Raw genomic sequence first — 42693 nt, forward strand, 5'->3', positions numbered from 1 at the left:
CCGCTGCGAGGCGATGACCGTGCTGACCGCCGCCCCGGCCCCGCCGACCGGAAGCGCTGCCGGCGGCTGCGGCGCACCGAGCTCGACCTGTTCGGCTGGCGGCTGCCAGAAGGCGGCGATGCGCGCCTCCTCGAGCAGGCGCACCACCGCGGCGTTGTTCACGTGGCCGTAGGCATCGAGGTCCGTCCAGCGGACCGCGACCGGGATATCCAGGGGCTGCGGCTCTCCCGGCGTGAGATCGGGTGCATCGGCGAGGGAATGAGGTGCCATGGTTCTCATCGTAGGCGTCATCGCCAGTACGATCGGCCGCATGACCTCTGCGCACACCGACCCCTCGAAGATCGCCGCCGGTCTCGTGGATCTGCTGGATCTGCGCGAGAGCGCCCCCTTCGGCGAGTTCTCGACGACGGCTACCGTCGCCGCATATCAGGGTGATTCCTCCCCTCATCCCGGCGGGCACGTCTTCGGCGGGCAGGTGATGGGCCAGGCCGTCACGGCGGTGGGCCGCACGGTCTCCCCCGATCGCCGCATCCACTCGATGTACTCCTACTTCCTCGCCCCGGGCGATCCCTCGCATCCGATCCGCTTCCAGGTCGATGCGCTGCGCGATGGCGGCTCGTTCTCCGTGCGCCGGGTGCTGGCCACCCAGCCCGGCAAGGAGGCTGATGAGGAGGAGCGCACGATCCTCGCGATGACGGCGTCGTTCCAGGAGGACCAGGACGGGCTCGAGCATCAGGAGCGCGCCCCCGAGGCGCCGGATCCCGAGGGGCTGCCGACCACCGCCGAGGTGCTCGACGGGATCGATCATCCGGTGGCGCGCTTCTGGGCCACCCAGCGCCCGATCGACATCCGTCACGTCACCGATCCGATCTATCTGCGCCCGGATGCGGCAGGTGCGGAGTCGCAGATGGTGTGGATGCGCATGCTCGCCCCGATCGAGGCGGAACCGCTCACGCATGATGCGATCCTCGCCTTCGCGAGCGACTACACGCCCTTCGAGCCGATCCTGCGCCGTCAGGGGCTGAGCTGGATGACGCCCGGCCTGAAGATGGCGACGATCAACCACGCCATCTGGTGGCACAAGCACGTCGACACCAACGACTGGCTGCTCTACGTCCAGCGCTCCCCCTCCGCGAGCGGCGGGCGCGGCCTGACCCACGGCCAGCTCTTCGACCGCAGCGGTGACCTGGTCGCGACCGTCACCCAGGAGGGCATGATCCGGGCCAAGCAGGCCCGCTGACCAGCGGGTGCTTGCTGGCAGGCGCTGACCGGCGGGCGCTGAACGGCGGGTGCTGTCCGGCGGGCGCTGAGGAGCAGCGCCAGCAGCACCCGGATCCAGCGGCCGGGAGCGTTCCACCGCTCAGCGGTCGTGGAACTCGAGTGCGTCCTGGAGCCACCGGCCGAGGGCCATGTCCTCGGCCAGGGCGCGGGGCTCGACGTCGATCCAGCCCTCCCCCATCGACCGTTGCGTCCCCATCACCGCCTGCCGGGCACCATCCTGCGTCAGCAGCTCGGTGTGGCGCGTGGGCTCGACCCTGACCAGCAGCGAGCCGTCACCTCCGACGGAGACCAGCATCGCGTCCTCGAGCATGACGGCTCTGCCGCCGAACATCGAGACTTCTCGGACAGCTCGCCCGGGCGGGAGCAGGCTGCGGATCCGATTCAGGAGCGCCTCCTGAGAGGGGTGGGCGACAGTGGCCATGGGATCCCTCCCTCGATGCACGCGGATGGTCGGTCTTGAGTCTTCCTCACCGGAGCCGGTCTGTCACGGCCCGGCCGCGGTGACGACGTCCCGAGCGGCGCGCTCCGGATCGTCGGCGTCCATCAGGCCCCGCACCAGCGCGATCCCGGCGATCCCTGTCCGTGCGAGCGCCGGGACGTCCTCGACGGTGATGCCGCCGATCGCGACGATGGGGAGCCTGGTCGCCGCCACGAGGCTCCGGTAGCCGGCCAGGCCGAGGGGAGCACGACCGGAGTCCTTCGTCGGTGTGGGCCGGAACGGTCCGGCGCCGACGTAGTCCAGCAGCTCATGGAGTTCCTCCGCCCGGCGGACCGTCTCCAGCGTCCCCGTGGTCAGGCCGATGATCGCCTCCGGGCCCAGCATCGCGCGTGCCGCGGCGACTGGGAGATCGTCCTGCCCCAGATGCACGCCGTGCACCGCGGCGCCCCTGCGGCGTGCGGCGAAGGCGACGTCGGCGCGGTCATCGACCAGCACCTGGGCGGCGGGCCGCGCCTCGTGCACGGCGGCGGCGACGGCGCAGGTCAGCTCCAGCAGCTCGGTGGTCGTGGCGTCCTTGGCCCGGACCTGGATCACCCCGGCACCGCCCGCGGCGGCAGCCGCCGCGGCCTCGACCGTGCGCCGGCCAGTCCCCGAGGTCACCAGATAGCAGCGCAGATCCAGGGTCATCGTCCCACCTCGTCCAGTGCGTCCAGCAGATGCATGCGGAAGGAGCCCGGCCGGGTGGAGCAGCGCTCGGCCGTCTCTCCTGCGAGGGCCATCCAGGTCGTCGCGGCGAGCGCGGCCGTGAAGGCGTCGGGTTCGACGGCCCGGCAGGTCGCGGTCAGCGCGGCGAGCAGGCACCCGGTGCCGGTGACCCGTGTCAGCAGCTCGCTCCCCCTCGCCAGGCGGGTCCGCCGGTCGCCGCAGAGCACGAGATCGGCGGGGCCCGAGACCGCGACGGCGCCGCCGGTGTGCGCTGCGATCTGCATAGCGGCGTCCTCGGCGCTCCCGGGATCCGTCTGGGAGTCCGCGCCGCGCCCGCCACGCCCGGTTCCGGCCAGGGCGAGCACCTCGGAAGCGTTCCCTCGCACCACGGAGGGGTGGGAGTCGAGCAGGGTGCGCGCGAGCGCGGTCCGCACCGGGGCGATCCCGATCGCGGTCGGGTCCAGCACCCAGGGGCGGGCATCCCGCACGGCGGCGGCGACGGTCGCCGGGATGCCGTCCATCGCGTCGGTGCTGAGGGTGCCCAGGTTGATCACGAGCGCATCGGCCAGCGTCGTGAGGGTGGGGGCCTCTTGGAGGGTCTCGGTCATCATGGGGCGTGCGCCGGCGGCGAGCAGCCCGTCGGCGACGATCCCCATGGAGACCGTCGCGGTGAGGCAGTGCACCAGCGGCTGGCGCCGGCGGACGGCAGCGAGCACGTGCGCCACCGGGGCGAGGTCCGGGTCCGTCGGGCTCATCGTGCGCCTTCCGTCGTCTGCACCGGCCCGTGCTCGCGGACCCCGTCGGCAACGGTATCGATGTCAGCGTCGGTGTCCCGTGGGGAGAGTCGGGGCCCGAGCGCGGCACCGAGCACGAGGAGCCCGCCGCCCAGACTGATCAGCGCCATCACCGACCCGTGACGCCCGAGCAGCGCCTCGAGCCACGGCAGGTAGAAGGGGTAGAGCGCGGGAAGGACGAGGGAGAGGCTGTAGCCCATGCCGTAGCCGGTGGAGCGCACCTCGGTCGGGAACCGCTCGGAGAGGTACGCCGAGACCGGGCCGTAGGCAGAGACGGTGATGACCTGCAGCACGGCCGCGAGCACTGCCGCTCGGCCGAAGGACTGCGAGGTGACTGCGAGCCACCACACGAGCGGGCCGGCCACCGCAGCGACCAGTCCCCAGGCCATGAACAGGGTGCGTCGACCGGTTCGGGTCGACAGGTGACCGGCGAGCGCCATCACGACCGCTTGGGCGATGGAGGCGATCCCGATCGCCATCGAGACGCCGGTCGCGGGCAGTCCGGTGTCGGTCCCCAGTCGGCCGGTCAGCAGCAGCACCGTGGTGTTGGTGAGCAGCCAGAGCCCCGTCATGAGGAGGAAGACCTGCCAGAACGACGAGGCCCAGCGGCCGGTGAGCAGATCCCGCAGGCCCGCTCGTGGGCGCACCGACGTGGTCCGGGCCCGTCGGTGGAAGACCGGGGCGTCGGTGACCTGGCGGCTGTAGTAGATCAGCATGCCGATCGAGGCCAGTGCTCCGAGCACGAAGAGCAGCCTCCACCCCCACGCCGCGTAGGCATCGGGGCCCAGCATCATCAGCAGCATCGCCACCGAGAAGGCGATGCTCGCCTGCGCCCACGGCGCCATCGAGAGGATCAATCCGCTCATGAGGCCGCGCCGTCGGGGCCGGGACCATTCCATGGCGAGCGGGATGGCAGCCGAGTACTCCCCCGCCACGAAGATTCCGCCGAGGAACCTCAGCGCGAGGATGAGGGCGATCGTCCCCGCACCGAGGATCTCGTGGGTGGGCGTCATGGCGATCGCCAGCGCACAGGCGGCGGTTCCGGCGATCGCGACCCGGGTGGTGCGGGTGCGCCCGAGACGATCCGAGATGCGCCCGAACACGATCCCGCCGACGGGCCGCCCGAACAGCATCGCGACGACGATCAGGGACCCCGTCGAAGCTGCTGCCGCGGGCCCGGCGAGCACGACCATCGCCGGGGCCAGCGCGGTCAGCGGCAGGAAGACGTGGATGTTGTCCACCCAGTTGCCCACGACGCCGGCGCGCAGGGCGGCCCGGCCGGCCGGGGGGAGGCGCTCATCGGTGGTCGCGATCGGGGTCCCCGGCAGCATATGGGTCCCGCTCACAGCGCCCCCTCCAGGATCGTCTCGTGCTGGTCCGCTGGAACCGGTGCCGCCAGGCGCAGCGCCTGGTCGAAGAACTCCAGCTCATGCCGGCTGGCGAGGAGATAGGCACGGACCGCTGCGGAGCGGACCGCTGGGGAGGCTGTGGCGAGCTCCCGTTCGACCTGCTCCAGTGCTCCTTGCGTGGCGATGACGAAGCCCGGGTCACGGTAGGTGTCGAGCCAGTCCGCATAGGGGTGATCGCTCGGGACGGAGGGCAGTGTGGCCCCCGTCTGCGCGTACAGCCAGTAGCAGGGCAGCACGGCGGCGGTTCCCACAGCACGCTCCTCCCCGAGGGTGGTGGCCAGCAGGAAGTCGGTGTAGGCGCTGGTCACCGGGGAGACCCCGATCTCCTCCTGCTCACCGAGCCGGCCACGGTGCAGCGCGGACTCGACGGTGAGGCAGCTGCTCGCACCGCGGGCCCAGAACACCTGGGCCACGACATCGGTCGAAGCGGCCGAGAGCGCCGCGAGCGCGCGGGAGTAGCGACGCAGGTACAGCGAGTCCTGGGCGAGGTAGAACGCGAAAGCGTTCGGGGGCAGACTGCCGTCGACCAGCTGACGGACGAGGTCGGACTCCGCGATGTTGCGAGCGATGGGCTCCCCCGCAGCCCACAGCGCCTGCGTCCATGGCCCGGCCGGGGCGACGGCAGGCTCGATCCGCGCCGCTGCCGGGAGCGCGGCACCGAGCGCCGAAAGGATCTGGTCCGGGGAGTCGAGGATGGGTGGGACAGCTCCCGGACCGAGCCAGGGGGTGGATTCCCCGGCGGCCTGCAGACGGCGGGCGCGGTGGGAGTGGTCCACCGGACCGTGGCCGCTCCCGACCCGCAGCGCCTCCCCGTGGGAGATGGCCTCATGCAGCCACTGGGTGGACCAGGCGAGCGCCTCCTGCGGCGACTCCCCGCTGCCCAATCGGGTGGCGAGCGCCGAAGCGAGGGAGCATCCGGTGCCGTGGGTGCTGGTCGAGCTCACCCGCGTCGAGGGGACCGGGAGGCAGATGCCGTCGGGGCCCACCCAGGTGTTCGTCACCGTCGCGGAGTCCAGATGTCCGGTCTTCACCACGACGGCGACACCTGTCCGTGCGGCCCATCCTCGGGCCTGCTCGAGGGCGGCCCGCTCATCACGGGCGCGCTCGCTCCCCGTCAGGCGTGCGAGCTCCTCGATGTTCGGGGTCACGACGGTGGCGCGCGAGCAGAAGGTGATCATGGCCTGCTCTGCGTCCGGCGCCAGGAGGCTGTCACCACTGGTCGCGACCATCACCGGATCGACGACGAGGATCTGCGGGGGATGCTCGTCGAGCCACTCGGAGACCGTCGCGATGAGCGCGGCAGTGCCGAGCATGCCGGTCTTGACCGCATCGATCACCACATCGTCGCTGACCGCGCGGAGCTGCCGGTCCAGGAACGGGGCCGGCGGGACGTGGATCTCCCGCACGCCGCAGGTGTTCTGTGCGACGAGCGCGGTGACGACGCTCATGCCGTAGCCGCCTGCTGCGGTGATGGATTTGAGATCCGCGGCGGTGCCAGCACCCCCGGAGGGGTCCGTGCCGGCGATCGACAGCACACGGGGAATTCGGGCAGGGTACGACGGAGCCACGAGGACATCCCTTCGCTAGTACGAACTAGATCAGGTTCCACGGGTGTGATCTCAGCGTCGGATGACGCACCCCGTGTCCGCGGCCGAGTATAGGCACAGCTCTCGGCTCAGCCCTCGCCTCTCCGTCGAATCCCTGCTCAGCCCATCGCCTCTCGGGCGGCCTGCTGCGCCTCCGGGAGTGCCTCGGCGGCGGTGGCCTCACCGCGGAAGACCTTCGCGATGCCCTGCAGAGCGGTGCCGGTGGCGATCGCCGAACGATCACCCGTCTCGGGACGCGCCGCGGATTCGGGCACCTCGATCACCGAGACGTCCACTCCAGCCTCCGCCCAGCTCTCCTCCCACGCGCCACGCAGATCACGATGGGCGGGGATGCCCAGACGGTTCTCGGCCAGCGCGCGCTGACCGTCCGCACCGCCGAGCCAGTTCAACAGCTCAGCGATCGCCGCGGACCGATCGTCCTTCTTCGCCTCGACGCCGACTGCGGCGATCGCGTGGACCAGCGGGCGCGGCCCCTGAGGGCCGGCGACGACGGGATGGATGCCCCAGTCGAAGCTGCCACCGATCTCCTCGGTCAGGGTGTGCAGGTCATAGGTGCCCGTCTGCAGCAGACCGAGCTTGCCCTGGAGGAACAGGTTCCGGCACAGGGCCGGATCCGCCGTGGTCTCCGACCCTGCCGGGCCGAGATGCGAGGACGCGAGATCTGTGAGGTACTGAACGGCAGTGATGCCTGCGTCGGAGGCGAAGGACATCGTCCCCTCCTCGTCCTGCCAGCTGCCGCCCTGGGCAGCGATGAAGGGGCCCAGCACCGCGGTGCGGTCGGGATGAGCGCTGAACCCGAAGGTCGCACGGGCCCCGGGGTCGAAGCCCTCGTCCCCCGGGTGGAGTCCCTCTCCGTCGACGGTGAGGGCGCGAGAGAGGTCCCGCAGCGGGTCCGTCGGCGCCGCGGGGTCGAAGCTCAGCGCCGTGGCATCACCCTTGGCCGCGGCGACCAGGCCCTCGTGCGCGACCAGGATGCTCTGCTCCCAGAGCTGGGGAACACCCCACAGCCCGTCCTCGAGCCGATAGAGGTCCGTCGCGACGCCCTCCCACCGGGAGGAGGTCTCGCCGACGATCTCGCCGATCTCGGCCAGCCGCCCGCTGGCATGAGCCTGGGCGAGGTTCGCGGTGTTCATCCACAGCACGTCGGGCAGGTTCTTCGCCGCCACGTCCAAGGGCAGCTGGGTCCAGTAGTCATCCCAGCCGAGCACCTCTACCTCGACCGCGATCCCGGTGCTGTCGGTGAACTCCGCGAGGGATTCCTCGTACGCCGCCGCTGCCGCCTCGCTCCACACCCGCATCCGCAGCGTGTCGCCGTCCTCGAGCTCGACGGACCGATCCGAGGAGCAGCCGCTGAGCGCCCCGGCCCCGGCCAGTCCCATCGCAGCGGTGGTGAGCAGGAGCTGGCGGCGGGTCGGCACGGGGTCGGGGCCTTTCAGTGGTGGTGCGGCGGGTCGCTCAGGCGGTGGCGACCAGCCCGAGCTCGGCGCGGGAGGCCAGCACCGGGTGCTGCGGCGTGACCCGCACGGTGTAGCCCACCTCGCCGGGAGCGGCGAGCGCGAAGCGTGCGGCCCAGCGGCCGTCGTCCCCGCGCTGCAGAGGGATCAGCTGAGGATCGATGATCTCATCATCCGCGCCGATCTCACCGAGCACCGCCTCGATCAGCACGTCCGTGTCGCGAAGGCCGCCCAGCTCGACGTCTGCCACCAGCGTGACCTCGGCGCCGGTGGAGACCGTCGACCCGTCGGTGCCCTCGAGGGTCACCCCGCTCACGGCGATCGCAGACCAGGCCTGCTGCACTGCGGCCTTCCACTCGGTGAACTCGCCGGCCAGCGCCGGATCCGAGGCGAAGGCGGACGCAGCCCGGGCGGCAGGCAGATAGAGGTCGGTGACGTAGTCACGCACCATGCGTGCCGCGACGATCTGCGGGGCGACCTTGACCAGCGAGGAGCGGACCTTGGTCATCCAGCCACGCTGCATGCCGCGCGCGTCACGCTCGTAGAACAGCGGGACGATCGACTGCTCGAGGATCTCGTAGAGGGCCTCGGCCTCGATCCGGTTGCGCTCGGACTGGTCGGGGACCTCCGCGGTGGGGATGGTCCATCCCGCCTCGTCGTCCTTCATCTCGTCCCACCAGCCGTCGGACACCGAGAAGGTGAGCCCGCCGTTGAGGACGGCCTTCATGCCGGAGGTGCCGGAGGCCTCCTCCGGTCGGACCGGGTTGTTCAGCCACACGTCCGAGCCGGCGATCAGCACCGAGGCCATGCGGATGTCGTAGTCGGGCAGGAAGGCGATGCGATGGCGCACGCCGTGGTCATCGGCGAACTGCACCAGCTGCTGGAGGAACTCCTTGCCGGGGCGGTCGGCCGGGTGCGACTTGCCCGCCACCACGATCTGGACCGGACGCGACTCGTCCAGCAGGATCTTCTTGAGACGCTCAGGGTCCGAGAGCATCAGCGTGAGGCGCTTGTAGGTCGAGACGCGGCGGGCGAAGCCGATGGTCAGGGCGTTGGGATCCAGGATGTGCTCGGTCCAGGCGAGTTCTGCCTCGTCGGCACCGCGGCGCAGCCACGACTCCTTGACGTGATCCCGAGCCATCGTCACGAGATCCGCGCGCAGCGCGTTGCGGGTCTCGGTGAGCTCATGGTCGGTGAGGGTCGCCAGGGCGCTCCAGTCGCTCAGCGAGGAGATGTCGACGTCGCCGAGCGCCTTCTTGTACAGGTCATCCATGTGCGCCGAGGTCCAGGTGCGGCGGTGCACGCCGTTGGTGACCGAGCCGATCGGCACCTCGGGCACGTCGAAGCCCGGGTAGAGGTCCTGGAACATGCCGCGGGAGACCGCGCCGTGGAGCTTCGCGACGCCGTTGGCGCGCTGGGCGATGCGGAATCCGAGCTGGGCCATGTTGAACACGTCCCCGCCCTCCTCGATCCCGAGGGCGAGTGCGGCTTCGACGGGCAGCGAGGGGATCAGGCGGGACAGGCCCGTCTCGTCGGCGTCGAGGTAGCTGCGCAGCCGGGAGGCGTCGAAGCGGTCGATGCCGGCCGGCACCGGGGTGTGGGTGGTGAACACGGTGCCCGCCCGCACTTCGGCCACGGCCTCGGAGAAGCTGGCCCCGGCGTCGATCCGGCGGCCTACACGCTCGAGGCCAGAGAAGCCCGCGTGGCCCTCGTTGAGGTGGAACACGGTGGGTGCCGGAGTTCCGGTCGCCTGGGCGTACGCCTCGACGGCGCGGACGCCGCCGATCCCCAGCACGATCTCCTGGACGATGCGGTGCTCGTGGTCGCCGCCGTAGAGCCGGTCGGTGATCTGGCGGGCATCCTCGTCGTTGGTCTCGAGGTTGGTGTCGAGCAGAAGCAGGGGGACCCGGCCCACCTGCGCCTTCCAGACGGCGATGGCGATCTCACGGCCGCCCGGCGTCGTGACCGAGACGGTCAGCTGCTCTCCGGCGGAAGTGAGCACGGGAGAGATGGGCAGCTGCTCGGGATCGTTGTGATGGTAGTTCTCCTGCTGCCACCCGCTGGGGTCCAGCGACTGGGAGAAGTAGCCCCACTGGTAGAGCAGGCCGATGGCCACCAGCGGCACCCCGAGGTCCGAGGCGGACTTCAGGTGGTCACCGGCGAGGATGCCGAGGCCCCCGGAGTAGATCGGCAGGGTCGGGGTGATCCCGAACTCCATGGAGAAATATGCGATCGAGGAGCCGTCACCGGCGCCCTGTGCCCCGGGGACGGTGCGCTGGAACCAGCGACCGGAGTCGAGGTAGGTGCGCAGGTCACCAGCCTCAGAACGCATCTGCGCGAGGAACGTCTCGTCGCGGGCCGCCTCGGCCAGACGCCCCGCCGGGACCCGGGAGAGCATCGCGATCGGGTTCTCCCCGCTGGCGGCGAACACCTGCGGGTCGAGCGAGCGGAACAGGTCGACGGTCTGACGGCGCCAGGTCCAGCGCAGGTTCAGCGCGAGGTCGCGCAGAGGCTCGAGGACGCTGGGGAGGTCGGAGGAGACCGTGATCGTGGAGATCGGCTTCATGGCACCACGGTACCCGAGGACGTTGACAGGTCTTGCACATTTCTTGCGCTTCGGACGACGATGTTCTGCCCGCATTTTCCGCCGCCCTACCAGGGGAGATGCCCGATTGCCAGATCGTCCGACACGCAGAACTCCCTCGCTGTGCAACATTCTTGCAAGAGCTTTCCTCCCGGTGGGGCCGCCCGTTCCCGCGCCGACAGCGGCATTCGCCCCTCACCGGCGTCACTGCCTGCGACAATGGTGCGGCACCGTGGGGGACGGTGCCCCGACGACGAGAGCAGAACGCACGGAGGCGCCCGATGGGGAGCGACATACGGACCGGGGAGATGCCCGCGATCCCGGAGGACACCATCGACCTCGGAGAGCGCCTCGATCCGACGCGCACGCTGCTGCGGCGAGCAGCCGGTGGGGATCAGCGTGCCGCGGCCGCACTGGTGGACGTGCTCGGGCCCCGCATCCACGGCCTCTCCGTGCATGTGACGGGCTCCTCGGCGCGGGCGGAGAAGCTCGCCGTGACGGTGCTGCGCTCCTGCCTTCGAGAGGCCGGCGATCTCGCCGCGAGCGGGCTGCCGGGCGAGGCGGCGGTGCTGGACCGGGCCCGACGGGCCGCAGTGGCCACCAACCCCAGCGGTGACGTGCGCTCCCTGGTCGCACCGGACCTGGTCAACGACCGCACCCGCGACCGACGGGAGGTGGAGGTGCTGCGCGTGCTGCTGGAGCTGCCGCCGGCACATCGTGCGCTGGTCGAATCCGCCGCCCAGGGGCGGTTCTCCTACACGGGGCAGCCTCGCCAGCAGAACGCCGTGATCCTCTCCCAGGCACTGGATCAGCTGGTCCCCTTCGGCGGTCCGCCCGATGTGGAGACTCGAGCGCTGGCCGCACTCGATGCCCTGGCCCTCGCCGAGGAGGGTGAGCGGCTCCGACTGCGCGAGCTGACCCGGTATCCGGAGACGGCAGGGATTCATCGCCATGCCATCGAGGCCGCGGCGCGTCTCGCGCTGCTGACCACGGTCCCGCCGTCTCGCGATCTGCGCCTCGCCGTGCTCGAGGGCTTCGGTGCAGTGCGGACCGATGGCGCCCGCTCGAGTCCGCTCTCGGCCCGTCATGCAGGCGCCGCAGAGCCCGAGCCCAGCTATCGGGGCGACTACGCCACTCCGGTGCTCGGAACCGACTCGCAGCGTCGGATGGTCGGCCCGCCGGCGATGGCGGGCGGACGCCACTCCAGCGCCGTGGAGCCACAGGACGGCTCGTCGATGGCCGCCAGCAGCGAGGCGGCTCTGCCGACGGGCGCTCCGGAGGGCGCCTCGTCCCCCGCCTTCTCCTTCCGCGCCACCGATGAGAAGCAGCGTTCGCGTCGCGACCGCCGGCGCGAGAAGCGGCGCGCCGCGCAGGGGCGCCGCGGCGTCCCGTGGTTCTCCCGCACCGTCGCAGCAGCTGCAGTGGCCGCGTTGCTGGTGCTCGGCTATCTGCTGTCGGATGTCCACCATCAGCTCGAGGAGTCCGAGCGCCTCGCCTCAGCCTGGGCGAACCACACCATGACCGCCGGCGCCCAGCTGGTCCCCGGAGTCAGCGACAACGGGACCTGGCGCGCGGTCATCACCGAGGACGGCATCTCACTGCGCGCCGAAGGGGTCGTGGGCTGGGAGGACGAGGTCCTCGAGCTCTGGGGCGAGACCGATGGGGTGCAGCGCAGTCTGGGGGTGCTTGATCTCGCCGACGACGGCTCTATCAGGTTCACCACCGAGGAGAGCGATGAGCGTCTCTTCGTGACCCGCGAGATGCCCCCTGGGAATGAGTCCGGGACACCCTCCGAGCGTGTGGTGGCGAGCCTGGACCCCGCCGTCTCCGGGGTCTGATCCTTCTGAGCATGACGCCGCCCCGCTCGCGATGGCGAGCGGGGCGGCGTGTCGTGCGGGCGCGTCCGGCAGATCGTCTGTCTCAGTCGCGGGTCAGGCGGCGGTAGGTCACGCGGTGGGGACGTGCGGCGTCCTCGCCGAGGCGCTCGACCTTATTGGTCTGGTACGACTCGAAGTTACCCTCGAACCAGTACCAGTTCGCCGGGTTCTCCTCGGTGCCCTCATAGGCCAGGATGTGGGTCGCGACCCGGTCCAGGAACCAGCGGTCGTGGGAGACGACCACGGCGCAGCCGGGGAACTCGAGCAGCGCGTTCTCGAGCGAGCCGAGGGTCTGCACGTCCAGGTCGTTCGTGGGCTCATCGAGAAGCAGCACGTTGCCGCCCTGCTTGAGGGTCAGCGCGAGGTTCAGGCGGTTGCGCTCACCGCCGGAGAGGATCCCCGCCTTCTTCTGCTGGTCCGGGCCCTTGAAGCCGAACTGGCTGACGTAGGCGCGTGAGGGGATCTCGACCTTGCCGACCTGGATGTAGTCCAGCCCGTCGGAGACGACCTCCCAGAGATTCTTCTCCGGGTCGATGTTCTCGCGGTTCTGGTCGACGTAGCTGATCTTGACGGACTTGCCGATCTTCAGCTCGCCGTCGTCCAGCGGCTCGAGGCCCACCATGGTCTTGAAGAGCGTGGTCTTGCCGACGCCGTTGGGGCCGATGACGCCGACGATGCCGTTGGGCGGCAGGGTGAAGGAGAGCCCGTCGATGAGCACGCGCTCCCCGAAGCCCTTCTTGAGATCCTTGGCGTCGATGACCTGGTTGCCCAGCCGCGGGCCAGGCGGGATGGTGATCTCCTCGAAGTCGAGCTTGCGGGTGCGCTCGGCCTCGGTGGCCATCTCCTCGTAGCGGGCCAGTCGGGCCTTGGACTTCGCCTGGCGGCCCTTGGCGTTGGACCGCACCCACTCCAGCTCCTCCTTGAGGCGCTTGGCGAGCTTCTGGTCCTTCTTGCCCTGGACGTTGAGGCGCTCTTCCTTCTTCTCCAGGTAGGTGGAGTAGTTGCCCTCGTAGGGGTACAGGTGGCCGCGGTCGACCTCGGCGATCCACTGGGCCACGTGGTCCAGGAAGTACCGGTCGTGGGTGACGGCGATGACGGCGCCCTCGTACTGCTTGAGGTGCTGCTCGAGCCAGAGCACGCTCTCGGCGTCGAGGTGGTTGGTGGGCTCGTCCAGCAGCAGCAGGTCGGGCTTCTCCAGCAGCAGCTTGCACAGCGCCACGCGACGGCGCTCACCACCGGAGAGGTGGGTGACCTTCTCGTCGCCGGGCGGGCAGCGCAGGGCGTCCATCGCCTGCTCGAGCTGGGAGTCGAGGTCCCAGCCGTTGGCGGCGTCGATGTCGGTCTGGAGCTTGCCCATCTCCTCCATCAGCGCGTCGAAGTCGGCGTCGGGCTCCGCCATCTCCTCGCCGATGGCGTTGAAGCGCTGGACCTTCTGGAACAGCTCGCCCATGCCTTCCTGGACGTTCTCCAGGACGGTCTTGGACTCGTCCAGCGGCGGCTCCTGCAGCAGGATGCCGACGCTGTAGCCCGGGGAGAGCTTCGCCTCGCCGTTGGAGGGCTGGTCGAGCCCCGCCATGATCTTCAGGATCGTGGACTTGCCGGCGCCGTTGGGGCCGACCATGCCGATCTTCGCACCGGGGTAGAAGCTCATGGAGACGTCATCGAGGATGACCTTCTCGCCCACGGCCTTCCGGGCTTTGTACATGGAGTAGATGAATTCAGCCAACTCGTGTTCCTGTTCGGAGAGGGGTTCTGGGGATTCTCACCGGCGCGCCGCAGAGCGGTGCCGCACGGGATGTGTCGCACTGCCCGACTCTACCCGCAACCGGGCCTCTGACCCCCGATGGCGGGGCCGAGATTGACGCGTGCCACCCGTATCGCCCGCGCGGCGCCGGATCGGTCCTCGTGCATGCGGGTCGCGCGTGCTCAGTCCAGTCGAACAGTCCAGTCGAACAGTCCGGTCGGAAGCGCTCAGTCCAGCGGGACGCCGCGTTCGGCGAGCAGCCGGCGTGCCGTCACCGCGCCGTGCTCGGTCCCCTCGGGGTGCACATCGCCGTTGCGGGGCCAGAAGTGGGCGTCGATGCCGCGTTCCTTCGCGGCGTCCACGTTCTCCTGGCGGTCGTCGAAGTAGATGACGGCCGAGGGGATGGACACTCCCCCGGTCTCGTGGGCGAGGACGTCGAGCATCACCTCGTAGATCTCGCGTTCCGGCTTGGCCGCTCGCTCCTCGCCGGAGACAACGGCGAGGGTGAACGCCTCGAACCAGTCCGCACGGCGCACCTCCTCCGCGAAGGACACCGACGCGTTGGACAGCAGGGCCAGGCGCACCTCGTTGCGGGCGAGATCGTGGATCAGCGACCTCGACTCGGGGTCCATCCGCAGGAAGTAGCGGTTGTCCGCCTTCTGCAGCTCGGCGATCTCGTCCTCGGAGAGCTCCTCGACCCCGACGGCGGCGGCCACTGCGGCCCAGTACTCGGCGAGGGTGGTGTCCCCGCGGTCGTAGGCACCCCGTTCACGCCACAGCGCCTCCTCGAGGACCGACGGCTCGCCGCCGAGCAGCTCATGCAGGTCCGGCACCGGGTCATGCCCGGCGCTCAGCACACCCCCGTAGTCGAACACCACTGTCGGCTTCGGCGGAGTGCGGCGTCGATTGCGCTTGCTCATTCGTTGTTCACGTCCTCACAGGTGGGCAGGCCTTCGGCGCTGCCGGTCTCGGCAATGGTCTCGGTGGCGTCGAGCGCGTCCTCGAAGTCCGTCACGGCGACGACCTCGAGCCCTTCGGGTTCGTAGCCGACGACCTCGTCGCAGTTGGCGCTCGGCGCGAGGAAGAACTCGGCGTCGGACTCGTCGGCGCCCACCATCTTCTGGCGGATCCCTCCGATGGGGCCGACCGCGCCGTCCACGGCGATGGTCCCGGTGCCGGCGATCTGGTGGCCGCCGGTCAGGGCGCCGGGGGTGAGCTCGTCATAGACGGACAGCGAAAAGATCATTCCGGCGCTGGGTCCGCCGATGTCCCCGACCGCGATCTGGACGTCCATCGGGAACTCATAGCCTGCGGCGAGCACCACGCCCATCCGGGGTGATCCGTCGGCCATCTCGGAGGGGACCTCGAGGTCCAGCTCCTCACCGGCGCGCCGCACCCGCATCGGGACCGTCCTACCCTCGGGCGTGGCCCGGATCAGCTCGCGGTAGCCCTCGAGGGAGCTCGCCGTCTCGCCGCCGACGGAGACGATCACGTCCCCGCCCTCCAGGGTGCCGTCGGCCGGCGCCCCCTCCTCGACTCCCGCGATCATCACCACGGACTCGTACTCGAGTCCGAGCTCGTCCAGCGCCACGGCGACCGCACCCTGCTGGGAGGTGCTCATCGCGGCGGTGTTGTTCAGCACGGTCTGCTCGCGGGTCTGCCCCTCGGGGAACACCGCCTCCTTGGGCAGCACCATCTTGGAGCGGTCGAACCAGGCGGCGACGACCTCCACCGGGGTCACCCGGTATCCCGGCCCGCCGTCGACGGAGACCGTGGTCATCATCAGCGCGCCATCGGTCGGATGGGTCTCCGCCCCGTCGATGACCAGGATCTGCTCGCCGTCGTACTCGCCGAGCACATCGATCGCGGGCCCCGGACGCTCGATGACATAGGGCACCGGGATGAAGGAGCCGCCCAGGATCATCACGCACAGCAGCAGCAGCGAGACCAGCGCCAGCACCGGGCGTGCGAGCTGCGCGTCGTCGACGGACCGGGCGAGCAGCTTGCGCACCCTGCGGGCGGGCGACGGGGCGGTGGGGTCTTCTGTCACCCCGACATTGTGCCCCACCGTCCGCATGCTCCTCGCGGCGCGCGGAGCGACGATCAGGCGCGGTCGGTAGGCTGGGGACCCACGCACAGCTGGAGGTGGCCATGAGTGATTCCCCGATCCCGGGTGGACCCGGTGATATGGACGAGGAGGCGCTGAAGCGCTTCCTGAAAGAGACGTTCGGAGACGCCCTCCCCGAGGGTGCCCTGGACGGGTTGGACCTCTCTGCGCTCGCGCAGCAGGCCGATCTCCCCCAGGACCCCGCCCAGCTGCGGGCGGCTGCCGCCCAGATGCAGCACATGTTCGCCGCACAGGGCGATGACCCTGTGAACTGGCAGATGGCGGAGGACATCGCCCGGCGCACCGCCGCCGGGCAGGCCGGGATCCCCGGCGCCGAGTCGCCGGCAGGGACTCCCGGCGATCCTTCGCCCGGCGACACCGCGGTCGCGGACCTCCGGCAGGCTGCGCAGGTGGCGCGGCTGTGGCTGGATCCGGTGATCGCGATCGACGTGCCCACCGCGGAGCTCGGCGTCTACAGCCGCGGTACCTGGCTGCATCGCACCCTTCCGCACTGGAAGCCCATCGTCGAACCGGTCGCGAAGTACATGGCCGGCGCGATCGGCGAGGCGATCGCCGCCCAGTTGGGGCAGATGGGTGACATGGGTGCTGGGATGCCACTGCCCGGTGGCGATCCGGCCGCGATGATGGAGCGGATCGGCGGGACCATGTTCGGCGTCCAGTTCGGTCACGCCATCGGCGCCCTGGCCCGTGAGGCCGCCGGCACGACCGATCTCGGGATGCCGCTGGGCCGGGACGGGGAGCCCGCCCTGGTCGCCGCGAACGTCGAGGACCTGATCTCCGCGCATTCTCTGGACCCTGCCGCTGCGCGCATCTTCCTTGCCGCCCGCGAGATCGCGCACACCGCGCTGTTCAGCGCTGCACCCTGGCTGGGCAAGGCGCTCTTCTCGGCGATCGAGGACTACTCCCGCGGAATCACCCTGGACCTCGATGCGCTCGATGAGATGGTCCGGGATCTGGACCTCTCCGACCCGGCCGCGATGCAGGCCCGGCGTCCCGAGGACATGTTCGTCTTCACCCGCCGCGCCTCGCAGGAGCGTGCTCTCGAGGAGCTCGCCACCACCCTGGCTCTGATCGAGGCATGGGTGGACCACGTGACCACCAAGGCGCTCGAGGGCAAGCTGCCTGATCTCGAGGCCCTGCGTGAGGTGCTGCGACGACGCCGAGCCGCTGGCGGGCCTGCCGAGCAGATGCTCTCGAAGACGGTCGGCATCGAGCTGCGTCCACGGCGGGTGCGCGAAGCCCTCTCCTGGTGGGACAGTGTGCTGGCCACCGAGGGTGAGTCCGGACGCGAGGCGAAGTGGGATCATCCTGACCTGCTGCCCAGCGCCGAGGTGCTCTCCGGCCGCCCGCGGGCTCCCCAGCAGGCTGCCTCCGAGGAGGAGGCCGAGGGGCTTGCACAGGTCGCGATCCCGGAGGACTTCGACGCCGAGCTGGCGAAGCTGCTTTCCGGTGATGGCCAGGAGCAGGCACCACGTGAGGATGAGCAGGGCGGGCTGCGAGGCCCCGGCCCCGCTGGCTCTGCCGGACCCGCCGGACCCGAGGGCTCTGCCGGCCCTGCCGGACCCGAGGGCTCCGACAGCCCCAAGGGTTCCGACGGCCCCGAGGGCTCCGACGGCACGAAGGGTCCCGACGGTCGCGAAGGACCCGCCGGTCCCGAGGGAGGCGACAGTCCCGAGGGAGGCAACGACACCCCCGATGCCGAGGGGCGCTGATCATCTCGTGACTGACGCCACCAGCTCCACCAGCTCCTCCCCCGCGCTCGCAGAGCTGGACAGGGCCCGTCACGCGGTCAACGGGCCCGCGCTCGCCGCTCAGTACCTCGAGCTGCTGCAGCAGAATCCGCGGGCGCTGTACCGGGACGGCGGGCCCCGGCATCTCACCGCGAGCGCGATCGTCGTCGACGGTCCCGCCGAACAGGTGGCGCTGGTGTGGCATCTCAAGGGGCGCTTCTGGGTGCAGCCGGGCGGGCACCTCGAAGAGGGTGAGACCAGTCTGGAGATGGCCGCGCGTCGTGAGGTCTCCGAGGAGATCGGGATCGACGACCTCGAGACTCTGGGGCAGGGCCCCGCCGTGCTGAACCGTCATGGTCTCGATGCGGCGTTCGGCGCCTGCCGCGAGCACTGGGACGTGCAGTTCCTGTTCCGGGCATCGGCACCCGCCGCGGAGCTGCCGCTCACTGTGAGCGAGGAATCCGGAGAGGTGCGGTGGGTGCCTTGGCCGCTGCTCGGTGCCGGTCCGGCCCGCGACAGCTCCGCGTTGCCTGAGGGCACCGTGCCCGATCTGGCGGCGAGCCTCGAGGGCCTGGCGCCCTATCTCGCGCGGTGGAGCGGCTGAGCGGGCGCTGAGGCCCTCCTGCCCTCTCGGGCGTCGCCGTCCACGCTGCGCTCGCGGTTGTCGCTGTCGTCGCCGTCCGCGCTGTCCTCGCCGGCTTCGCCTTCCACGCTGTCCTCGCGGACGTCGCTGTCGTCGCTGCCCCCGCTGTGCCTCCAGCCCTCGCCGTCCTGCGGCAGATTCTTCGCCCAGGAGACGCCGTCGAGGAATCCCTGCGCCTTCTGCGCCTGCGGGTAGTTCGCCATCAGCGCCTTGAACTCCGGCCCATGGCCCGGCACCAGCAGATGTGTCAGCTCGTGCATCATCACCGAGCGCACCACATAGTCGGGCATTCCCTGCAGATGATGCGAGAGCCGGATCGTGCCGTCGGATGGCGTGCACGACCCCCAGCGGTGGTTCTGCCGAGTGGACCAGGTCACGGAGCTGGGATGCGCACGCCCGCCGAGATAGGCCTCACTGACCTCCCGTGCCATCGCGAGCAGCGAGGCGTCGCTGCGACGCGCCGGCGCCCGGCGAGCCTCCTTGCTGACCAGCTGGTCGACCATCTTCGTCACCCATTGACGTTCCTGGCGGGCACTGAACGTCGCCGGGATGGCGATCACCAGATCGCCTTCACGACGGGTGATGGAGACGGTGCGACGGCGGCGCGCGCTGCGCCGCACCAGCACCCGCTCCCCGCGGGGACCGGCGACATGCTCATGGAGGACGAGATCACTCATGGATCACAGCCTGGCACGTCTGCGGGGCAAGAAAAGTTCATCCACAGCTGTGCACTGCAGAAGCGCCGGTCAGACCGTTATGGCCGGGAAACATGACGGTTCCTCCACAACGGCGGCACCGTGATCGACATTCTGTCCACAGTGGGAGGAGGGTTGTCCACAATCGGTCCCCGATCGTTCTTTGACCTGCGTGGTCCACAGGCGCTAAGTTCTCCTGCACGTGGGACCCCGGGATAACTAGTAGGACGCACACGGGGAAGGTGCGCGTGGTACTGAGCGCCCCCGAGGTCCCACGGCCCTTCCAGGCTTCTTGCCGCCTTCGGGGCCTCCGATGTCGGCTCGTTGCGCGCACTTCCTCGGCTCTTCTCAGAGCCCCCTGAACCCGAAGCGCGCGACGGGCCGCCCCGATCGGGCCACACCCCACAGTCTCCTGATTCGTGCCCGGCCTTCCCGCACCATTACAGTGGAGCGGTCCCGGCGTCGCGGTGAGAGCTGCGTATCTGGGAATGTTCATCATCGACAAGCAACGAGGAGCGGATATGGCCGACGAGACCTATGCCGGAGAGTTCTACTGCGTCAAGTGCCGCGAGAAGCGAGAGGCCGAGGGCAACGTCGTCGTCTCCAACGGTCGTCGCATGGCCAAGGCCGTGTGCCCGGTGTGCGGCACCAAGCTGAACCGAATCCTCGGCAAGGCCTGACGTACCCCCTTGATCGACGTGCTGCGAGGGACGAGCGGCAGAAGCTCGGGCCGGGTCACGCCCACCTGAGCGACGTACCGCGTCCCGCAGCACCGAAGAAGGCCCCGAACCACACGGTTCGGGGCCTTCTTCGATCTCGCCGTCGTCGATCTCGTCGCCCGGCGCCCAGGAGCTGCGCCGGCACGACCGAGGCCGGCACGCCCGAGACGGCGAGGCCGGAGCCGCTCATGCGGCGTCCTGCTCCCGGTTCTTCCGGGGCCGGCCACGGCCGCGCTTGACGGCGATGATGCTGCCGCCATCGAAGATGGCACCGCCCCAGACTCCCCAGGGCTCTGCCCGCTCGAGGGCACCCTGCCGGCACTCCGCGATGAGCGGGCAGCCGGCGCACAGGGCCTTGGCCTGTTCGAGCTCTGCGGGCCGCTCCGCGAAGAAGAGGTCGGCGGCGTCCGTGTCATGGCACGGCAACATGGTCGCGGAGTCATCCGCGGGGTTCAGGAAAGTGGTCAGAAGAGTAGTCATCGTCTCGCTGCTTAGAAGTCCGTCAGGAAGGACGTGCCCGGTGGGGGCGGGGGGTGCGGCGGCGGTGCCGCACCGGCAGCGAGGGAAGGCCTCGTCAGCTCAGGCTGGGCACCGCGGGGCATTGCCCCGTTCGCGCTGCAGAAGGGAGGGCGCGCCCGTGGGGCGCAGTCCTGCTCCTGCAAGATTCCAAGTGCTGTTCACAGAGGCCACCCCCTTTCGTAAGCGCGCGTCCCGGTGTCCCGGACCACGACGTGGACGATTGACATGGATGACTCTACACCTCACGCCAGGATCGCAAAAGTATTTTTTGACCTGCAGTTTCAGTCTTTTTCGGAGGGAGCTCCGAGCAGGTCGAGCAGGTCGTCGCCGAAGCTCGCGACCTTCCCGGGCCCGATTCCGGGAACGGCCAGCAGCTCCTGTTCGGAGCGCGGCGCCCTCTCGGCGACCGCTTCGAGGGCGGCGTCGGTGAGGATCGCGTAGGGCGGGGTGCCGCGCAGACGGGCCTGGTCACGGCGCCAGCTGCGCAGCGCGGTGAGCAACCCCTCCCCTGCGGGCGAGGGACAGCCGTCATGCCGTCCGCGCCGCTGCTCCTTCGGGGTCACGAGACCCTGCCCGCACACCCGGCATTCCGCATAGACGGTGGCGGTGCGGCGACCGGTGCGGCGGGCCGCGGTCCCGGGGGCCGTCTTCGGCGCATCGGGATGGTCAAGGACCCCGTCGAGGAAGCGTGAGGCCTTGCGTGAGCCGCGCGCTCCGGGGGTGCGTGCGGCGGACCAGCTCACCGTGAGCAGGTCGCGGGCCCGGGTGAGGGCGACGTAGAACAATCGCCGCTCCTCCTCCACCTCAGCGGGGGTCTTCGCCATCGAGATCGGGAGCAGCCCGTCGCTCGCGCCGACCACGAACACCACCGGCCATTCCAGGCCCTTCGCAGCATGCACCGATGCCAGGGTCACCCCGTCCACGACCGGCGCGGCCTGGGACTCCGCCCGCTCCTCGAGCTCGCGGACCACGTCGGTCATGGTGGTGCCGGGCCGTGCGGCGATGGTGTCGGTGAGACCCACCAGGGCGTTCAGCGAGTCCCAGCGGTCGCGGATCGCCCCGGTGGTCTCCGGGGCGGCCGGCGCCCAGCCCTGCTGGGAGAGGATGTCGCGCACGGCACGGGCCGGGTCGAGCTGCTCGACGCGGGCGGCGGCGCGCAGCGACACCATGGCGCGGCGCACCTCCTGGCGTTCGAAGAAGCGGTCCCCTCCGCGCACCAGATATCCGATGCCGCGGAAGGTCAGCGCCTGCTCGAGCGCCTCGGACTGGCTGTTGGTGCGGAACAGGATCGCGATCTCGGAGGCGGGCCTGCCCTCAGCCACCAGATCGGAGATCCGATCTGCGATGCCGTCGGCCTCGGCAGGGTCGTCGGCGAAGGACTCCACGATCGGCGGCGGACCGCTCTCGCGCTGGGAGATCAGGGTGAGGCGGGTATCTCGGGTTCGACCGTGCGCGCCGTCCAGGACCGTGTTGGCCATCCTCACGATCTCGGGGGTCGAGCGATAGTTCCGCTCGAGCCGGATGGTGCGGGCACGTTTGAACTCCTTGCGGAAATCCAGCAGGTAGGAGGCACGGGCGCCCGCGAAGGTGTAGATGGTCTGGGCGGCGTCACCGACCACGCAGAGGTCATCCGAGGTGCCCAGCCAGAGTCGCAGCAGGGCGTGCTGGAGGGCGGAGACGTCCTGGTACTCGTCGACCACGAAGTGCTTGTACTGGCTGCGCACCTCGCGGGCGACGTCCGCGCGCTCGGTGAGGAAGCCGACCATGTGCAGCAGGACGTCCTCGAAGTCGATCACCCCGCGCTCCTTCTTCACCTCCTCGTACTGGGTGAGGATGCGCGAGATGGAGCGCGAGTCGAAGCCTGCGACGCCCGGCCGACGGGTCTGCAGGGCCGCCTCCGGATAGGACTCGGGGGTGAGCATCGAGACGCGCGACCACTCGACCTCGGCGACGATGTCCCGCAGCGCGGCCCGATCGACGCTCAGGTGCAGTCGCTGGCAGGCCTCGCCGATGCCGGCGAACTTGTTCGGCAGCAGATCCGGCATCGCCCCTCCCACCACGCGCGGCCAGAAGTGGCGCAGCTGCCGCAGCGCCGCGGCGTGGAAGGTGCGGGCCTGCACCGCGGGGACGCCGAGGTCCCGCAACCGCGAGCGCATCTCGGCGGCGGCCTTGGCGGTGAAGGTCACCGCGAGCACATGGCGCGGGTTCAGCTGACCGGTGGCGACCCCATAGGCGATGCGGTGGGTGATCGCACGGGTCTTCCCGGTGCCGGCGCCGGCGAGCACGCAGATCGGGCTGCCGAAGCTGCTCGCCACCTCGCGCTGCTCGGGATCGAGCGCGGCGAGCAGCGACTCGGCATCGGTGGGTGCGGAGGGGTCAGCGGCGGGGGCGGAATGGTCGGTCATCACCGTTCATCCTGCCAGGACCGGGTGACGGTCCGGGGGCCGCTGTGGACGGCGGGTGCCCCACACCACCTCTGGGGGCTCACCGCTCGGCGGAGCGCCCGTACCAGTCGTCGATGAGGGCACGGCCCATGGAGGCAGAGCCGGGCAGCGCGATCTCCTCCGCCTCGAGAGCTGCGGCGAGCTCCTCGCGGGTGAACCAGCGGGCCTCGGCGATCTCGTCCTCCTGCAGCGTGAGCTCGGCGGCGTTCGGAGCCCAGGCGCGGTAGCCGAGCATCAGCGAGCGGGGGAAGGGCCAGGGCTGGCTGCCCATGTACTGAACCTCCTCCACGATGACCCCGACCTCCTCGGCCACCTCGCGGGCCACCGCGTTCTCGAGGCTCTCACCGGGCTCGACGAAACCAGCCAGCACGGAGTGGAAGCGGCTGGGGAAATGTGCGTTGCGGGCCAGCAGCAGACGGTCCTGCCCGTCGCGCACGGCCATGATCACGGCGGCGTCGGTGCGCGGGAACTGCTCGACGCCGTCCTCCTGGCAGCGCAGCACCCAGCCGCCCATCTCCGCCTCCAGCGTCGCTCCGCACAGCGGGCAATGACGCATGGACCGGTGCCAGAACCCCATCGCGACGGCCGCTGCGGCCAGATCGGCGTCGTGATCGTGGAGCCTGTCGGCGACGCGTCGCAGGTCACGCAGGTCACGGCCGGGAGCGTCGAGCTCGGCGCTGGGCTCGGGCACCTCGACACCGAGCACGCGGTATCCGTCACGCCGTCCCAGCAGCACCAGCGGCTGCAGGGTCCCTTCGCGGGGATCCTCGGTCTCCAGCAGCGCGTGGAGAGTGCCGTCCTCGTCCTCGCGCAGGGCGACCGCACCGGCCCTGGTGACCAGGTATCGGGCGTCGTCCCCCGGGGAGAGGATCTCCGGGTCGCTGCGCAGCAGCGCATCGCGGTCGGAGCCCAAGAGGGTGAGCGGGGTGCTGAGGTGGGGGCCACGGATTTTCGCCATGCTCCGAGCCTACGTGGAGCGGACGCCTCGGCCGGGTACGGTGGTCGGGTGCATCGCAACTCCTATTCCCTGGCTGCCCTCTCCGCGGCGGCGGTCCCCGGGCTGATCCCGGTGAGGACCATGCCGATCGCCACCCCGGCCGAGGATCTCGACGTCGCCGGCATCGTCGGCGAGGACGGCCGACGGGTGATGATCCTCTCCCCCGCCTCGACCGCGTCGGGGATCCGGCTCGAGCGCGATCTCAAAGTGGCCGATGCTCTCGCGGGCACCCCGCTGCGCAGCGTGATCCCGCCGGTGCTCGGATTCGTGAAGCTCTCCGAGGGAGGTCGCTGCGTGGTCACCGAAGCTCCCGCCGGCCGTCCGCTGATGCTCGATGCCCTGCACGGGAGCGCGGATCTCGCCCGCTCGCTGGGACAGGTGCTGGCCCGGATCCATACCGTCCCCCGCTACGCCGCCGAAGCCGCTGGAGTCGAATCCTTCACCCCCGAGGTGCTGCTCGCCGAGCATCGCGCACGGATCGCCACCGCCAAGGCCGGCGGGCATCTCCCCGCCGCCGTCGCCCAGCGCTGGGACGCGCTGCTCGAGGACGAGGAGCTGTGGGACTTCACCCCGCAGTTCGTGCACGGGGACCTCTCGGAAGAGAGCCTGTTCATGTCCGGTCACCGCGTCAGCGCGCTGCGTGACTGGTCCTCCTCGAAGGTCGCGGATCCCGCCTCGGACCTGGCCTGGCTGATCTCCTCCCTGGATCCGGAGCGGTTCGATGAGCTCTACGGCTCGTACCGCGAGGAGCTGCCTACCTCGACCCACCCGCGGCTGATAGAGCGTGCTCAGGCGCTCGGCGAGTTCGCCGTCGCCGAATGGCTCGCACACGGTCTGGAGATCGAGGACCAGGAGATCGTCGCCGACGCCCGAGGGATGATCGCCGACCTCGATGCCGACCTCGCCCAGATCGCCCGGGACGAGGCCGAGCGCGCCTACGAGGAGATGAGCTCCCGGGAGGACGGCTCGCACTGAGCCCGCAGCGCAGGACGAGCCCTCCCGTGGGGCGCCCTCACGTCACTCCCCCATGAACGTCACTCCCCCGCGAGCATCTGCGCGATCTTCTCGCGGGAGGGGTGACGGCGCACCTCGTGGGTGACCCCATCGGCCACGAAGTGGAAGGCGGTGCGGATCCGGGCGAGCGGCAGCCCTGTCTGCTCGTGCCAGGCCAGGCGGTAGAGCGAGAGCTGGAGGGCGCGTTCGCGCAGCTGGGCGGGGCGCGGGACTCGGCCGGTCTTCCAGTCCACGATCATCACGCCCTGGGTGCCGTCGGTCCCCTCGGGGTCGGCGAAGACCGCGTCGATGATGCCCCGCACCGCGATCTCCCCGATCCGGGTGTGGACGGGCTGCTCGACCGCGAGCGGTGAACGGTCAGCCCACTCGGATGCCGCGAAGGCGTCCCGCAGGCTCCGATCGTCGGCGCCGGGCCCCTCCTCGTGGTCCTCCGCGTCCTCCAGGTCCAGCAGGTCCTCGAGGTCCAGCAGGGTCGCGCTGTCGTAACGGGACTCGAGCCAGGCATGGAAGGCGGTGCCGCGGGCGGCCGCCGGAGAGGGGCGGCGCGGCAGGGGGCGCAGCAGGTCGATCGCCGCGGCGTGGGGATCCCGGGCCTGGTGGACCACCTGAGAAGCTGAGAGCCGCGGCGGGGAGTGGACCAGCGGCGGGGCGGCCTGCTGCTCGATGTCCGCGACGGCACGCCGCACCAGCTCGGCGAGCTGCGGGTCCGCCGGCGCATCGTCCGTCGCTGCGGCGTCGGTGAGCAGCGCTGCGGCGCGGGCCCGGGCGCGCTCCTGCTCCCCGGGGGCCGGCGGCCACTGCGCCTGCGGGCGTTCGCTCTCCAGGGGGTTCTGCTCGGGGATCTCCTGAACGGTGCGGAAGCGCTCGGGCACCAGGTCACCCACCTCCGTGAGATAGCGCGAGCGGGGCCGGGCGGAGGCGAGCCCGCTGCGCCAGGCGGCAGAGGTCAGCAGCAGGCGGCGGCGCGCCCGGGTCACCGCGACGTACATCAGCCGGCGATCCTCCCGCAGCGACTCCTCGCCCTGGGCGAAGCGGTAGTCCTCGATGAGTCCTTCGGCGTCGACCTGGGTATCTGCTTCGGCCCAGGCCAGCTCCGGGAGGGTCTCCGCGTCGCCGCGCAGGGCGGTGGGCACCGATGCGGAGGCGAGCTTGCCCAGCCAGCCGTCCCCGGGTACCCGGGTGCGGCCCGCCTCATCGGTCTTCGCCCGACGCAGGTCGTAGGAGGGGACGGTGCCCTCGGTGAGCCCGGCGACGGCGACCAGGTCCCATTCCAGGCCCTTGGCGGAGTGCATGGTGACGATCGTGACCGCGGCCGGGTCATGCGCGGTTTCGGGGGCGGCGGTGACGGCGAGCCCTGCCTCCTCGTCCTCGCTGATCTCGAGCAGGTCGAGATAGGCGCCGAGCCCACCGCGCCTGGCGGTGCGGTCGAACGCTGCAGCGTGGTCGCGAAATGCCTCGAGATCGGCGAGCGCCCGGGAGTCGGGCTCGGATTCCAGCAGCGTGAGGTCGACGTCCAGCAGCCGGGTCGCGGCGGTGATCAGGTCCGGCAGCGGCAGCGGGAGCAGTCGTCGCAGCTCGCGCAGGAGCTGCTGGACCTGGAGCAGCCGGGCCCGTCCGGTGGTGGTGAGGGATCGATCGGAGGGGTCGGTCCAGTCAGCGGGCGGGAGGTCGTCGACCGCGTCGATGAGCGAGACGGTCTCCGCCTCGTCCTGACCGCCCGGAGCCTCTCCATCGCGGCGCAGGCGAGAACCCATCCGGTCCCGCCAGCGGCCCAGCACCGCGAGGTCCCGGGCTCCGAGCCGGAACCGGGGCCCGGTCAGCAGGCGCATCAGCGCGTCCCCGCGGCCGGGGTCGTAGGCGCATTCCAGCACCGCTCGGACATCAGCGACCTCGGGGCGGTGCAGCAGCCCGCCCAGACCCACCACCTCGACGGCCAGCCCCTGCTCCTGAAGTCCTTCGACCAGGGCGGGGATCTGGCGGCGGGCGCGCACCAGCACCGCGGCCGACGCCGGCGCCTCGTCATCTGCGCCTTCCGCCCGGCGCTCGAGGACCCAGCGGCCGATCGCGCGTGCCTCGGCGCGCTCGTCGGCCGCCTCGATGATCTCGCAGGCGCCCTCCCCCGCCCCGGGCCGGGGCTGCAGCTCGGGGATGGTGAGCCCCGCATCGGCGTGGCGCAGCGGGGCTGCGAGCCGGTTCGCCGTTGCGAGCACTGCCTGGTCGTTGCGCCACGAGGTGGACAGCGTGCGCTGCAGGACACTCTGCTCGGGGGTCGCGAAGGCGTCGGCGAATCCCGCGAGCGAGGCGGCGGAGGCTCCGCGCCAGCCGTAGATCGCCTGCTGCGGGTCGCCGACGGCGCAGGCGGCATGGCCGGGACCGAAGAGGTCGGTGAGCATCTGCAGCTGCGCCACGGAGGTGTCCTGGAATTCGTCCAGCAGCACCACCTTGTGCATGCGCCGCGCGAGAGAGCTCGCGGCCGGTACCTCCCTCGCCACCCGGGCTGCGAGGGAGACCTGGTCGGCGAAGTCGAGGGCGGAGGCCTCGGCGCGGATCTCGGCGAAGCGTTCGAGCAGCGGGATCAGCGCGAGCCGGGACTCGAGTGCCCCGAGCACCTTGGCGACCTCTTTCGGGGTGGTGCGGCGGCGCCCCTCGACCTGCAGCGGGATCTGGGACAGATGCTCGTGGATCTCGTGCAGGTGGGCGGCGAGCTGTGCCGGGGTCACCAGGTGATCGGCCAGCGACGAGGTCAGCGAGAGCAGTGCGGCGGTGAGGGTCGCCGGGGAGGCCTCGAGGTCCAGCGAGTCGTCCCAGCCCTCGATGATCTCGTGGGCGAGCTGCCAGGAGGCGGAGGTGGACATCATGGTCAGCTCGGGGTCGATGCCGACGGCGAGCGCATGCTCGCGCACCAGGTCCAGGGCGAAGCCGTTGTAGGTGTGGACCACCGGGCGCTGCCCCACCAGGTCATCGCCCCCGCGCTCGAGGCCGCGCGGGAGGGGCAGGCCCTCTGCGCGCAGCGCGGTGGCGAGGGTGCCGAGGCGGGCACCGATCCGCTCGGCGAGCTCGTGGGCGGCCTTGCGGGTGAAGGTCAGGCCCAGCACCTGGCGGGGCTCGACGATCCCATTGGCGATCAGCCACACCACCCGGGAGGCCATGGTCTCGGTCTTCCCCGAGCCGGCTCCGGCGACCACCAGCATCGGGGCCAGCGGCGCCTCGATCACCGAGGTCTGCTCGGCGGTGGGCGGGGGCTGTTCGAGCAGTGCTGCGAGGGACGCGGCGGAGTGGCGGGCCCTCTCGGCGGTGCTAGCGATGCCGGCGATGTCGGCGATGTCGGCGGTGCCGGGGGTGTCGGGGGTGTGCGGCGAGGTCACAGCTGATCTCCTTCGGGCTGCAGCGGGCAGCTGCTGCGCACGGCGCAGTGGGTGCAGTGGGCGTTCACGCGGGCGGTGACCTGGTCTCCGGACACGTCGCGGGAGACCTGCTGGACCAGGTCGTCGAACCAGGCGGGGTCCTCGGCGCGAGGCAGGGCAGTCTGGGTGCGCACCGCGGCCTTCTTCCCGCCGGTGCCGACGTAGACCAGCTGGGCTCCGTTGAGCCGCTCGGGGGCATCCTCGCCGAGCTCCTCGTTCAGCGCGCCCTCGCGCACCGCCGCCTGGTAGGCGGCCAGCTGGAGATCCTCCTCGGCCTTGGCAGCGCTCTTCGCGGCGCGCCCGGATTTGAGGTCCACGACCCGCAGCCCGGTCGCATCGCCCTCGATCCGGTCGATGCTGCCGCGCAGCTGCACGCTGCCGAGCTCCACCTCGAAGGCGGCTTCGACGGCGAGCGGCTCGCCCGCACTGCGCAGATGCTCGGCGAGCAGGCGGGCGGCGTCCTCGGCGCGACGCACCCGGCGCCGGCCGGACCAGGTCTCGGTGCCGGGCACGGTGCGCAGCAGGGTGTGCAGCTCACCGAGCAGGTCCTCCTCGGGCCCCTCCGGGCCACGGGGATGGACCTGCGCGAGATGGTGGAGGGCGGTGCCGATGAGCTGCGCGGGCCCGCCTGAGCGGGTGCCGCCCGCCCGTTCCATCAGCCAGGACTGCGGGCAGTCCACCGCGCGTTCGAGGGCGGAGGGTGAGAGCCGGATCGGGGTGCCGTCCTCGTGCAGCGGCTCGGTGGAGCTGGGCTCCTGGTGATACCAGCGGGCGGGATCGGCGCCCGGGGCCCCGGCGCGGCCCAGGGCTGTCAGGGCGAGCGCCGCATCACGGATCTGCTGGGGGTCCTCGTCCTGCAGACGGCGTCGCAGGGCCGCGACCAGTCGACGGGCGTCGGGCGCGGGGCCGGGGTCCCGACGCAGGGTCTCGACATCGACCCACGGCGCCTGGACCAGCGCCTCGAGGGCGTCGAAGAGTGCGGAGGGCTCGCTCTGCTCATCCTCCACCGCGGTGACCAGCACACGCCGTCGGGCCCGCGCGAGAGCGCTGACGGCCAGGCGCAGCTCGTCGGCGAGCACCTGTTCGCGCTGGAGCGCCCGGAGGGCTTCGAGCTCGAGCGGGAGCTCGCCGCCGCGGCGAGCTCCTGCCCACAGCGACAGCTCGGCGGCGCCGAACAGGGTCGAGCGCAGGCGCAGGTCGGGCCAGGCGCCTTCCTGCAGGCGGGCGAGCACCACGGTGTCCCGGTGCTCGCCGGCGAGCTGGGCGGGGGTGAGCACGGCGATACGGCCGCGGGCGGTGGCGGCCGGTGCGAGGGTGTCCTCGACGACGGCCTGGGCGCGGATCTGCTCGACCAGGTCCAGCGCCCCGGCCCCGGGGCGGCGGTCGGTGAGTCGTTCTGCCGCGGCGAACAGCTCCAGCAGGGCGTCGAGCCGGGAGGACGCCATCCGCGAGCGCGCACCGTCGACGTCGCCCGCATCTCCCAGGGCGGCGCGGCGCCAGCCGGAGGCGAGGCCGGAGGCGTCCCAGGCGTGCCAGAGCACCTGCTGGGCGTCGGCCCGGCGATGCTCGCGCACCGCACGGATCATGTCCCGCACCCGGTGCACGGGAGCGGCGGCGCGGCCCTTTGCGTCCGGTGCGGGGAGCCCCGGCAGCTCGGGGTCGACCAGAGCGCGGGCGAGCAGCTGCTCGCTGGTCGCCGTGCTGTCCGGCTCCGTGGCACGGTGGGCTCCCAGCAGCAGCCGACGGATGCGTCGCAGGCGGAGGGTGTCCGCATCGCCGAAGGGACCGCGCAGCAGCTCATCGGCGATCCTCGGGTCGAGCGCTGCGTCCGCGGGGGCGAGGCCGATCTCGAGGATGGTCATCAGATCCGCGACCGCGGGGACCTCGCGCAGCGGCTGGGGACGGCGCGGTGCCCGCACGGGCAGACCAGTGCGGGAGAGCAGATCTGCGACGTCGGCCACGGCGGCTCCGGAGCGGCACACCACCGCCATCTCGTCGTAGGGGACATCCTCACGGTGGTGGAGGTCTCTCAGCGCGGAGCCGATCAGCCGTGCTTCGTCGAGCGGGTCCTGTGCCCGCAGCGCCACCAGTCCCCCGCGGCGGGTGCTGCGCGGGCGTCGGGAGTCCGCCGGTGCGCCCGCCAGCGGAAGCCTGCCCCGCAGCGTGTCGACCACGGCGGTCAGACCCTCCATCTGGGCATGCATGCCGTCCAGGAGCACCTCGGTGAGCGGCCGCGGCAGCAGCTCGCGCAGCCGGTCCCCGGCATCGGGCAGAGCGCCCCGGAAGGTGTCGACCGCAGCATCGGGGCTGCTGCACACCATCACCCTCGCTCCGGCCGCGCGCAGCGCTGCGATCAGGTCGATCCCGGCAGCGGTGAGGTCCTGGGCATCGTCCACCACCACGGCACGGAAGGGCAGGGGGGTCTGCGGGTCTGCGAGCAGGCGCACGGCACGGCGCACGAGGGCGCCGGAGTCCAGGCGGGGTCCGGCGTCCAGGGCGGCAGAGGCCTCGAGGTCGAGCACCCCGAGGTAGTCGCGCAGAAGTGCGGCGGCATCCTGCCAGGCGGGTCTCCCCCGGTCGCGGCCCAGGGACTCGAGCTCGGACGGGGAGAGCCCTAGCTCGGTGGCGCGGGTGATCAGATCCCGCAGCTCGGTGCGGAATCCGGGCAGGGTGCGGGCCGTGGCGTCGACGTCGAGATGCCAGCTCTCGCGCTGTGCGATCAGCTCGGCCAGCAGCGCGTCCTGCTCGGCGCCGGTGACCAGGGTCGGCGCGCCCAGGCCACGTCGAAGGGCGTCGGCGCGGGTGATCGCGTGGCCGAGTGCCGGCGGAGTCATCGCTCGGATCTGTCCGCTCCCGTGCACGGCCAGGGCGTCCCGCAGCCGGCCGGCGGCGACACGCCGGGGGGCCAGCAGCAGCGTCCCTTCGCCGGAGAGCTCGGCGGCGGCCAGCGCGAGCGACGTGCGCCCGCTGCCCGGACCGCCGTGGACGAGCACATCTTCTCCGCCGAGGAAGCTCTCCAGCGCCCGTTGCTGGGCAGGGTCCAGGGCACTGGCGGGGTGGACGGCAGGCAGCGCCTCGAGATCGGGTCCGAGCAGTCGGATCCCTGCACCGGTGATCGTGCCCATCGTTCGCATGACTCCATTCCACCCCACGGGGCCCACAAGCGTTCATACCACCGGGGAGAGCTGACGGCGGTAGAGTGTTCGGGATCACGACGAACCCGACATTTGTCCCGCGGCACGCGCCCACCGCTGCGGTCCGAGACGGAGGCCGATGCCCATGTCCACGTCCGCCACGGCCAGGATGCCCCGTGCTCAGCGCCGCATCCAGCTGCTCGAGCTTGCGACCCGAGTGTTCACCGAGAAGGGCTACCAGGCCACGTCGATGGACGACATCGCCGCCTCGGCAGGGGTCACCAAGCCCGTGCTCTATCAGCACTTCAGCTCCAAGGAATCCCTCTACATCGAGGTCCTCGACATCATCGCCGAGACGATGCTCGAGGAGGTGCGGGCATTGAGCGAGTTCCAGGGCGACACCAGCTCCCGGGTTCGCCGCGGGCTGCATCGCTTCTACCGGTTCGTGGCATTGGACAACTCCCTGCGGCTGTTCACCGGCCACGAGGTGATCTCCGAGGCGGTGCAGGAGCGCGTGGTCGTGGTCCTGGATCGGCTCGCGATCGCGCTGGCCGGCGTGCTGACAGCTTTCCGCCAGGTCAGCGTCGAGGAGTCGCGGATCCTCGGCCGAGGGCTCATCGCCGTCACCCAGACCACCGCGCAGCTGCTCCACAGCGCGGAGGACGAGGAGGCACGCGAGACGATCCTCCACACGATGACCACCACTGTGGTGCACGGGCTGATGGGATTCGCAGCGCTCGAGAATCCACGGACCGGCGAGGTTGTGCTGGGGGCGGACAGAGAACCCGTGCCCTCCTCCGACGCGTAGACTTCGAACGGCACAGCAACGAACGTCCCCGCCCTGGTGGCGGAGGGAAGGTCAGGTCATGGAGATCCGAATCGGCATCCAGCACTCCCCTCGCGAGATCGTGATCGAGTCCGAAGAGAAGGCTGATGCCCTGCTCGAGCGGCTCGGCACGGCCATCACCGACGGCACCCCCGTCACCCTGGTCGACGACAAGGGACGCACCGTGCTGATCCCCGGGGCGAAGGTCTCCTACGCCGAGGTCTCCACCGAGGAGCCCCGCCGCGTCGGCTTCCTCGGCTGAGACCTGATGATCCCGCGGTCCCTGTGAACGCCGACGAGGACCACCCGCGCAGCGCGTCGGAACTCGACGAGGACGGCCACGCCGTCCCCGCCGAGGAGCAGCCGGATCCTGAGGAGTCCCCGATCCGTCGGCGCCGACTGCGGCGCCGCCGCGCACGCCTGCTGCATGTCACCACCACGGCGGTGGTGGCGGTGCTGGGCGGGATCGTGGGCCTGCTCCTGGTCCCTGCCACCACGGTCGAGGTGGGCCCGCTGACCGCCAGCGTGCACCTGCGCCCCTCCCTCTCCTCGCAGACGGTGATCCTGCTGCCGCCGGTGGGCGAGGTCGCCTTCGACTCCCACACCGCCCCGGTGCGCATCGAGGCCAGGGTCAAGGCCGTGGACGTCGAGAAGGCGGAGGCGCTGTTCTACGCAGATTCCGGGTTCACCGAGCTCCAGCAGTCCGCCCCCGAGGCCATCACGGCCGCCGCGGCGAAGAATGCCGCGCTGAACGCATTGTTCGCCGCCGCCGGTGCAGGGCTCGCTGTGGGGCTGACCTTCCGCCGGGTGCGCCGTGCACTGGTCGCCGGCGGCAGCGCGGTCGCGGTGGTGGGAGCGTCGGTGGCCGCGACCTCGGTGACCTTCTCTCCCGAGTCCCTCAGCCAACCGAAGTTCGAAGGGCTCCTGTCCCAGGCCGCGTACATCGCGGACCTCGGCCAGGGCAAGGTCATCGACTACCAGAGCTATCGCGACACGCTCGCCGAGTTCGTGGGACAGGTCTCCGCGCTGTACATCGCCGCGGATTCGCTGCCGGTGGGGCTGGATCAGGAGAACCTGATCACCGTCCTGCACGTCTCGGACATCCACGACAATCCCCAGGCCTATGACGTGATCGAACAGCTGCACACGCAGTTCGCGATCGACGTGGTGATCGATACCGGGGACATCGTCTCCTGGGGCACTCCGCTGGAGAACGAGCTCCTGCACTCGATCGGCTCCCTCGACGTCCCGTACGTCTACGTCAGCGGCAATCACGACGGCGCCGCGGCCGCGGCCACGATCGAGTCCCAGCCCAATGCCACCGTGGTCGACAACGAGGTGGTCGAGGTGGCGGGGCTGCGCATCGCGGGCATCGGCGATCCCCGCTTCGCGGCCGACGACGACTCCGATGCCGGGGGCTGGCGCGAGGGCGACGAGGCGGTGATCGCAAGCGCCTTCCAGCTCGGGGACACCATCACGGCGTACGACGGCGAGCATCCTGCGGAGCCTGTGGACATCGCGCTGTTCCACGATCCGACCAAGCCTGAGGGGCTGCTGGGGCGCGCACCGCTGGTGCTGTCCGGGCACATGCACACCTCGAAGGTCGAGTTGGATCGCGATGATTCCGGGACCGACTGGCTGACCGTCGGCTCGACCGGCGGCGCGCTCGCGTCCGGCGGGGTCTCGCCGGTGCTCCAGGGAGACGATCCGCTGGACCTCACCGCGCGGATGCTCTATTTCGACAAGAACACCCGGCGCCTGGTCGCCTATGACGACATCGTGATGGGTGGGCTCGGCCTGGTGTCGGTCTCCATCCAGCGCTCCCAGATGCCTGATGAGGTCCCGGAGCTCGAGATCCCCGAGGGCGCCGAGACCCCCGAGGGCACCATTCCGCCCGAGCAGGAGGTCGAGCCCGGCGAGGGCCTGCCCGACGAGGACCGCGTCACGCCGACCGATCCGGTGAGCCCTCTGCCCGATCCCAGCGACGGGGGTCAGGAAGGGTAGGGCTGAGCAGGATCACTGTGAGTGGGAAAGAACCTGATCCGGGTGCCGATTCGGGCATGGGGGCTACGATGGCTATGCATATCCATGATCAGAGAGTTGAACGGTGCCTGAAACCATCCCGCACACCGATGAGGCCGTGTCGGCCTCCCCTGCCGTCGAGCTGAGCTCCGGCACCCCTGCCCCGGCCGAGCCGGAGCAGACCTTCGCCCATTTCGATGTTCGCACGGACATCGTCGAGGCACTGGCCGCGAAGGGCATCACCACTCCCTTCCCGATCCAGTCGCTGACCCTTCCGGTCGCCTTGCGCGGCCGCGACATCATCGGCCAGGCCAAGACCGGTACCGGCAAGACGCTCGGTTTCGGCATCCCGCTGCTGCAGAACTCCGTGGCCCCGGGCGAGCCGAACCCTCAGAACCGGGTGATCGGAAAGCCGCAGGCCCTCGTGGTGCTGCCCACCCGTGAGCTCGCAGTGCAGGTCGCCCAGGATCTTCAGACCGCGTCGGCGAAGCGGCCGATCCGGATCCTCACGGTCTACGGCGGCCGTGCCTACGAGCCGCAGATCGAAGCGCTCGAGAAGGGTGTCGAGGTCGTCGTGGGCACCCCGGGGCGCCTGATCGACCTTATGCGTCAGAAGTATCTGGACCTCTCCCAGGTGCGCACCGCGGTGCTCGACGAGGCCGACGAGATGCTCGACCTGGGCTTCCTCGAGGACATCGAGAAGCTGCTGCAGGCGGTGCCCGGCGATCGGCAGACGATGCTGTTCTCCGCCACCATGCCCGGTCCGATCATGGCGCTGGCTCGCCGGTTCATGAAGCAGCCCACGCACATCCGGGCGCAGGATCCGGGCGATGAAGCCCGCACGAAGGCCGACATCAAGCAGGTCGTCTACCGTGCCCACCAGCTCGACAAGATCGAGGTGATGGCCCGCATCCTGCAGGCTCGCGGCCGCGGCCTGTCGATCATCTTCATGCGCACCAAGCGCCAGGCGGACCGGGTGGCCGGCGATCTCGCCGATCGCGGCTTCGCCGCCGCTCCCCTGCACGGCGACCTCGGCCAGGGCGCTCGCGAGCAGGCGCTGCGCGCCTTCCGCAACGGCAAGATCGACGTGCTGGTCGCGACCGACGTCGCCGCCCGCGGCATCGACGTCACCGACGTCACCCATGTCGTGAACTGGAACTGCCCGGACGACGACAAGACCTACCTGCACCGCACTGGCCGGACCGGGCGTGCGGGCAAGAAGGGCACTGCGGTCACGTTCGTGGACTGGGAGGACCTGGCGCGCTGGGCTCTCATCGCCCGCCAGCTGGGCCTGGAGTCCACCGAGGCCGTGGAGACCTACTCCACCTCCGATCATCTGTTCGCCGAGCTCGACATCCCTGCAGGGGTGAAGGGCACGCTGCCCAAGGGCGCGCGCACCCGCGAGGGTCTCGAGGCGGAGACGCTCGAGGATCTGGGCGGGACCGACCACTCCGGCCGCAGCTCGCGGGAGAGCCGCGGACGTGACGGCGGCCGCAGCCGCGAGGGCGGCCGTGGTCGCGATGGTGGCCAGGACGGTGGCCGCGCTCGTGAGGGAAGCCGGGGACGGGACGGCGGTCGCGAGGGCAGCCGTGACCGTGACGGCAGCCGTGACCGTGATGGCAGTCGTGACGGCAGTCGCGGACGTGACCGCTCCCGTGGTGGGCGCAGCGAGAGCCGCGTCCAGGATGGCGAGAGCACGGAGAGCACCGCGAGCCAGGACGTCGCCGGCACCTCGAGCGACGCCGGTTCGAACACTGCTGGCTCCCACACTGCCGGCTCGAACGCTGCCGTCAGCGGCGCGTCCGCCTCCGAGCGTCCCCGCCGCAGCCGTTCGCGGTCGCGCACCCGTCGGGTCAACGGCGAGGTGGTCGACGAGACGCCGACCGGGACGTCGGCCAGCGACAAGAGCGGCGAAAGCAAGAGCGGCGAGAACAAGGGCAGCGGAAGCAAGGGCGGCGAGAGCCGGGGCGAGTCCTCGGGCGATGACCGTCCGCGCCGTCGCCGGTCCCGGGGCGGCCGCGGTCGCTCCGGTGGCAACAGCTCCGGAGCTGCTCCGCAGGAGGGCTGAGGCCCGCGGAAGGTCAGCTCCTCGAGGATGCTGAACCCCGCACGGTCGCAACCGAGCCTTCACGGTGGGCCATGAACGGCGGCCCATGAACGATGGCCCATGATCAGGCAGATCATGGGCCATCGTCATGCTCAGGGCCGGATGATGCGGGTGCCGCTGGTGGCCCGTGCTGCGATCGACTCGAGCACCTCGGGGGCGGTGAGATTCTCGCCCAGCTCATTGGGCTTGCCGCTGCCGTGGAAGTCGCTGCCGCCGGTGATCAGCAGGTCGTGCCGCCGGGCGAACTCGCGCAGCCGTGCGGTCTCCGCCTCGTCGTGCTCGCGGTGGTCGACCTCGATGCCGTCCAGCCCCGCGTCGACCATCGCCTCGAGCAGCGCGAGCGGCAGGTCGTCGTCGCGGGTCACCGAGCCGGGATGCGCGACGATCGAGACGCCGCCCGCCTCCCGGATCGCACGCACGGCGGCCAGCGGCGAGGGGGCATAGTAGGGCACGTAATAGGGGCCGGAGGGACGCAGCACCTCGGTGAAGGCCGCAGAGCGGTCCGGGACCACCCCGGCGGCCACGAGCGCGTCCGCGATGTGCGGGCGACCGATCACGGTGGTCTCGCCGGCGACCTGGGCGGTGACGTCCTCCCAGCTGAGCGGGTGGTCCACGGAGATCAGCTCGACCATCCGCCGCGCGCGCTCGACCCGTGAGGCGCGGGCGCTGGCCATCTCCTCAGCCAGGTCGGAGTCCGGCGAGGGGTCCACCAGCAGCGCGAGGATGTGCACGCTCGAGCTCTCGTGCTCGCTCGAGACCTCGATCCCCGGCACAGCCGCCAACCCGCTGGCGGCCACCGCCGCCGGCAGCTCGGACCAGCCATCCACGGTGTCGTGGTCCGTCAGAGCCAGCACGTCCAGGCCTGCTGTGCGGGCCTGCGCGAACAGCTCCCCCACTCCCGTGGTGCCGTCGGACCACGAGCTGTGGGAATGCAGATCGATGCGCTGGCTGTCTGGGGAGTCTGACCTCTCACTCATACGACCAGGGTAGACCGCGACATGAGAACATCGTGGTGTGAACACCGAGAGCGTCAAGAGCACCCAGAACACCGAGAGCGCCGAGAGCGCCGAGCGGATGAGGGACCTCGCCTCCCGAGGAGATTCCCGCTCCCAGCGCCCCAACAATGAAGCCTTCCGAGAGTTCATCTCCTCCGGCTGGGACGAGACCGTCCCCGATGCCGCCCGCCTCGAGTCTGCGGACGCCACCCCGGCGCGGCGGGATGCGCTGGTGCGCCGCCTGCCCGGTACCCGCCTGGTGCTGCCTGCCGGTGTGCTCAAGGTGCGCTCCAACGACACTGACTACCCCTTCCGGCCCGATACCGCCTTCGCGTACTTCTCGGGCCTCGGCACCGATGAGGAGCCGGACAGCGTGCTCGTGGTCGAGCCTTCTGCCGAGGACCCCGAGACTGCGGAGGCGACCTACTTCTTCCGTCCCCGCGCCGGGTTCGACACCGATGAGTTCTATGCCGATTCCCGCTATGGCGAGATGTGGGTGGGACGTCGGCCCACTCTCGTCGAGGCCTCGCAGCGCCTGGGCATCGAGGTCCGTCACATCGAGGATCTGCGCGATCACCTTGCGAAGGATGTCGGCGCCCAGCTGTCGCTGAGCGTGATGCCGGGCGTGGACGCCGCCGTGGAGTCGATGGTCGAGGAGATCCGCGGCCAGAACGGCCTGCCCGGCGGGGACGAGGCCCTGGGCGAGCATGCCGCTCTCAAGGAGGCCGCGAGCGAGCTGCGCCTGGTCAAGGACGAGTACGAGATCGGGCAGCTGCAGAAGGCGGTCGACGCCACCATCCGCGGCTTCGAGGACGTCATCCGCCACCTGCCGGAGGCCGTCGGCCATCCGCGCGGCGAGCGCGTGATCGAGGGAGTCTTCGCCGCCACCGCACGGGCCGACGGCAACGGCGTCGGCTATGACACCATCGCCGCCGCCGGCGACCATGCCTGCACCCTGCACTGGACACGCAACCACGGCGTCGTGCGCGGGGACGAGCTGGTGCTGATCGACGCCGGGGTCGAGGTCGATTCGCTGTACACCGCCGACATCACCCGCACCCTGCCCGTCGCCGGCACCTTCTCACCGGTGCAGCGGAAGATCTATGAGGCGGTGCTGGCAGCCTCGGACGCCGCCTTCGCAGTGGCCCGTCCCGGGCTGCGATTCCGTGAGCTGCACGCCGCGGCGATGGAGGTCCTCGCCCATACGCTCGAGGAGTGGGACCTGCTGCCCGGCACCGCGGAGGAGTCACTCTCCCCCGAGGGCCAATGGCATCGACGCTGGATGCCCCACGGCACCAGCCACCACCTGGGGATGGACGTGCACGACTGCGCCCAGGCTCGCCGCGAGATGTACCTCGACGCGGAGCTCGAGCCGGGCATGGTCTTCACCATCGAGCCCGGGCTGTACTTCAAGGAGAACGACCTGCTGGTCCCCGAGGAGCTGCGCGGCATCGGGGTGCGCATCGAGGATGACGTGCTGGTCACCGCCGACGGCGTCCGGAACCTCTCCGCCGCCGCACCTCGCGGCGCCGACGAGGTGGAGCGCTGGATCGCCGAGCTGCGGCAGTGAGCACCACGGCTCAGCCGCGCTTCTACGCGGCCCGGCTCGCCGGCACCTCGGTCTTCGATCCCATCGGAGACGTGGTGGCGACGGTCCGTGACGTGGTGGTGGTGCCGCAGTCCCGCACCAGCGCGCGGGCCGTCGGCCTGGTGGTCGAGGTGTCCGTCAAGCGCCGGGTGTTCCTCCCGATCACCCGGGTCACCTCCATCTCCCCCGGCCAGGTGATCTCCACCGGGGTGCTCAACGTGCGACGTTTCGAGAAGCGCACCGGCGAGCTGCTGGTGATCGGTGAGCTGCTGGATCGGGCGGTGACGCTCCTCGACGGCACCGGCGAGGCGACGGTGCTGGACATCGCGCTGGACCAGAACCGTCACCGCGACTGGGACGTCTCCCGACTGCACCTGCGCCGCCGCCGCGTGGGCAGCTCGCTGAGCCGGCTGGTCACCCGCGGCCAGACCCTCACCGTCGAGCTGTCCGAGGTCTCGGGGCTCTACGGCACCCAGGCTGAGCAGTCCGCGCATCTGCTGGCCGCGTCCTATCAGGATCTGAACCCTGCCGACCTCGCCGAGATCATCCAGGAGCTCGAGCCCAAGCGCCGGATCGAGCTCGCCGGTGAGCTGGCCGACGAGCGCCTCGCCGACGTTCTCGAGGAGCTCCCCGAGGACACCCGGGTCGAGGTGGTCACCGGGATGGACGCCACCCGCGCGGCGGACATCCTCGATGCGATGGATCCCGACGACGCCGCGGACCTCGTCCAGGAGCTCCCCGAGCATGTCGCTGCGCACCTGCTGAACCTGATGGAGCCCGAGGAGGCGGAGGACGTCCGCCGCCTGCTCGCCTATGACGAGTACACCGCCGGCGGCATGATGACCACCGAGCCGCTGATCGTCGCGCCGGAGACCCCGGTGGCGCACTGCCTGGCGATGATCAGCCGCGAAGCGGTCCACGCCGCTCTCGCCTCGACCGTGCACGTGTGCCGCTCCCCGCTCGAGACACCCACCGGGAAGCTGCTCGGCATCGTCCACTTCCAGCAGCTGCTGCGGGAGCGTCCGGACCGCCCTGTCGGCGAGATCATCGATCCCGACCGGGTCGCGGTCGAGCCCTCCGCCCCGCTGTCCACCGTCACCCGCGAGATGGCGACCTACAACCTGGTCTCCATCCCGGTGATCGATGAGGACGGCCGCCTGCTGGGCGCGGTCACGGTCGATGACGTGCTCGACCATGTGCTGCCCGATGACTGGCGCGAGCAGGACGAGCCGCCGCCCGCCACCGGACAGATCGATCTGTCGGAGATCGCCCGGGCCACCGCCCGGGACGCCGAGGCCGCCGCCGCGGACCGCACGAAGGGAGAGTGAAAATGGCAGAGCGCAACCCCGCCCCGCTCGATGATCCGGCACCCCGGCGCCGGCCGCTGCTGCGCAACCCCTTCCGCGGAGACACCTTCGGGCGCGGTGCGGAGGGCTTCGCCCGGATGATGGGCACCCCGGCGTTCCTGGTCGGCATGACCATCTTCTGCGCGGTGTGGCTGACCTGGAACTCGCTGATGCCGGAATCGGCGCAGTTCGATCCCCGGGCCCTGAATTTCACCCTGCTGACGCTGATCCTCTCCCTCCAGGCCTCCTACGCCGCGCCCCTGCTGCTGCTCGCGCAGAACCGTCAGGACGACCGTGATCGCGTGCAGGTCGAGCAGGATCGCCAGTCCAACGAGCGCAACCACGCCACCACCGACTTCATCACCCGAGAGATCGCCTCGCTGCGCCTGGCGCTGAACGATGTCGCCACCCGCGACTTCGTGCGCGGCGAGCTGCGCGATCTGCTCGACGATCTCGAGGCGCCTCCCGCGCCCGCCCCCGACGCCGACGCTCTGCGCGCGATCCTCCGTGAGGAGGTCGAGGCGGCGCTGGTCCGCCGTGACGCAGGCGACGGCGCCACGTCATCGAAGGAGCAGCATCCTCAATGAACGCTTCCGACCCCATGAATGCATCAGACCCAGTGAACGCGTCCGACCCCCGGAACGCCTTCGAACAGCCCGCTCCCGCGCACACCACCGGCGAGCAGCCCACCGAGCATCCCGGTGACGGACAGAGCGCTGAGGATTCGCGCGTCGCGCAGATCCGCGAGGCCCTGAACGGGGTGATCGACCCCGAGATCCGCCGTCCCATCACCGAGCTCGGCATGGTCGGCTCCGTCGACGTCGATGCCGAGGGCGTCGCGAAGGTTCATGTGCTGGTCACGATCGAAGGCTGTCCGATGCGTGATCGCATCGAGCGCGAGACTGCGGAGGCGACCGCGACCGTGCCCGGACTCTCGCGGGTCGAGGTCTCGACCAGCGCGATGACCGAGGAGCAGCGCAGCGAGCTCACCAAGCGGCTGCGCCAGGGCCGCCGCCAGATCCCCTTCAACCAGCCCGGCTCGCTGACCCGGATCTTCGCGATCTCCTCCGGCAAGGGTGGGGTCGGCAAGTCCACGGTGACCGCGAACCTCGCCGCGGCGATGGCGGCCGACGGACTGCGCGTGGGGGTGATCGATGCAGATATCCATGGCTTCTCGATGCCCGGCATGTTCGGCATCACCGACCAGCCCACCAAGGTCTCCGATCTGCTGATGCCTCCGGAGGGCCACGGGGTGGCGGTGATGAGCATCGGCATGTTCGTGCCCGAGGGGCAGGCGGTCGTCTGGCGCGGACCGAAGATGCACCGGGCGATCGAGCAGTTCGCCTCGGACGTCTTCTGGGGTGACCTCGACGTGCTGCTGCTGGACCTGCCGCCCGGCACCGGAGATGTGGCGATCTCCGTGGCCCAGCTGCTGCCCAGTGCCCAGATGGTCGTGGTGACCACGCCCCAGCAGTCCGCCTCGACGGTGGCCGAGCGGGTGGGCTCGCTGTCGACCTCGACCGAGCAGGAGGTCGCCGGGGTGGTCGAGAACATGGCCGGGCTGACCCTGCCCGACGGCACCGTGATGGATGTCTTCGGCACCGGTGGCGGGGATCGCGTCGCCGCGACGCTCGCCCGTGCCGTGGGGCACGACGTGCCCGTGCTGGGCCGGATCGCGCTGGATCCCGCGCTGCGCGAAGGCTCGGACCGGGGCGTGCCGCTGGTGGTCTCCGACCCCGATTCGCCGACCGCGATGGCACTCAAGGGTGTGGCCCGAGCGCTCGTGCGCAAGCCTCGCGGGCTGGGTGGGATGAAGCTGCCGCTGACGGTCGCCCGGTCCTGACAGGGGCACTCGGTCTTCAGGCCCGGGGCCGTCGGCTCCGGGGTGTCAGTTCAGGGGCGTCAGTTCAGGGGCGCCAGATCCGGCTGCGGAGTCCGCTCAGGTGGATGCTGCCGTCAGCTCAGGCGGCTGCCGCCGTAGGCTCAGGTGGATGCCGCCGTCGGCTCAGACGGATTCTGCCGTCAGCTCAGGTGGCTTCGTCGTCGAAGGGCGCCCGCTTCGGGGCCTTGTCCTTCGCCGACTTCGAGCCGGACTTCGCACCCTTCTTGGCGGCACCTGCTGCGGCGCCCCCGGCGGCGATGCTCATCGCCTCCTTGCCGGGCAGCAGCTCCTCGAGGTCGGTGTCACCCCAGGCCTCGCGGATGATGCGGCGAGGATCGTACTGGCGGGGGTCGTACTTCCGGAGGTCCTCGATGGCGATGCCCATCTCGTCCTCGACGGTCGAACGTGAGTCGTCCACCCAGCGGCGCGCCTGGCGCACCCACGAGATCAGCTGCCGGGTGACGTCAGGAAGACGCTGCGGCCCGACGAACACCAAGAACACGATGAGCAGGACGACGAGCTCCCACCCACCGAGGCCGATGAATCCGGTGCCGCCCATTGTCCACCTGTACGTCTCGAGGTCCGCTGATGCCTGACATTATTGCA

33 protein-coding genes and 1 riboswitch (1 of these 34 only partly in view) are annotated in these 42693 nt (G+C 70.8%); of the genes, 14 read left to right on the forward strand and 19 right to left on the reverse strand.

Going from position 1 to position 42693, the window contains the following annotated elements; genetic code table 11:
* Window positions 1-270 carry the 5' portion of an acyl-CoA thioesterase gene (locus ACT3T9_RS07290; protein ID WP_441444145.1) on the reverse strand. 261 nt of this gene lie to the left of the window's left edge, so only the first 270 of its 531 coding nucleotides appear in the window; the start codon lies at window positions 268-270; its stop codon lies off the left edge, out of view.
* Between the two features lie 40 nt (window positions 271-310).
* Between ACT3T9_RS07290 and ACT3T9_RS07295 the strand changes: the two genes are divergently transcribed.
* A complete protein-coding gene (locus tag ACT3T9_RS07295) occupies window positions 311-1240 on the forward strand; it encodes an acyl-CoA thioesterase (protein ID WP_441444146.1) in 930 nt (309 codons plus the stop codon).
* A gap of 120 nt (window positions 1241-1360) precedes the next feature.
* Here the strand turns inward: ACT3T9_RS07295 and ACT3T9_RS07300 are convergent, their stop codons facing one another.
* The 7 genes from ACT3T9_RS07300 to glgP form a co-directional block, all read right to left on the reverse strand.
* On the reverse strand, window positions 1361-1702 hold the full coding sequence (locus ACT3T9_RS07300; protein WP_441444147.1) for a TfoX/Sxy family protein: 342 nt from the start codon (window positions 1700-1702) through the stop codon (window positions 1361-1363).
* A 63-nt stretch (window positions 1703-1765) separates the two neighbouring features.
* Window positions 1766-2407, reverse strand: a complete 642-nt coding sequence (locus ACT3T9_RS07305) for a thiamine phosphate synthase (RefSeq protein WP_441444148.1) — start codon at window positions 2405-2407, stop codon at window positions 1766-1768.
* Entirely contained in the window at window positions 2404-3180 is a 777-nt protein-coding gene (gene thiM / locus ACT3T9_RS07310; protein WP_441444149.1) for a hydroxyethylthiazole kinase, read from the reverse strand. The genes ACT3T9_RS07305 and thiM overlap by 4 nt, the downstream gene beginning before the upstream one ends.
* Window positions 3177-4565: an MFS transporter gene (locus ACT3T9_RS07315; RefSeq protein WP_441444150.1), complete on the reverse strand. Its 1389-nt coding sequence runs from the start codon at window positions 4563-4565 to the stop codon at window positions 3177-3179. Before ACT3T9_RS07315 ends, thiM begins: the two co-directional genes overlap by 4 nt.
* Window positions 4562-6196: a bifunctional hydroxymethylpyrimidine kinase/phosphomethylpyrimidine kinase gene (locus ACT3T9_RS07320; RefSeq protein WP_444606212.1), complete on the reverse strand. Its 1635-nt coding sequence runs from the start codon at window positions 6194-6196 to the stop codon at window positions 4562-4564. Before ACT3T9_RS07320 ends, ACT3T9_RS07315 begins: the two co-directional genes overlap by 4 nt.
* Window positions 6187-6280, reverse strand: a riboswitch (TPP riboswitch). (Overlaps the previous gene by 10 nt.)
* Before the next feature lie 53 nt (window positions 6281-6333).
* Window positions 6334-7653 (reverse strand): extracellular solute-binding protein, encoded by a 1320-nt coding sequence (locus ACT3T9_RS07325; protein WP_444606213.1) that lies wholly within the window; start codon window positions 7651-7653, stop codon window positions 6334-6336.
* A gap of 37 nt (window positions 7654-7690) precedes the next feature.
* Window positions 7691-10255 (reverse strand): alpha-glucan family phosphorylase, encoded by a 2565-nt coding sequence (gene glgP / locus ACT3T9_RS07330; protein WP_444606214.1) that lies wholly within the window; start codon window positions 10253-10255, stop codon window positions 7691-7693.
* Between the two features lie 299 nt (window positions 10256-10554).
* On the opposite strand from glgP, the gene ACT3T9_RS07335 reads away from it, so the two are divergent.
* Complete coding sequence (locus tag ACT3T9_RS07335) at window positions 10555-12111, forward strand: RNA polymerase sigma factor (protein ID WP_444606215.1); 1557 nt, start codon at window positions 10555-10557, stop codon at window positions 12109-12111.
* Between the two features lie 82 nt (window positions 12112-12193).
* Here ACT3T9_RS07335 and ettA read toward each other — a convergent pair whose 3' ends face one another.
* The 3 genes from ettA to ACT3T9_RS07350 all read right to left on the reverse strand — a co-directional run bounded on the left by ettA (window position 12194) and on the right by ACT3T9_RS07350 (window position 15944).
* Complete coding sequence (gene ettA, locus ACT3T9_RS07340) at window positions 12194-13876, reverse strand: energy-dependent translational throttle protein EttA (RefSeq protein ID WP_444606216.1); 1683 nt, start codon at window positions 13874-13876, stop codon at window positions 12194-12196.
* A 245-nt stretch (window positions 13877-14121) separates the two neighbouring features.
* Window positions 14122-14814: an HAD family hydrolase gene (locus tag ACT3T9_RS07345; RefSeq protein ID WP_441444156.1), complete on the reverse strand. Its 693-nt coding sequence runs from the start codon at window positions 14812-14814 to the stop codon at window positions 14122-14124.
* Window positions 14811-15944 carry a YlbL family protein gene (locus tag ACT3T9_RS07350; protein WP_444606217.1) on the reverse strand — a complete coding sequence of 378 codons (1134 nt, stop codon included), beginning with the start codon at window positions 15942-15944 and terminating at the stop codon, window positions 14811-14813. The genes ACT3T9_RS07345 and ACT3T9_RS07350 overlap by 4 nt, the downstream gene beginning before the upstream one ends.
* Window positions 15945-16045: 101 nt before the next feature.
* Between ACT3T9_RS07350 and ACT3T9_RS07355 the strand changes: the two genes are divergently transcribed.
* Both ACT3T9_RS07355 and ACT3T9_RS07360 read left to right on the forward strand, forming a co-directional pair.
* Window positions 16046-17734, forward strand: a complete 1689-nt coding sequence (locus tag ACT3T9_RS07355) for a zinc-dependent metalloprotease (protein ID WP_444606218.1) — start codon at window positions 16046-16048, stop codon at window positions 17732-17734.
* 7 nt (window positions 17735-17741) lie between these two features.
* Window positions 17742-18356 (forward strand): NUDIX hydrolase, encoded by a 615-nt coding sequence (locus ACT3T9_RS07360; protein ID WP_441444159.1) that lies wholly within the window; start codon window positions 17742-17744, stop codon window positions 18354-18356.
* On the opposite strand, the gene ACT3T9_RS07365 is transcribed toward ACT3T9_RS07360, so the two are convergent.
* The gene (locus ACT3T9_RS07365; RefSeq protein WP_441444160.1) at window positions 18332-19072 is read right to left on the reverse strand and encodes a M48 metallopeptidase family protein; all 741 of its coding nucleotides are present in this window, start codon (window positions 19070-19072) and stop codon (window positions 18332-18334) included. The genes ACT3T9_RS07360 and ACT3T9_RS07365 overlap by 25 nt on opposite strands.
* Before the next feature lie 539 nt (window positions 19073-19611).
* Between ACT3T9_RS07365 and ACT3T9_RS07370 the strand changes: the two genes are divergently transcribed.
* Entirely contained in the window at window positions 19612-19770 is a 159-nt protein-coding gene (locus tag ACT3T9_RS07370; protein ID WP_137771171.1) for a DUF5679 domain-containing protein, read from the forward strand.
* Window positions 19771-19995: 225 nt separating this feature from the next.
* Here the strand turns inward: ACT3T9_RS07370 and ACT3T9_RS07375 are convergent, their stop codons facing one another.
* The 3 genes from ACT3T9_RS07375 to nudC form a co-directional block, all read right to left on the reverse strand.
* A complete protein-coding gene (locus tag ACT3T9_RS07375; RefSeq protein WP_441444161.1) occupies window positions 19996-20289 on the reverse strand; it encodes a WhiB family transcriptional regulator in 294 nt (97 codons plus the stop codon).
* A gap of 320 nt (window positions 20290-20609) precedes the next feature.
* The gene (locus ACT3T9_RS07380; protein ID WP_444606219.1) at window positions 20610-22733 is read right to left on the reverse strand and encodes an ATP-dependent DNA helicase UvrD2; all 2124 of its coding nucleotides are present in this window, start codon (window positions 22731-22733) and stop codon (window positions 20610-20612) included.
* A 79-nt stretch (window positions 22734-22812) separates the two neighbouring features.
* On the reverse strand, window positions 22813-23730 hold the full coding sequence (nudC, locus tag ACT3T9_RS07385; RefSeq protein WP_444606220.1) for an NAD(+) diphosphatase: 918 nt from the start codon (window positions 23728-23730) through the stop codon (window positions 22813-22815).
* Window positions 23731-23778: 48 nt separating this feature from the next.
* Here nudC and ACT3T9_RS07390 point away from each other — a divergent pair, with 48 nt between their 5' ends.
* On the forward strand, window positions 23779-24744 hold the full coding sequence (locus ACT3T9_RS07390; protein WP_441444164.1) for a phosphotransferase: 966 nt from the start codon (window positions 23779-23781) through the stop codon (window positions 24742-24744).
* A 59-nt stretch (window positions 24745-24803) separates the two neighbouring features.
* On the opposite strand, the gene ACT3T9_RS07395 is transcribed toward ACT3T9_RS07390, so the two are convergent.
* Both ACT3T9_RS07395 and ACT3T9_RS07400 read right to left on the reverse strand, forming a co-directional pair.
* Window positions 24804-28148: an ATP-dependent helicase gene (locus tag ACT3T9_RS07395; RefSeq protein WP_444606221.1), complete on the reverse strand. Its 3345-nt coding sequence runs from the start codon at window positions 28146-28148 to the stop codon at window positions 24804-24806.
* Window positions 28145-31312, reverse strand: a complete 3168-nt coding sequence (locus ACT3T9_RS07400; protein WP_444606222.1) for a PD-(D/E)XK nuclease family protein — start codon at window positions 31310-31312, stop codon at window positions 28145-28147. Before ACT3T9_RS07400 ends, ACT3T9_RS07395 begins: the two co-directional genes overlap by 4 nt.
* A gap of 154 nt (window positions 31313-31466) precedes the next feature.
* Between ACT3T9_RS07400 and ACT3T9_RS07405 the strand changes: the two genes are divergently transcribed.
* The 4 genes from ACT3T9_RS07405 (at window position 31467) to ACT3T9_RS07420 (ending at window position 36237) form a co-directional block, all read left to right on the forward strand.
* The gene (locus ACT3T9_RS07405; protein ID WP_441444167.1) at window positions 31467-32129 is read left to right on the forward strand and encodes a TetR/AcrR family transcriptional regulator; all 663 of its coding nucleotides are present in this window, start codon (window positions 31467-31469) and stop codon (window positions 32127-32129) included.
* Window positions 32130-32187: 58 nt separating this feature from the next.
* Window positions 32188-32409, forward strand: a complete 222-nt coding sequence (locus ACT3T9_RS07410) for a DUF3107 domain-containing protein (protein WP_441444168.1) — start codon at window positions 32188-32190, stop codon at window positions 32407-32409.
* A 23-nt stretch (window positions 32410-32432) separates the two neighbouring features.
* Window positions 32433-34151, forward strand: coding sequence for a metallophosphoesterase family protein (locus ACT3T9_RS07415; protein WP_444606223.1), 1719 nt, complete (start codon window positions 32433-32435; stop codon window positions 34149-34151).
* A 103-nt stretch (window positions 34152-34254) separates the two neighbouring features.
* Window positions 34255-36237: a DEAD/DEAH box helicase gene (locus ACT3T9_RS07420; protein WP_444501741.1), complete on the forward strand. Its 1983-nt coding sequence runs from the start codon at window positions 34255-34257 to the stop codon at window positions 36235-36237.
* A 131-nt stretch (window positions 36238-36368) separates the two neighbouring features.
* Here ACT3T9_RS07420 and ACT3T9_RS07425 read toward each other — a convergent pair whose 3' ends face one another.
* The gene (locus tag ACT3T9_RS07425; protein WP_441444171.1) at window positions 36369-37253 is read right to left on the reverse strand and encodes a PHP domain-containing protein; all 885 of its coding nucleotides are present in this window, start codon (window positions 37251-37253) and stop codon (window positions 36369-36371) included.
* A gap of 97 nt (window positions 37254-37350) precedes the next feature.
* Here ACT3T9_RS07425 and ACT3T9_RS07430 point away from each other — a divergent pair, with 97 nt between their 5' ends.
* Genes ACT3T9_RS07430 through ACT3T9_RS07445 form a run of 4 tightly spaced genes read left to right on the forward strand, consistent with a single transcriptional unit; the run spans window position 37351 to window position 42048 of the window.
* Window positions 37351-38841 carry an aminopeptidase P family protein gene (locus ACT3T9_RS07430; protein WP_444606225.1) on the forward strand — a complete coding sequence of 497 codons (1491 nt, stop codon included), beginning with the start codon at window positions 37351-37353 and terminating at the stop codon, window positions 38839-38841.
* Complete coding sequence (locus ACT3T9_RS07435) at window positions 38838-40187, forward strand: magnesium transporter MgtE N-terminal domain-containing protein (RefSeq protein WP_441444172.1); 1350 nt, start codon at window positions 38838-38840, stop codon at window positions 40185-40187. Before ACT3T9_RS07430 ends, ACT3T9_RS07435 begins: the two co-directional genes overlap by 4 nt.
* Window positions 40188-40189: 2 nt before the next feature.
* Complete coding sequence (locus tag ACT3T9_RS07440; RefSeq protein WP_441444173.1) at window positions 40190-40792, forward strand: DUF1003 domain-containing protein; 603 nt, start codon at window positions 40190-40192, stop codon at window positions 40790-40792.
* Window positions 40789-42048, forward strand: coding sequence for an Mrp/NBP35 family ATP-binding protein (locus tag ACT3T9_RS07445; protein WP_444501740.1), 1260 nt, complete (start codon window positions 40789-40791; stop codon window positions 42046-42048). Before ACT3T9_RS07440 ends, ACT3T9_RS07445 begins: the two co-directional genes overlap by 4 nt.
* A gap of 184 nt (window positions 42049-42232) precedes the next feature.
* Here ACT3T9_RS07445 and ACT3T9_RS07450 read toward each other — a convergent pair whose 3' ends face one another.
* Window positions 42233-42646 carry a twin-arginine translocase TatA/TatE family subunit gene (locus ACT3T9_RS07450; RefSeq protein ID WP_441444175.1) on the reverse strand — a complete coding sequence of 138 codons (414 nt, stop codon included), beginning with the start codon at window positions 42644-42646 and terminating at the stop codon, window positions 42233-42235.
* Between the last annotated feature and the right edge of the window lie 47 nt (window positions 42647-42693).

It is taken from the genome of Brachybacterium sp. AOP29-B2-41 (assembly GCF_052378395.1).
Lineage (GTDB): Bacteria > Actinomycetota > Actinomycetes > Actinomycetales > Dermabacteraceae > Brachybacterium.

Excerpts from the sequence above, each read along its gene's own strand:
- ACT3T9_RS07430 (WP_444606225.1), top strand. The coding sequence starts at position 37,351 with ATGAGGGACCTCGCCTCCCGAGGAGATTCCCGCTCCCAGCGCCCCAAC.
- ACT3T9_RS07445 (WP_444501740.1), top strand. The coding sequence starts at position 40,789 with ATGAACGCTTCCGACCCCATGAATGCATCAGACCCAGTGAACGCGTCC.
- ACT3T9_RS07440 (WP_441444173.1), top strand. The coding sequence starts at position 40,190 with ATGGCAGAGCGCAACCCCGCCCCGCTCGATGATCCGGCACCCCGGCGC.
- ACT3T9_RS07335 (WP_444606215.1), top strand. The coding sequence starts at position 10,555 with ATGGGGAGCGACATACGGACCGGGGAGATGCCCGCGATCCCGGAGGAC.
- ACT3T9_RS07365 (WP_441444160.1), bottom strand. The coding sequence starts at position 19,072 with ATGAGTGATCTCGTCCTCCATGAGCATGTCGCCGGTCCCCGCGGGGAG.
- ACT3T9_RS07370 (WP_137771171.1), top strand. The coding sequence starts at position 19,612 with ATGGCCGACGAGACCTATGCCGGAGAGTTCTACTGCGTCAAGTGCCGC.
- ACT3T9_RS07375 (WP_441444161.1), bottom strand. The coding sequence starts at position 20,289 with ATGACTACTCTTCTGACCACTTTCCTGAACCCCGCGGATGACTCCGCG.
- ACT3T9_RS07410 (WP_441444168.1), top strand. The coding sequence starts at position 32,188 with ATGGAGATCCGAATCGGCATCCAGCACTCCCCTCGCGAGATCGTGATC.
- ACT3T9_RS07300 (WP_441444147.1), bottom strand. The coding sequence starts at position 1,702 with ATGGCCACTGTCGCCCACCCCTCTCAGGAGGCGCTCCTGAATCGGATC.
- ACT3T9_RS07355 (WP_444606218.1), top strand. The coding sequence starts at position 16,046 with ATGAGTGATTCCCCGATCCCGGGTGGACCCGGTGATATGGACGAGGAG.
- thiM (WP_441444149.1), bottom strand. The coding sequence starts at position 3,180 with ATGAGCCCGACGGACCCGGACCTCGCCCCGGTGGCGCACGTGCTCGCT.
- ACT3T9_RS07400 (WP_444606222.1), bottom strand. The coding sequence starts at position 31,312 with ATGGGCACGATCACCGGTGCAGGGATCCGACTGCTCGGACCCGATCTC.
- nudC (WP_444606220.1), bottom strand. The coding sequence starts at position 23,730 with ATGGCGAAAATCCGTGGCCCCCACCTCAGCACCCCGCTCACCCTCTTG.
- glgP (WP_444606214.1), bottom strand. The coding sequence starts at position 10,255 with ATGAAGCCGATCTCCACGATCACGGTCTCCTCCGACCTCCCCAGCGTC.
- ACT3T9_RS07305 (WP_441444148.1), bottom strand. The coding sequence starts at position 2,407 with ATGACCCTGGATCTGCGCTGCTATCTGGTGACCTCGGGGACTGGCCGG.
- ACT3T9_RS07405 (WP_441444167.1), top strand. The coding sequence starts at position 31,467 with ATGTCCACGTCCGCCACGGCCAGGATGCCCCGTGCTCAGCGCCGCATC.
- ACT3T9_RS07425 (WP_441444171.1), bottom strand. The coding sequence starts at position 37,253 with ATGAGTGAGAGGTCAGACTCCCCAGACAGCCAGCGCATCGATCTGCAT.
- ACT3T9_RS07295 (WP_441444146.1), top strand. The coding sequence starts at position 311 with ATGACCTCTGCGCACACCGACCCCTCGAAGATCGCCGCCGGTCTCGTG.
- ACT3T9_RS07380 (WP_444606219.1), bottom strand. The coding sequence starts at position 22,733 with ATGACCGACCATTCCGCCCCCGCCGCTGACCCCTCCGCACCCACCGAT.
- ACT3T9_RS07450 (WP_441444175.1), bottom strand. The coding sequence starts at position 42,646 with ATGGGCGGCACCGGATTCATCGGCCTCGGTGGGTGGGAGCTCGTCGTC.
- ACT3T9_RS07345 (WP_441444156.1), bottom strand. The coding sequence starts at position 14,814 with ATGAGCAAGCGCAATCGACGCCGCACTCCGCCGAAGCCGACAGTGGTG.